This is a genomic window from Paenibacillus sp. BAC0078, assembly GCF_054483875.1.
Genome location: NZ_JBTLRW010000031.1, coordinates 1 through 47,983 on the forward strand (window position 1 = coordinate 1; position 47,983 = coordinate 47,983).

Sequence of the window (47,983 nt, forward strand, 5' to 3'; positions counted from 1 at the left end):
AAGATGAGATTTCCCAGTATGTAAGACCCCTTGAAGACGACGAGGTAGATAGGTTGGAGGTGGAAGCACGGTAACGTGTGGAGCTGACCAATACTAATCGGTCGAGGGCTTATCCAAAACACTATTACGCAGATTTCGTTTCGGATTCAGTTTTCAGGCGATCAAGGCCTGGGCAGGAAGGTAAACCGAAAGGTTTGATATTTTCTTGCAGCGATTTCGAGAAGCGGAAGCTTCGAAAAATCATGTTTGGTGGCGATAGCGGAGGGGTTCCACGCGTACCCATCCCGAACACGACCGTTAAGCCCTCCAGCGCCGATGGTACTTGGACCGAAGGGTCCTGGGAGAGTAGGACGCCGCCAAGCAACATGAAAGCCATTGTTGAGTCATCGACAGTGGCTTTTTTTGTTGGAGATATGTACTTTTATAATTCTACGGACAGTGTTAAATCATGGATGCACGCTTCAGAATTGTCCACTCTATACGGACTTTCGTCCAAGAATTCGCTTACCCGGTGTCCGTTTTCCGAATACTTTCTCAGATGATGTAATATTCTTGACAGGCCAAAAGCCCTTTGCTAAGATGGCAATAATATATTTTTGGACAAGCATCTCAAACCTTAATTGAAGATACGGATACGTCTAGCTTTCAGGTCTTTATCGGTGTCTGTCTGGTATGGACTTGAGCCTTAGTTTCTTCATCATAAAGTTTGCGGGCAGTTAGAATAACATATAATCGAGGAGGAATGACCCAGGTGTGGGAAGATAAGTTTGGCAAAGAAGGATTAACTTTTGATGATGTGCTGCTGGTGCCCCGTAAATCCGAGGTGCTGCCGAAGGAAGTAGATCTGGCCACGGTACTAAGCAAAAATGTGAAGCTGAACATCCCTCTGATGAGTGCGGGTATGGATACGGTCACGGAAGCAGCTATGGCGATTGCAATTGCCCGTGAGGGTGGGATCGGCATTATTCATAAGAATATGTCCGTGGAGCAGCAGGCGGAAGAGGTGGACCGTGTGAAGCGCTCCGAAAGTGGCGTTATTACGAATCCTTTTTCTCTTACACCAGAACACTTGGTATCCGATGCTGAAGTCCTGATGGGGAAATACCGTATTTCCGGTGTGCCTATCGTCGATGAAAGCAATAAGCTGGTTGGAATTCTAACGAATCGCGATCTTCGCTTTATTCATGATTTCAATATTCAGATCAAAGAAGTAATGACACATGATAACCTGGTCACCGCTGCCGTGGGCACTACGCTTCAGGAGGCAGAAGTTATTTTGCAGCGTCATAAGATTGAGAAGCTGCCTCTGGTGGATGAGAACAACATTCTCAAGGGTCTGATTACTATAAAAGATATCGAAAAAGCCATTCAATTCCCGAATGGTGCCAAGGATGCTCACGGCCGTCTGCTGGTTGGTGCAGCGATTGGGATTTCCAAGGACATGCTTGAACGGACAGAAGCTTTGGTAAAAGCCGGAGTCGATCTTATTACTGTCGATTCTGCACATGGTCACCATATCAATATTATTGATGCTGTCCGCAAATTGCGTGAGCTGTACCCGGATCTTACAATTATAGCCGGCAATGTGGCCACCGGAGAAGCAACCCGTGAGCTGATTGAAGCCGGAGCTTCGGTAGTTAAGGTGGGAATTGGACCGGGCTCGATCTGTACCACACGTGTAATTGCCGGTATCGGTGTACCTCAGATTACAGCCATCTATGATTGTGCTACAGTAGCCCGTGAGTATGGTATTCCAATTATTGCGGACGGCGGGATTAAATACTCCGGAGAGATTACCAAAGCTATCGCTGCTGGAGCATCTGCTGTTATGATGGGCAGCATGTTTGCCGGTACGGAAGAAAGCCCGGGGGAATCGGAAATTTACCAGGGCCGCAAATTCAAAGTGTACCGTGGTATGGGCAGTATGAGTGCTATGAAGCAGGGCAGTAAAGACCGCTACTTCCAGGATGATGACAAGAAGCTGGTTCCGGAAGGCATTGAAGGACGTGTTGCTTTTAAAGGAAGTCTTTCCGATACGGTTCATCAACTGATTGGCGGCCTGCGCTCAGGTATGGGATACTGCGGAACGAAAAATTTGACAGAGCTGCGTAACGACACTACGTTTATCCGGATTACCGGAGCTGGTTTGCGTGAGAGCCATCCGCATGATGTACAGATTACGAAGGAAGCTCCTAACTATTCCTTGTAATATGGCGTGGATTTTATGGACAGGCAGGACTAATTCGTCCTGCCTGTCTTTTTTTGCAGGTACCCCTGTGTTAGAATAGAACAAGCAATGATATGAGGGCAAAAAGGAGAGTAGTAATCATTGAAGCACAAGCGTAAATTCAGCGGTAAACAATTTGTGATTAAGACAGCGGCAGTAGGTCTGCTTTTAAATATGTTAGCATTTCCTGTAGGTTCGGTACTGGCCGAAGCGGTGAAGACACCGGCAACCACTAAGTCAGGCACAGCAGCAGCAACAACTCCTAAGACAACTGCAGTTAAGATTCCTTCGGTAGAGAGTCTTGGGCTCAACTTGAAATCGGCGGTATTGATTGAAGCCTCCACGGGTGAGGTGCTTATGTCTTTGAATGCGGACGTGGCTCTGCCTCCGGCAAGTATGACCAAGATGATGACAGAATATCTCGTTGCGGATGCCGTAAAGAAAGGCCAGCTCTCTTGGGATCAGAAGGTCATTGTGCAGGAGAATGCCTCCAAGCAAATTGGCTCGCGTATTTTTCTGGCACAAGGGGATGAACATACTGTAAAAGAGCTCTATATAGCGATGGCGGTAGGCTCTGCAAATGATGCCACTGTAGCTTTGGCGGAGCAGGTAGCAGGATCTGAGCAGCAATTTGTAGCATTAATGAACGAAACTGCTCAGAAGATGGGCATGAAGACAGCTTATTTTATTAACTCAACCGGTCTTGACCGGGCCGATATGCCTGCGAAGTTCCAACCCAAGACTGATCGTGAAACCGTAATGTCTGCTATGGATGCAGCTATTCTCGCCAAATATATTGTTACCGATCATCCTGATTTCTCGGATTTCACAACTATACAGTCTTACAAATTCCGTGAACGTGATAAGAACCCGATCATCAACTATAACTGGATGCTTGAAGCGAACAAGAACATTCCTAACTTCAAGGCGTATGCATATCCAGGCCTTGATGGACTGAAGACAGGGCATACTACCAAGGCGGGCAACAACTTCACAGGTACTGCCGTTAGGAATGGAATGCGGCTGATCAGTGTTGTAATGGGAGCCAACTCCGAGGCACACCGTTTCACTGAAACGAAGAAGGTGCTTGATTTCGGCTTCAATAATTTTGAGGTCAAGCAGGTTGTAGCACCTAAGGCTGTGATTGCCGGCAATGAGACAGTTCCTGTGCTGAAGGGCAAGAACAAAGACGTTTCCGTAGTTACGGACGCCGGAGTTACCTTTATCGTACCTAAGGGAACCACTTCTCCGCAAATCAAGACCACCGTTGTAACCAATGATCCAACAACTTTGGTTGCGCCAATTCCGGCAGGGACCAAGGTGGGCAAGGTTACCTACTCATACCAGGTAGCAGGGATTTCTCAGGTTCAGGAGAAGACCGTTAATCTGATTACCGCAGAAGAGGCTGAGAAGGCCGGCTGGTTCAAGCTACTGATGAGAGCAATCGGAGAATTTTTTGCCGATCTGTTTAAAGGAATCAAGAACTTGTTCTAACGGCGGTAAATGTTGAAAACAGGAGATAATCCGAGTAAATACGTTGTATATATTTCCGCCTTGCGGTAAAATTATTAGTTAGATTAAGGAAGATTAGTCGGGAGGCTTGGACATGGAAACAGGAACAGCGCGAGTTAAAAGAGGTATGGCAGAAATGCAAAAAGGCGGCGTCATTATGGACGTCATGAATGCAGAGCAGGCTAAAATTGCTGAGGCTGCGGGGGCAGTAGCCGTTATGGCCCTTGAACGCGTACCTTCTGATATCCGTGCAGCGGGCGGTGTAGCACGGATGGCCGATCCTACAATTGTAGAAGAGGTTCTCAAGGTGGTAAGCATTCCGGTTATGGCGAAAGCTCGTATCGGTCATTACGTAGAAGCTAAGGTTCTGGAATCACTGGGTGTCGACTATTTAGATGAGAGTGAAGTGCTTACTCCCGCTGACGAAGTGTTCCATATCAATAAACGTGAATTTACGGTTCCGTTTGTATGCGGGGCAAAAGATCTGGGTGAAGCGCTGCGCCGCATTAACGAAGGTGCTTCCATGATCCGGACCAAGGGTGAACCGGGAACGGGGAATATCGTTGAAGCTGTTCGCCATATGCGCTATATTAACAGCCAGATCCGTAAAGTAGCCAATCTTTCACTCGATGAGCTATTTAATGAAGCTAAGACATTGGGTGTTCCTTATGAGCTGCTGCTTGAAGTACATGAGCTTGGCAAATTGCCGGTTGTCAACTTTGCCGCTGGCGGTGTAGCAACTCCCGCTGATGCTGCTTTAATGATGCATCTTGGTGCAGACGGTGTATTTGTAGGCTCTGGTATTTTCAAATCGGACAGCCCAGAGAAGTTTGCCCGTGCAATCGTAGAAGCAACGACTCATTATACGGATTACAAATTGATTGCAGAAGTATCCAAGAATCTCGGCACCCCGATGAAGGGAATCGACATTGCCACACTGTCACCAGCAGAACGCATGTCGGAACGCGGTCGTTAATAGAGAGAAGGTTGTCCGGATGAAGATAGGAGTGTTGGCGCTTCAAGGCGCCGTAACAGAGCATATTGTCAGTATAGAGAAGACCGGGGCGCAAGGCCTGCCAATCAAGCGTGTAGAGCAGCTTGAGGAGGTACAGGGACTGATTATTCCCGGCGGAGAGAGCACAACCATTGGCAAGCTTATGCGGAAGTACGGCTTTATTGAAGCCATACGCGATTTTGCCGGACAAGGCAAGCCGATTTTCGGGACATGCGCCGGCATGATTGTACTGGCTAAGCGTATCGCCGGTGGCGAACCGGGCCATTTGGAGCTGATGGACATTACCGTTGCCCGCAATGCCTTTGGCCGTCAGCGGGAGAGCTTTGAATGCGATCTGGAGGTTAAAGGTATTGATGAGCCGGTGCGGGCTGTATTTATTCGCGCACCACTCATCAATGAGGTTGGTCCTGAGGTTGATGTGCTGACAGTCTATAACGACGAGATTGTGACCGCTCGCCAGGGCAATCTGCTTGTATCCTCTTTTCATCCGGAGCTGACAGATGATTACAGGCTGCACCAATACTTTGCCAATATGGTGAAGGATAGCGTAGCAGCCAACCAATAAAACTGCATATAAGAACATCCTGACTCTTTCAAAGCTGTGAACAGCAATTTGAAAGAGTTATGATTGTTTTCAGGAGGGAAACTTTGTGTTAGATGTAAAGGTATTGCGCAGTGACTACGCCAAGGTAGAAGAGGCGCTTGAGAAGCGCGGCAAGTCGCTTGATTTGATCGCTGAATTTCCGCAGCTCGATCTGCGCCGCCGTGAGCTGCTGCAAGAGACAGAAGGACTGAAGAACCGCCGGAATACCGTGTCGGGTGAAGTTGCAAAGAAGAAGAAGAACGGCGAACCTGCCGATGACTTGATCACAGAAATGCGTACTGTGTCTGACCGGATCAAAGAGCTGGATGACGAGGTGCGGGAGCTTGAGACCCGAATTGAAGAATTGACCATGAATATTCCGAATATCCCCCATGAGTCTGTGCCTGTAGGCAAATCAGAGGAAGAAAATGTTGAAGTGCGCCGCTGGTCACAGCCGCGTGAATTTGGGTTCACGCCGAAGTCACATTGGGAGCTGGCGCAGCAACTGGATATTATTGATTTTGAAGCCGCTGCCAAGGTTACGGGCTCACGGTTTGCTTTCTATAAAGGGCTGGGAGCGCGTCTGGAACGTGCACTGATTAACTTCATGATGGACCTTCACAGCGGGGAACATAGCTACGAGGAGATGCTGCCGCCATATATCGTCAACAAGGACAGCCTTTACGGCACTGGCCAGCTTCCCAAGTTCGAAGAGGATCTGTTCAAGCTGCGGGATACTGAATATTATCTCATTCCTACGGCTGAGGTCCCGGTTACGAATTACTATCGTGAAGAGATCCTGACCGCTGCAGATTTGCCAAAATACCATGTGGCCTACAGCTCCTGCTTCCGTTCTGAAGCCGGCTCGGCGGGCCGTGATACCCGCGGGCTGATTCGCCAGCATCAGTTCAACAAGGTAGAGCTGGTCAAGCTCACCACACCTGAGACCTCCTATGAGGAGCTGGAAAAGATGACAGCAGACGCAGAGCGCGTGCTGCAGCTGTTGGAGCTGCCGTACCGTGTACTCGCGCTCTGCACAGGTGATATGGGCTTTACCGCGGCCAAGACGTACGACCTGGAGGTATGGCTGCCGGAATGCGGGATGTACCGTGAAATCTCCTCTTGCTCCAATACTGAGGATTTCCAGGCGCGCCGGGCAAATATCCGTTACCGTAAGGAGCCTAAGGCCAAGCCTGAATTCGTTCATACGCTGAATGGCTCCGCTCTGGCCGTTGGCCGGACAGTAGCTGCCATTCTGGAGAATTATCAGCAAGAGGATGGCAGTGTGTTGATCCCTACAGCGCTGCAGCCATACATGCGGAATGTTAAAGTGATTAGTCCTAAAGCTAATCAATAATTATAGTTGCGTTTTTCTAAGAATGTGTGGTACAATCCTAATGCATGTGAAATTTTGATGCATTGGAGAGGTACCGAAGCGGTCATAACGGGGCGGTCTTGAAAACCGTTAGAGTGCAAGCTCACATGGGTTCGAATCCCATCCTCTCCGCCATTACTTTAAAAGCTAAATACGAACAGATAGAAGCTGCCTTCCTTGGAGGGTGGCTTTTTTATTATATTATTGGAATCTGTGCCAACTAGAATAAAAAGCCCCATTTCTCCGCAATGTATTAGAGAAGGAGGCTGATAAGAACAATGAACCGACAATTGCATATGGATCAGCAAAGTCTGGTTTCTGCGTGGCAGGAGCGTTTGCCTGCCCTGATGGAGGATGGAGACAGTTTTAGCGTACAGGGTGATGAGGCGGACCGTAACAGCCTGCTGATTCATTTTAATGCCGCCGGACATCAAGCTTATACCCTTGATTTCCGCTGTACTTATGTTGATAGCCGTGAGGTGGCTGTGAATCTGATCGACGTCGAGCAGGATGGACGCCATACGGATGAACGTGCCGGCGCTATTCAACAGTTGGCGCAGCAGTACACGAGACAGATTCACGAATGTGCCCAGGCGCTTCAAGGCTTGACCAATCCATAGGAGGCGAACCGTAATGAGCAAACCCAAAAGCGTGCCTGTTCCTGGAACCGAGGAAACCCGTCAAAGCCGGCGTAACGATCATAAATCTTCCGGACCTGAGCCGCTTTCCGGCTCCAAAAAGGTAAAACAGGCCAATCATGTGGACCATCATAACCCGCAAGGCTGAAAACATGGGATAATATGAAACAAATGGTTTCTGTTATTTGCCAAATGGTTTATCATTAAGGAGGGGAAGAATCTTTATACATGGGAGAGGAGATTTTTAATGAAAAAAAGATGGGGGTTATCCGCTGCTGCTTTGTTGCTTACAGCCGCAGTAATTTTGCCTGGCTGTGCTAACAAGCAGGAAGCACCTAAAGAAGCTTTGAAGTCCGCCGCTATCAAAGCGACTACACTGAAGTCATATGAAATGAAAAGCAAGGTGGTCATTAACAATTTGACTATTGATGCGCCAACCGGTGGTGAGACAGATGCGACAACTGCGCAGGTGCTCAGTATGCTCAAGAACGCTGACATTTCAGTTGAGGGTGTATACCAGGCAGAACCATTGCAGACTGAATTAACAATGGTGTTGAATCTGAAGGGCGATATGACGATGTCCTTCAACATTCCTATGGTTATGGCAGGGGAGAAGATGTACATCAAAATCCCGTCAATTCCATTTTTGCCGCTCCCGGAATCAGTTGTTGGCAAGTTTATAGAGCTTGATCCTAAGGAACTGGCAGAGCAGGGAGGAACCGACTGGAATCCTGCCACTATGGATACTCAGAAGATGCAGAAGCTCTCCAACGAGGTCCTGAACACATTGATGGGCGAGTATGATGAAGCAAAATATTTTAGCGATATCAAACTGAAGGATGCAGGCTTGCCGGAAGGCGTACAGGCCGAACAGGTTGTACAGTTCAAGGTGACCAATGATAATGTCAAAGAAGCGCTCACCGTTCTTGTGAATAATGCCCTGCCGAAGATCATTGATATCCTGGGCAAAGAAGAATACAAGGACATGCTGAAAATTGACGCCGCCGATTTGTCCAAAGCTAAGGAAGAGCTTAAGTCCAGTGAATCCCGCAAAGAGTTCGACAAGGACCTGGCTGACCTCGGCAAGTATCTGACGATCAACCAATTCCATCTCAATACGGCGATCAACAAAGATAATTACCCTGTGTACCAGGATCTGCTGATGGATTTCAAGGTCAATGATCCGGACAAAGGCGAGAATGTCAGCTTATCCGTAAGCGCGAGCAATCAATACAACAAGATTAATGAGAAGCAGACGTTTAAGATCGGTATTCCTAAAGGCAAGGATGTTATTACCCTGGAAGAACTGCAGCAACAGTTTGGTAGTCTGGGCACTTATTAAACTCACGTAGCAATAGAAATCCCGCATGTGTGAAAATTCATCACGCATGCGGGATTTTTTTAGAAAATATACACTTCTTCCTATTGCACGACATCTTCGGCGAGGATGGCGTAGGTGCGGTGATCCTGAAATTCTCCATTGATCTTAATGAAGCGGCGGGCGATCCCTTCAGCCTGGAAGCCGTTCTTCTCCAGAACCCTGCGGGAGCCAGTGTTATGCAGCAGGATGGCGGCTTGCACTCTGTTCAGGCCAAGGGAGCGGAAGGCGAACTTCAGAATGAGGCCAACGGCAGCGCTTGTATATCCTTTTCCTTGCAGGGCATAATCAATAAAATAGCCGATATCAGCATATTGTCCGACGCCGCGGACTACATTGGAAATGGTGATTTGCCCGACCAGCTGGCCGTCCAGCAGAAAGATGCCGAACATATATCCCTTGTCCTGCCGGGATTCCTCCAGGCGCTGGCTGATGAGCCTCTGCTGGCTCTCCAGCGTAAAGTAGTCTTCCTCACGCAGAGGCTCAAACGGCTGATGATGCTCTTTATTGCGCAGGCGCAGCTTAAGTAGTTCGTCGACATCCACAAGCTGCAGCAGTGTAATATAAATGCCTTGAGTAGTATCGTATAGCTTAATAGACATGGGTGTTCCTCCTTTTCGATGCAGCTGTGCTCTGGAATGTTTAAGGCTTGGAAGGCTTCTGCCGCAAGCGGCGGAAAAAGGTAGTCAGCAGCTCTGCACATTCCTTTTGTAATATGCCTTGTATAATCTCGGTGCGGTGATTAAACCGCGGCTCCTCCAGAAGATTCATCAGGGTTCCTGCGCAACCGGCTTTGGGATCAGGGGTGCCGTATATGGTAAGCGGTACTCTGGACTGGACCATCGCTCCGGCACACATGGGGCATGGCTCCAGTGTAACGTATAGCTGGCAATCCAGCAAACGCCATGAATTCAGTGCGGCACTGGCCTCACGAATGGCGACCATTTCAGCATGGGCGGTGGAATCCATCGTCGTCTCTCGCAGATTATAGCCGCGTCCGATAATTTCACCCTGGCGGACAACAACCGCACCAATAGGGACTTCTCCCAGCGCTTCTGCCTTCTTGGCCTCCGTAATCGCTTCTCTCATCCAATATTCATGAATCGCCAATTCCTCAGGCGACAGTTCATTATGTATCCTATCCAAACTCATCTTCCCTTCTGCAATCGGTCCTTGTACAACGAACAAATATTCGTTCTTAACAAACTGTGCACAACTCTGTGGATAATACCTGATTTATACACAATGTTGTGCACATGGCTATCTGATAAAATGTTTATATGTGCATAACCTGTGGATGGTTTCTCATCCATTGTAGAGAAAGTGTCAGTGAAATTCAATATTTCGCGAAACAGAGGGCCTCTGTGAAATGTCTTTTCAAATGGAGGGGCAAAAGGTATGATGTTTATTGAACACTCCGCTAGGATTTACCAGCGGTAAGAGGTGAAAAAACAGCTTGTCCATAAAAATAAAATTATCGGCAATTATTTTTGGTTCGGTGCTTCTAATTTTGACGCTTACCCTTACCCTTAATCTTCATGCTGCCCGGAGCAATCTTCGTAATGAAAGTATAAACAACATGAAGATGACCGCCAAGCAAATTGCCGTTTCCGTCGAGCAGAGCAGTTACAGCTCTAATTATGTGCAGCACCAAATCGCCCAGAACCTGCGAATGACCGCTATCCTGGCCTCCAGGGAGCTTGACCCTGATATCAAGAATGTGAAGAATGAGCAGCTACAGGTGCTTGCTCATAAGCTTGGTGTGTCTAATATTTCACTTCTGGTCAAGACTGATGATGATATAGTAGTTGCCAAATCCTCAGATCCAAGTGAGCTTGGTCTGTCTACCAACGGGATGGGTTATTGGTATGTAGCCCTCCTTGAGCTGTTTACGGGTCAGGAGGTATCGGTTGAGCAGGGAGAGAGCTTTGAGAATTTCTGGTCCGGACCGTTTGAATACTCGACCTCCAATCCGAAGTATATTGAGAAGTGGGGATACTATCATGATAAAGCAAGAAACTACATTATAGATCCTTACATTCGCAGCACAGCGGTGAGTGATTATATTAGAATTATGAATCCTGATGAGATCGTCCGGCAGTCCAAAGAGGTGAGCCCGGGAATTCTGGAAATAACAGGGATAAACCCCAAAACCTTTGGATCACCCAGCATGCAGCCGGATGGAAGCGATTCAGCGAATCAAAAGCTGCGAACTCGTCCCATTAAATATGGCACCTATACCTTTGGCAACGTGGAGGAGGATAAGGCGGCAGTTATGGAGGCGGTAAGCGGTGGAAAGCCGATCACACTGGATACACAAGCGCTTGGCAAAAGAGTGCTCAAAAGCTTCATCCCAATTATGCAAGCGGGTACAGAGAATTATGTCATCAGTGTGGTTATGGATTATTCGGTCATTTCTTCCGTCATCAAGAAGCAGTTGATTAATAATGTCAGCACTTCAGTTATACTGCTTGTAGTCTTTTTTGTCGTAAGCTATATTCTGGCGGGTATTGTTACCCGGCCGATTAAGGATATACTGGCAAAGGTAAACGATGTGGCCAGAGGCAAGTTCGAAACTCCGTTAAAAGTAGACAGCCGTGATGAGCTGGGACAACTGGCCCACCGGATTAATGCCATGACCTCACATCTGCTGCAGCATACCAACCGGCTGGGGCAGACGCTGGAAGAGAACCGGGCAGTCAAGGAACATCTGGAGTCGGTAATCAACGGTACCTCTGATGCCATTCATACAATGGATATGGATGGCCGGATTACCAGCACGAATCGGGCTTTTGAAGAGCTGTACGGCTGGAGTGCGACTGATACATTACCTAGGACGCCTTATCTGGTACCTGCCACAGCTCAGAAGCAGGAAGAAATCAGGCTGAAGGAGCTGAAGAACGGAGCGGTTCTGCCTCCCCTGGAGACCATAAGGCTCAAACGGGACGGCTCACTTGTTGAAGTCAGTGTCAGCACCTCGGTTATTCGCGATGAGGAAGGAGAGCCACAGTCCTTTGTCCATGTGTCGCGCGATATGACGGAGCGGAACCGGATTGAGGAGCTGCTGAGACGTTCCGAGAAGCTGACTACAGTTGGCCAGCTTGCCGCCGGGGTTGCGCATGAGATCCGAAATCCGCTGACCACACTGCGGGGATTTCTGCAGCTTCAGCAGGAGAAGAAGGTTTTGGTTCCGCTTCATGTTGAGCTTATGCTCTCGGAGCTGGAGCGGATTAATCTTATTGTCAGTGAATTTTTGATTCTGGCCAAGCCGCAGGCCGTCCATTTTCAGCAGAAGGATGTCCGGCACATCCTAAGTGATGTGGTCTCTCTCTTGAGCAGCCAGGCGCATCTTTTCGGAATAGAGTTCGAGACGAAGTTCTCGAAGCTGCCGGCAACGGTCCACTGTGAAGAGAATCAGCTTAAGCAGGTATTTATTAATGTCGTCAAAAATGCGATTGAAGCTATGCCTGAGGGCGGCACAATTACACTGGAGCAGGATACAGTTGACGGTTATGTAGTCATAGTGATTTCCGATGAGGGAGTAGGCGTTCCTGAGGAAATGCTGCCCAAGCTGGGTGAGCCGTTCTTCACCAACAAGGAGACGGGAACCGGACTCGGGCTGATGGTCAGCCAGCGGATTATCCAGTCCCATAAAGGCAGTATGGAAATCCGCAGTGAATACGGCTGCGGGGCTGAAGTAACAATTAAGCTGCCTGCGGCTGGCGAGGTTGCACCCGGGCAGAGCATGAACGAAGAACGGAGTGAAGACATACATGAGGATTAATAAGTTCATCAGTGAGACAGGATACTGTTCACGCCGTGAAGCAGACAAGCTGGTGGAAGGCGGCAGGGTTACCATTAACGGAGAGCGCGCTGTGCTCGGCAGTCAGGCTGAGACGGGGGATGAGGTGCGAATAGACGGCAAGCTTCTTAAAACGGGCAGCAAGGTCGTATACATCGCTCTGAATAAGCCTGTGGGTATCACCTCTACCACAGAAGCGCATATTCAAGGGAATATTGTCGATTTTGTTGGACATCATGAGCGGATCTTTCCGATCGGCCGGCTCGATAAAGACTCCGAAGGATTAATTCTGCTTACGAATGATGGAGATATCGTTAACAAAATCTTACGGGCGGAAGGCAAGCATGAGAAAGAATATATAGTTACTGTAGACCGCCCTATTACGCCAGCCTTTATTACAGGGATGTCGAGCGGCGTCAAAATACTGGGCGGGCGTACGCTGCCCTGTGAAGTGACGCGGGTCACCGAGCGGGTCTTCCGTATTATTCTCACAGAAGGCAAGAACCGGCAAATCCGCCGGATGTGTACGGCGTTTGGATATGAGGTCAGACGGCTGCAGCGCATACGGATAATGAATATTCGTCTTGGAGCCATGAAAACAGGGGAGTGGCGTGACCTGACTGCACAGGAGAAGCAGGAGCTGGGAGCTAATCTGAACTACCAACTGCAGTAAGCAAAGAATAAGAGCTGATCTGATGGTCTTGGTGAGACCCTTCAGATCAGCTCTTTGTTCGATTGTACAATAAATTAATTGCCGGAAGTGGGAACGTTCGTGGTTTGTGTCGCATCCTGATATTTACGAAGGATGGATACTTCCACACGGCGGTTCTTGGCACGGCCTTCAGGTGTAGTGTTGGGAGCAATCGGATGATATTCGCCATATCCGATTGGACTGAACTTCACCGGGTTCAAATTGGGATTCAGCAGCAAAATCTTCATGAATTGCAGCGACCGCGCCACACTGAGATCCCAGTTGGAGGGGTAAATGCTGTTGGAGATTGGAACGTTGTCCGTATGCCCCTGTACCAGCACTTCATAATCTGGAAATTCCTGCAGCATGTTCGAGATTGATTTCGCAAGCTGACGGGAGTCATCCTTAACGAATGCTTGCCCGGAAGCGAACAAAGCGTTGTCGCTGATGGTGATCATTAGCTGCGATTGATTCAGCTTGGTGCTGAGCAGATTGGTCAGCCCGTTATTCTTAATATACTGATCGAATTGCTTCTTCAGCTTCTCCAGATCCTCTTGCTCTTTCTGCTTCAGCTTGTTCAATTCGTCTTTGCCGGTATTCTCTGACATCACACTGTTCATTTTTTCTTCTTTACCCTGGTCAAGCTGGGTATTCGTAGGAGCATCTGATTTATATTCCAGCACTCCGCCTCCACCGGTAAATACGGATCTGAAGGCCTGGGCCATCTCTTCAAATTTCTTGGCATCTGTAGCGCTCATGGCGTACATAGCGAGGAACAAGGCGACCAGAAGGGTCATTAGATCCGAATAAGGCAATAGCCAGGATTCATCGGCATGCTCTTCGTGCTCCTCATGTCTAGTCTTTTTGCTCACTCGAAGCACCCTCCTTGTCTGTCAGCTTCGCGCGTTCAGAAGGCGTGAGGAAGACGGAAAGCTTCTGGTTGATGGCAATGGTTGATACCCCGGACTGGATGGATAAAAGTCCTTCCACCATCATTAGTCTGACCTCGATTTCGCCTTTGGAGAGCCGCTTCAGCTTGGTCGAAATCGGATGCCAAAGCACATAACCTGTAAAGATACCGACTATGGTGGCAATGAAGGCACCCCCGATGGCGTGAGCCAGTTTTTCTACTGCACTCATATCCGAAAGTGCGGCGATCAGCCCGATAACGGCCCCGAGTACCCCTAGCGTAGGAGCGTACATACCTGCCTGCGAGAAAATCAGCGCTCCGGCCTTATGCCGGTCCTCTGTAGCGTGAATATCTTCCATTAATACATCGCGGACAAACTCCTGGTCGTTACCGTCGATAATCATCCGCATGCCGTTTCGAAGGAAGTTGTCTTCAATTTCATCGACCTTGGATTCCAGGGCAAGCAAGCCTTCACGGCGGGTAATAGAGGCCCATTCCATGAACATGGTGATCAGTTCCGTTTTACTGACCATTTTCTTTTTTACAAATATTATCTTGAACAATTTAGGGACTTTCTTGACTTCAGAGAATGGGAAAGCCATAAGTATTGATGCGGCTGTACCCAACAGAATGATTACGTAAGCTGCGGGTGCTCCCAAGGCAGCTAACGGCGCGCCTTTAAGAAACATCCCCCATACTATTGTAACGAAACCAAAAATCAAACCAAGTATTGTTGAAATTTCCATTTACGCACCTCGTCCATGAGAATTAGGAAGTGATCCGACTATACCGCGTGTATCATCCATGAACAGCGGTGGGACACTCTGTCTGACCAATAACGTATATTCTTATTTATCGACAGCATTCCCTTTTTTGTGAAGTCATTTTTTCGGCTATAATGAGTAGGGTAATATTATTCATCTGTGGAGAAAACGGAGTGATTGACGTGGGTGTGAAGCATGGCAGAGATTACAGCGAAATTTTGAGTGAACTGACAGAAGCGGTAGGAAGGATTTCCGACGGGTATTTATTTTTTGAAATGGAGCCGGATGAGTGGCAGGAGCTGCCGCAGGAATCGAAGCTGGAGGTCTGGGAAGCGCTTGCCGAGGATTTGTTCTATGCTCTGGGCAATGAGCCGGTGATAGAGGTTGGCAGCGGCGTTGTGATCTACGATAAGGACACGCACCGGATTAACATTCTGCTCGGAGAAGAGGATTTGGCTTCGGTCCTTCTGGTCTAGGAGGCAGGCTGCAGCCTGAGGGCGGTTTGCCCGCAGCCTTCGCATCGTGGTAAAATTGATGGAGCCGAGTACTATTTGCCGGGATTTTTGAATACATTAAACCGAAAAAAAGCCTTCATCCTGGCGCATCCCTTGGACTTTATAAGCTGAGGGATGTTTTGTTTAAAATATAAGGATGTATATGTTTCACACCACAAATCATCCTTATATTTCTCGCTGAAACGATACCGTCCTTTTAAAGGACGGCGAAGCCGTTTCTGCTTGATGCTAATTAAGTAAGGGAGGAAGAACATTGCAATTTACGGAGGAAGAGCTGCGGGAGCAGGTAGGCAAGCTGGAGGGCTGGAAGCTGGAGAAGAATAAGATGGTGCGCAAATACGTGTTCAGTGAATATATGAAGGGCATTGCATTCGTAGATGAGGTAGCGGCCATATCGGAAGCCTTTGAACACCATCCGCATATTACAATTGATTACAAGACCGTCACGCTGCGGCTGGCTGCAGATGAGGAATGCGGAATTACAGCGCTTGATATTCGTGAAGCTCATGAATTTAATGAAGCCTTTGAGAAAACCCGTTAGCATACTTAATCCAAGGGATAGCGAAGATTATTATATAAAAAAATGCCCACGCAAAGGATCTGCTGCATCTTTGCTGGGCATTTTGTGTTTGTAGTGCAAAAGCTATTTCTTCTCGGCAAGCCACATGGCAACGTTCGCGATCTCCTCGGGTTTCAGCTTTTCTTTGAAGGAGGGCATTTGCCCGCGTCCCTTGGTTACGATACCGAAGATTCCCTCTGCATCATGCTTGCCGCCTTCTTGCTGGAGACTCGGTCCTACACCGCCCTGAAGCTGATCGCCGTGGCAGGTGATGCAATTGAGCTTAACCGTTGACTCCGCACTGGCCGCATCCAGCTCGACCACCGGCATCGTCGGCTTATTCTCCTCAGCTACCTCGTCTTTGCCGGGTAAGGTAAACAATAAAACCACCGCAAAGGCGCAGGCGGCAAAAAACAAACCGCTCATGATCCATTTCTGCATCTGCATCCGTCCCCTCCATGTAAGCTGCTTCCTACATTATACAAGAAGGTAAAGCGTTATCATAGCATTTGTGTCAAAAAAATGAACGTTCTATTTACCATAGACCATGCAGTAAAATGGCTTGTCGCCAGTTGGGGTCCGGCGTTCATAGGTGTCGGTTATAGTGAACCCGCTTTTCTGGTAAGCCCGGATGGCTCGCTGGTTCCAGGTTAGCACCTCAAGGTCAATCTCACGCTCTGGATAACGTGCCAGGGCTGCCTCAACGACAGTAGCTGTGAACAGATGTCCCATACCGTGACCGCACAGCTCGGGACGCATGCCAATCCCCAGCCGCACTACACCTTCCATCGGGAATAGCTGTGCGAATCCGCAAAGGGAGCCTTGCCCATTTACTACGGAGACGTATTGTTCGCTTCGCAGCCGCGGATCACCGAATTCAATTTCCAAAGCCTGCATTTGCTCCCAGGGCATCCATCCGTAGATGTTGTACGGGGGCTTGTAATTCCATTCGCAGATTTCTGCGGCATGCGTGGCTTCCATAGGCACAACGTGAAAAGTTACCGGGGAACTCATCATAAGGCCACCGACCTCCTTTCAAGACAACAAAACATTATTTATTTAATTATATACAATACAGTCTCTTTCCGATGCACAAACTTTAAGGGGAAGTTAATATATTGAAGGGGTAAGTATTTAATGTAGACAAAAAAACAAGCTCTTCTCCAAGATTTCGATAAAATCCTGGAGAAGAGCTTGCCTTATGACATTTTATTGCACATCGTCGTTGTCTTGGGAATCGGAGGCTACAGACTGATAAGCATCTGTGCTCATAATCCGTTTGGCGCCAACGTAGCGGTTAACGTAGTAGCTGTCATTCAGCGAACTAACAGTTACGCCGCGTTTGGACGATGCATGTGCGAATTTGCCGTCACCGACATAAATGCCGACGTGGGATACACCTCTTCCGCTTGTATTGAAGAATACAAGATCTCCCGGTCTGATACTGTCACGGGAAACGGCTGTGCCCATCTGATATTGGGAGCCGGATTGGTGAGGAAGGTTGATGCCGATCTTATCAAAAACGTACATTGTAAATCCGGAGCAATCAAAACCGTTTGTCGAGATACCGCCGGATACATACTTGGTTCCGATGGCTTTGTCGATAACCTGATCCATTTTGGAATCCGCGAAAGCGCTTCCTGCTCCGATAGTAAGAACAATGGAAAAGCTCAGTAGTGCTGCTGCTAGCTTCTTCTTCAAAAGTAAATACCCCTTCCAAATGCCTACGAGGTTAGCTTAAGGGTTCGGTTGAAGGTCCCCTATGACCCCTCTGTGAATAGGAGGTCAATTCACCCAAAATCGGTTCCCCCGTTCCCCTAATGATTAGGGAACTCGGCACGACTGTTGATTAGGATTAGCTTACGGATCTATACATGACAAAACTTTTGTAAAACTGCTTTGAATAATTACAAAAATGTTACTATCAACTCACTGCGATTATTGTAACAAAGAAGGAAGCACTTGGCAATCACTAAAAACATATTCTTGCATATTTTTTGCGATTTTTGTGAGTTTAATTTATTATAAAGGGCTTACAATAACATGTCAGGTCAGATTTACGATAGGTTTATTGACATATAGAGCAAAAAGGAAAAACCCGGAAGGCTGATTACGGCAATAATCAGCTTCCGGGTTTGTATAAGCTACATTTAGTTGTTAGAGGTTGTCATTGTCAGCGGGGATAATCAATCGTAAGCGACAGCCTGATAAGCTGTTGTGCTCATCACGCGTTTGGCGCCAACATAGCGGTTGGCCCAGTAGGCTTGACTCATCGAAGTTATGGTCACTCCGCGTGAACTGGAGGATTGTGCGAATTTTCCGTTGCCAACATAAATCCCGACATGGGAAATCCCACTGCCCAAAGTGTTAAAGAATACCAGATCGCCCGAACGCAAATTGTTGCGTGATACGGCAGTTCCGACCTTAAATTGCGCTTTCGATGTGCGAGGCAAGGTAAGACCTACGTTTTTGAACACATAAGAGGTGAATCCGGAACAATCGAAGCCGGCAGTGCTGGTGCCCCCGGTTTTATATGTAGTTCCCAGTGTTTTTGTGATCACATTGTCCATTTTGGAATCCGCGAAAGCGCTGCCAGCTCCCAGCGTGAATACCATTACCAGCCCTAATGCTGCTGCGGTGCATTTTTTCTTAAAATTGTGACTTTTCAAAAGATGTACTCCTTCCAAGGCCGGCGAGGTTAGCTTAAGGATTCGGTAGAAGGTTCCCCTATGACCCCTCTAAAGCGAGATCAATTCACCCAAAAAATGGTTCCCCCACTTCCCGGTGCAGGGAATTTGGCGTATTATGCACCGAACAGTGACAAATCGACAATCTCAAATGCTGCGAAGCATAAACCAGATGTGACAAACATTTCTGCAAAGATTACAAAATTGTTACTAGTGGTACAGGCATCATTGTACCAGAGGGTCTGCTATTTTGCAAATAGGTAAGATTTGCCGCATGCGCAGGTACACAAGAAAAGAGTCACGCTCCCCCTAGAGAAGCAGTGACTCTTGTTATTATGCCGATCAGGCAGTGTAATTATTGTGGAAATGTTTTACTGGACCAGAGGTGATATTGTGCGGCTGTCCCCCACATTTTGAACAGAGTGGTTGGAAGGGGGGAGAGCTGCTTAAGGAGAAATGCGGGCAGTCCAGGGCTGAATATCGCTGACAATCCGCAAATAAGCAACACCGCCAGCCCGCCGGCACCCATCAGGACGGATACGCCTATAGATGGCAGCAGCACTTTCAGGCAAACCAGCAGGGAGGAGAATATGCCAGTTCCGGCGGTATAGCCGAACTGCATGTACAGCAGCAGCTTGCGGATAAAGAAAAGATATAATAGCCAGACCAGAATATAGGGAACGAGCTTGAGCAGCATTTTATAATCAAGGATGCCATTTAGCAGGAGGCCGTACATTTTGGGCAGCAGCCAGTACAGAGGCAGGAACGCAAGCACCCATTCCGCTATGCTGAACAGCAGGACCGGAAGCCCATACCGTCTCATACCCGGGAAAAAGAACATTCCACGCTCTCCTTTGCGTTCCTGATGCAGTTCATGCAGCAGTCCCGCCCGGATAAAGGGGGAGACCAGCAGCCGCACTGCGCTAAGTAGGAGAAGCATCCACAGCCAGCGCTGCACATCAGGATCGTTGCCTAGAGCAAGCTGTCCCTCGATATAATACAGGAGTCTGCCTATTGCGCTGCCGCCAGCATATTGATCGGGATAACGCAGCAGCACCGAGATGACAGCGTCCTTGATGAACTTGTACATGAAATAGCTCCAGAACAGCCGGTAGATAAATAACAGAATCAGAATATAAAATTGCTCTTTCATGCTGTGCCAGCCGCGGGTTATCGCTCTCTTCACAATTCTTCACCTCACCAGACAAGAGTTCCGAGCAGGTTTTCAAGCAGGTTAGTTATGCTAAGCGTCCAACGTGAGAGTGTAGCTGGCCGCAGCTCCGACAGTCTAAAGTTATTAAGATGCTTGCTCTCAAGCAGAATGGAGTGCGCCGGATCAATCTCTGCCGAGATAAGCGGTGCTTTGTAGGATAGCTGAATTGTAGTGTTCTTCTCTTCCCCGCTCCAATATTTTTGAACGGTGTACCCGTCCGAGAACATGAACTTTATTGGAACCTCCCCATAACGGCTTCCTTTGTTGCTGACTTCCACCGATGATTCATAGCGGGGGGGTTCTGTCCCTGTTTTTTTCATGGCAATTGTGATGTTATCTACGGCAAAGTCAGGCGCACCGCCGCTGTAGATATATTGATCGAAGTAGGCTTGCCATGATTTTGTGGTCACCTTTTCCACAACTTTCTGAAAATCGGCGGTGGAAGGATGATGGAAACGGTATTTGCGCGCGTAGGCGGACAGAATGCTGTCCATTGTTTTGGTACCCACCTGCTTCTCCATATCCTTCAGCACCAGCTTGCCCCGGATGTACACGTTGCGGGTGTAGGAATCATCTCCGGCATATTTCCAGGTCTCCAGATTAAGCGGCTGGGGAGAGGTCACCAGGCTGGTCTGCAGCGGAAAGTTGGAGATCACTCCGTATTCCTGCTCCATCAGCCGGTCTTCTGCATAAGAGGTGAAGCTCTCATCCAGCCAGGCTTCCTCAAATTCATTGTTCGCTACCATACCGTAAAAAAACTGATGCCCGATTTCATGGATAACCGTACGTTCAAGCTGGGTGCCCGGAGCATCGTCACCTGCAGCGGCAGCGGTGATAAGTGTGGGGTATTCCATCCCGCCGGCCCCATTCCCCCCTTTGGGAGGAACAACGATGCTGAGCGTCGAGTAAGGATAAGGGCCGTACCATTTGCTGAAGGCGCTCAGAGCAGCTTTGGCGGCCTGGAAGTAACGCTCCTGCAGGTCCTTGTGCAACGGGTCCAGATAGAGCTTGATCCTTACACCAGGCACCTCAGCGGTGGAGAAGGCTTCTTCTGCGACCACAAAGTCGGGGGAGGCCGCCCAAGCGAAATCATGGACATCATCGGCGTAGAACTGGTAGATCTTCTGATCCTGCTTCAACCTGGGGTTTTTTACCGGAAAGCCAGTTGCGGCAACTATATAGTTGGAGGGAACAGACAGGGTTACGTTATAAATGCCAAAGTCGCTGTAGAACTCGGAGGTGCCGTGATATTGATGCAGATTCCAGCCCTCCTGCTTCACGCCACGGGTACCGGCAGGCTCATACACGCTGATTTTGGGGAACCATTGCCCTGCCATTACAAAATTGCCGGATACCCCCATACGGGCGAATATTTTGGGCAACTGGACGTCAAATCTTAGCTTGAGTGTGACACTTTCTCCGCCGTTCACCGGCTGCGGGAGGTGTACTTTTACCAGTGTTTTGTCATTCACATTGCCGTCGTCCGGCTGAACATATTGCAGCCGCTGCATGAGCGAGATGCCCTCTGAGGTCCGCAGATCGGTTAAGGTCATACTGCCGTAGCCATTTGCGGGCATGGCATCTCCGCGAAGCTTGCCCCCAGACTCCTTCATGAACGTGGTATCTTTAGATGCGAAGGCATTGGGGTACAGGTGAAAGTAGAGGTCTTGTACCGGTTTTTGACCGGGGTGGGTCCAGGTTACCGTCTCAGAAGCCTGCAGCAGCTCTGAACCCGGAATAAGCTGCGCCGCAATATGATACTCTGCTACCCGCTCGCTTAAGGCCTCCGAAACAGGCACCGGCTTACTCTCGGGGAGAATGGGCTGGAGGGTTTTGGTCTGTGCGGCTGCGGGGGACTTGGCCTCTTTTGGAACAGCGGCTGAAACGGCAGGGCTGTGCCCTGAGAGTGCCCAGATTGCGCTGCCCAGCAGAGTGAGGGCGGCCAGGGCTGCAAAGATGAGGGTGTACCTTAATGACAGTGGCTTCATACTGTGATTCCTCCCGTGACAAGCATCTACGGGATGTATATGTTTGCATTCGCTGCATTATTAGCTAAAATTAAATTATATAAGATGAACTTGAGAACGAGCCTGACATTCTCAAGTTCACGTTCTATTAGTGAAAGGGAAGGATGTGCACTTATGGATAACAACCAACCGGAGGGCAAGAAGCCGATAGCTCTAAATATCGTGAATGCCAAGAGCAAGCATAAAGGCTTCGGCGCAGGCTCCATTGACTTGAATAATGTATCGCCGGTTATTATTGACGGTGGTGAAGCTGTTATTGATATCGGTGCCATGCATGCCAAGAGCAAGGTGGAGAAAGGGATTAAATTCAGCGTGAACCGGGAGGATGTTCCGGATGGCAGACAGGTCTGGGTCGTGTGGGTAGCGGTGGACCGTACACCGGAAGGACAATCCTACGGAGGAATCACCGCCTGCGAAATGTGGATTGACACTGAGGCCCGGCGCGGCTGGAAAATTCTTGCCGATCATGTGAATAAGCTGGATGCAGCCCTGAAGCGGAAAATCATTCTGGAGGGATTGGGAGCCGAAGAGAGAGCTGCACTGAAGTCGCTGCTGGTTGCTCACAATGAAGATTGGTGGAACGGCTCCTCAGAAGAGCTGAAAGCGGCTTTGTCTTAAAGTGTGAATATACACCTGGAATTTAAAAACGGCCAAGCCCTCCTGCAAGCTGGAGGGACTGGCCGTTTTGTATGAAGGTAACAGTGTGCCTGATCTGTCTAGGATCTGCTGAGCATGCTGAGTTTGCGTTTTAGCTGGCTAACCCGGGCCTGGCTGATGCCAAGAACCTCGGCGAGCTCCTTCTGGTTGGCATAGGGATGCTCCTCTATGGCCTTCTCCAGACGTTGGCTCATTTCTTCTGTCTTTGTCCGCCGGCCTCCGCGGCCGGGTTCAGGACTGTCCTCTGAGGCAATCAGCGGTTGTATGATCTCTTCGTCCGTACGATCCGGATTGCCAAGCTCCTTCAGACAGTTGTTACAAATAAACTGGTCCTTATAGTAGGTCACGTGATCAAGGCTTCTGCAGAACGTGCATTCGGTTGAGGTGTACTTTCTAAGCACAATAACTTCGTCATCCAAAATAAAAAATTCGATAGGATCCCCAATGTCAATATTTCGTGTCATGCGGATTTCTACGGGAACCACAATTCTACCCAGACTGTCTAAACTCCGGATCATGCCTGTATCCTTCATCCCATGTCCCTCATTTACATCTTTATATTTTTGTGGATATCTATGATTATAGCAGTAATTGTAAGTTTAGAGAACGGGTAAGCGCATTCAAATTATGAGTTTTTTTGTCAAAAAAGGAAGAAGATAACGAAACTTAAAATCTCTCCGTTCAGGAAGTCCGAACGGAGAGATTAATTAGGGTTCTCTTGTCTTTACCCAATACAGGGCCTGCGAAACAGCGGGGGCCATTTTAGGTCAGCCTGAAAGCGTGGGCCGCCTTTTCGGCCACAGACGGCAGCCGTTCAGGCTCTTGTCTATGCGCAGTGCCCGGCACAGCCTGCCTGGTCCTCCGCACAGGCTGGTAGGCTTCCGTATCGCAAGGAGGCTAGCAGAGCAACCGGGATCAGTTCAGCCACCAGCGTTTGATCTCGCTCCACAGAGAATGGTTCTCCTTGGAGGCAGCGGGTTCGCCGCCCGGGCCTTCCTTGGCAGGACCGGCAGAGCTGCCTGCACCGTGCTGGTCGCAATATTCGGTAGGCTCCGTTCCGCTAATAAAGGTTTCCAGCTCTTTGTCGGGACAAGCCGCTGTCGCCAGCTTCCCGGACTCCGGGTTGATATAGACGCTGACAACATCGTCAGGAATCGGAAAAATTTTCGGCGGAACGTTCTCCAGCGCTTTCTCCGTGAACTGGGCGAAGATGGGCGCCGCGCGGCGCCCGTCCGCCGTGGCGATATCGCGGCCCTTGTCATAGCCGACCCAGACTGCCGTTGACAGCTCAGGTGTGAACCCGACCATCCAGCCGTCGGTATCGGTAGTGCCGGTCTTGCCGGCCACCGGCCGCTTGATAATCGAAGCTACACGGTTGCCCGTTCCGCCGCTCTCGAAGACCCCTTCCATCAGCCGGGTCAGCACATAAGCCGCCGCCGGTTCTACGACCTTCTCCCCTTGCGCCTCAGGGGCTTCATATAGAATCCGTCCCTTGGCATCGGTAATTTTCAGGATGGCTGTAACCGGCTGCTTCACGCCGCCGCCGCCAATGACGGCGAAGGCCGAGGCCATCTCCAGCGGGCTGACTGGGGAGGTGCCCAAGGCCAAAGAGGGCACACGCTGCAGCGGGCTGCCGATACCCATCTTGGCCGCCATCTCGGCGACCTTGTCCGCACCTATTTTCATAATCGTATTCACGGCATAAATATTGTCGGAGGCGGCAATCGCCTGCCGCATATTAATCTCCCCAAGATACTTGTCGCCGAAATTCCGGGGCTGATAGGTTTTGCGGTCGTTGTCATAATGGAACAGCGTCGGCTGGCTGTTGAAGACGGACAGTCCGGTCATGCTCCGGGAGGACAGCGCCGTCAAGTACATAATGGGCTTAAAGGACGACCCCGGCTGGCGAGTGGTGGCCAGTGCATGGTTGAACTGGTTGTTGCGGTAGTTTTTGCCGCCCACCATTGCTTTGATATAGCCTGTGCGGGGATCAATCGAGACGAGAGCGGTCTCCAGCTCGCTGCCGGGGTCCATTCCCTTGTTGACGGCATCCTCGGCTGCCTGCTGCATATCGGGGTCCAGGGTGGTATACACGTTCAGTCCGCCCTGGTCCAGCTCATCGCTGCTGATGTGCAGGGAATCAATAACCAGACTGCGCACATAATCGCGGAAATAGGGCGCGGTAACGTTGGTGTTCTTTTCCCCCTGGGGTTTGAAGCTCAGGTTCTCCAGCAGGGCAGTGTTCGACTGTGCCGCCGTAATATCGCCCATTTCCGTCATTGCCGCCAGAATGATCTTCTGCCGTTTCTTGGCATTGTCCATATGGGTGTAAGGGGAATAATAGGTTGGCCCCTTGGGAATTCCGGCAAGCATGGCGCTCTCGGCCAGATCCAGATCCGCAGCCTTTTTGCCGAAATACATTTGAGAAGCAGCTTCTATGCCATAGGCTCCATGGCCGTAATAAATTTCATTTAGATACATATTCAGAATCTCGTCCTTGCTGTATTTCATCTCAAGCTGCATTGTATAGAGAGCTTCCTTGGCCTTGCGCGTCCATGTCTTCTCATGGGTCAGATAGAGATTTCGCGCAAGCTGCTGGGTTAAGGTGCTGGCCCCCTGGGTACGGTCTCCCGCCTCCAGATTGGCTAGTACGGCCCGGCCCATGCCCTTCAGATCGAAGCCCGAATGTTCGTAGAATTTGCGGTCCTCCACTGCCAGTGTAGCTTGTATAAGCAGCGGCGAGATTTGATTAAGGGTTACGGGAGTGCGGCTGCGTCCGTCTGTAGTGAAGGTGGTCAGTACATTCCCTCTGGAATCGAGCAGCTTGGAGCGGATGGCATCGGCGATTGGGGGGAGATCTTTCTGGTATAAGTAGCCGAGCAGCGCCCCTGCCGCCAGCACAGCAAGCAGCCCCATAACAGCCAGCAGCCGGAATAGCCGGCGGAGGCGGCGTTTAGGTTTTGGAGGTTTAACAGAATCGCGCGGCATGGCATCAGGCTCCCTTTCGTTTCAATTGTCCATTCTCATTATGGGGAAGGAAAAGGAGAGATATTCATATCTAGGCGGATGCGCCGGGCAAGCGGTAACCAAATTGTCTTCTTTTTGTGACCTTATCCGGGTAGATAGAAGGGCAGACGGGGCAGTATAACAGAGTAGTGTCTATAGGAAAGGGTATATATAATCCAGGAGGTGTCATCATGAATTGGACAAAAAAATTGCATCATCGGACGTTAACGCTCCTGTCAGCCGGACTTTTGGCGGTTTCCGCCTGGGGAGCGGCAGCACTGCCTGCCCAAGCAGCGAAGGCAGCACCGGCCTGCGGCACCGGTGATCATGGATTGCTGCGGCAGCTTCAAGCGCAGCACTCAACAACTGAGTCAGCACCGCTTGGTTTTACTGACATTCAGTTTCTAAATGCCGATATAGGCCGTGCCGCCGGCAATGGATTTATGATCGGAACCTCGGATGGCGGCTGCCATTTTCAAGAGATCTATCAAGGGCCGTGGAACTTCAAGCAGATTGATTTTCCTGATAACGTAAAGGGCTGGGCACTGGCTTCTGCGCAGGACACAGGCGCAGCCTATCTTATTGCCACCACAGACGGCGGCTCGACCTGGAAACGGCTTCCGGGTACAACGCCGGCTTTTGAACGGATTGATTTTAAGGATAGTAAGCAAGGCTTCGGCTATAGCGGGCCCTCCACTTACTACACCAAGGATGGCGGGCTTAGCTGGAGCCAAATCTCCACTCCGAAGAATACACGCGGGGCCGAGTTCACCAGCCGCAGCAGCGGCTGGGCGGTTGTGGTTGCACCGGGAGCCGGATACCGGGTTATGAAAACCACAGACGGAGGGGCCACATGGCAGCTTTCCCTGAAATCTTCCTTTGCTGAACCTGAAAGTGGACGGATATATGCGAGCGGCGATCAAGTGTATGCCCTGCTGTACGGGGGAACGGGGATGTCGCAGACCTCCTATTCGCTCTATGCCAGCAGCAATAAAGGCAGAAGCTGGAGCCGCGTCATCGCCCAGGATACCGCAGGCGGCGGCCCTGCGCCGGGCAGTGGACCAGCGCAGCTTAAGAGCGGACCGGCTTCCGGCAAACCGGGCAATATGGTGCTGGTCGGAAGCAAAGCTGCCTTTCTGGCAGGATTCTCTCCGGCAGCAGAAAAGGTAGCGGTTGGCCGCTCCTATAACGCCGGTAAGCAGTGGACGAACCTTCCATCCATTCCGGGGTATGACAATATCATCTCCTTCACAAGCGTCAAAGAAGGCTGGATGGCGGTTAGAGGACAGAACACATCCTCCCTATATGCTACGGAGGATGGAGGCTCGACCTGGAAGCTGAAATTTGCTTTTAAGGGAACAGAGCAATAGGCAGCAAAATCTTTGATTGAATTTTCTTTAGGCAGAAGCGGCTCCATGCAGAGGAGCCGCTTTTTTGTGTTGATTCCTCCTCTTTGGAATAAAAAGGCGAACCTAGAACCTGTATAGAAAGTCATATATACATCCGCCATGTATGGAGGGGTGGCCACGTTTGCCAGGAGGTTTTTGTTAAGGCGCTGCTTGCCGACCGGTCTGAGGTGAAGAACATGAAGGCCTGGCTTATGCGGATTGCCGTTAATGAGAGCAACTCACTGCTTAGCAGGAGGGCAAGAGGCCGGGATAAGGAGCGGAGTCTTTTTCTGAGTGAGCGAACGGTGCTACAGAATCCTGTAGAGACTGCGGCAGAACAGCATGAGCTGTCCCGGCAATTCGATATCTTGTTCGGCCGTCTTCCCTTGAAAAATATGTGATTACACCGGGAGCCAGATACCGGGTATTGAAAAAAATCCTCCCGGACCGCAGCTTACAACGGCCTTGGAGGATTTTTTGGACTATAGAACCTTAGATGGATCTTACTTCACTTCCTTAGGTCCTGAGCTAACTATCGTCCGCGATGCTTGTCCTTCGCCTTCTGCCGGGCGATTTCCCGCTTCTTCAGGGCAAGCTCCTCCCGGGCGGCTTTGCTCCGCCGGGCCGATTCTGCCCCGCGTTTTTCCTGCTCCAGCTTGATAGCCTGCTGGCTGAACGTGCTGCCGCCTGTGCCGCGCGATTCCTTAGCCGCTGCCCGCGCTCTGCGCTTGGGATTACGAATTACCGCGGCCGCCTTGCCTGTGGCGACGCCACAGCTTAATCCTTCGACGACTTCCAGCAGCCGGAACCGTACAAAGTCCAAAATCTCCTCCTGTGAAGGTTCGCTTCCAAATACATAACGCCCGGCCTTGACTACACCATCTTCCGTTAGCTCAACAATTCCCACCCAAAAAGGCTCTTCGAAAAATACCGTTAACTTCACCGGTATTCCCCCTCTCAATATTAATAAGAAACGAGGGACATCCCGAGGGGGAAGGCTACTGACACGGAAAACTCAAGAGAACGCGTGGCCTCATTTGCACCGCCGCTGAACGTCTCCTCCGTGCGTCCGGACTACCGACCGGAGCTGTGTTTTTACGTTTCCTCATTATTTTACCTTAAATTTCCTCAAAGCGGGATAGGGCAGTTCCTCCATGTGTGAATTTGTGGTCCGTTATGGTAAAATTTTAGGTACTTTATTATAAAGCACGCCTATATCACGCTTAGGAGGACTGCTGAAATGGCCTTTCGTGTATCCGCAGTACAATATCATTTGCATACCATCTCCTCCTTCGGGGAGTTTGCCGCCCAGTGCGAGCATTATATAAAAACAGCCGAGGAGTTCGGTGCCGATTTTATCCTCTTTCCTGAATTTTTGACGACACAGCTCATGTCTATTGGAGATGAACAGGGCAAAGCGCTCAGCATCGAAGACCTGCCGCAGTTTACAGACCGTTATCGCGAGATGTTCTCCGGCTTTGCCAAGAAATATGCCGTGCATATTATCGGCGGGACCCATGTGCTGCGCAGAAACGATAAGCTGTATAATGTGGCGCATCTGTTCTATCCGGACGGCAGGATTGCCGAGCAGGCCAAGCTGCACATCACACCGGCTGAAGTGGAAGGCTGGAACATGGGCGCAGGAGAGGGGCTGGAGGTGTTCCAGACGGACAAAGGGACCATCGCCATGCTGACCTGCTATGATATCGAGTTTCCTGAGATTGTGCGCATGGCTCGGGCCAAGGGGGCGGATGTGATTTTCTGCCCTTCGTGTACGGATGACCGCCACGGCTTCCACCGCGTAAGATACACAAGCCATGCCCGTGCCATTGAAAATCAAATCTACGTTGTGCTGACAGGAACCGTAGGCTCGCTGCCAACCGTCGATCTGATGCGGGCCAACTTCGGGCAGGCGGCAATCATTACACCCAATGATATTCCGTTTCCGCCGCAGGGACTGCTGGCCGTGGGCGAGATCAACGATGATATGATTATTACCGCCGATCTCGATCTGGAGCTGCTGTACCGTGTCCGCGAACGTGGGTCCGTAACCACATGGCGGGACCGCAGAACGGATTTGTACACTGACTGGACGTAAGGAGGCCGAAGGTCATGTATTACAAGACATTCTATGCTTTTGACGGAAAAATTCCGGTCCCTGCGGTCATCCGCGGCTATACGGAGGCTGACTTTGCTGAACTGATTACGATTCAGTCTGAGGCATTTCCGCCCCCATACCCTGCTGAATTGTGGTGGAACCGGGAGCAACTAGAGAATCATGTGGCGCTTTTTCCGGAAGGCGCATTATGTGTGGAAGTGAACGGGGAGCTGGCCGGGTCGGTAACGGGGCTGAAGATCCATTTTGACCCTGAGGCTCCAGCTTCTCATCATACCTGGTCTGAGGTTACGGCAGACGGATATCTCACGACACACCAGCCGGACGGGAACACGCTGTATATTGCCGATTTGTGCGTCCGTCCCAAGCACCGCAAGCTGGGGCTGGGCAAGGAGCTGGTGCAGTCGCTCTACCACGCTGTGGTGGAACAGAAGCTGGAACGGCTTCTGGGGGCGGGCCGAATGCCCGGTTATCACCTTCAGGCCTCCCATATGACGGCGGAAGAATACCTGGCTGGCGTGACCGCCGGCAAATGGTCCGATCCTGTGATTACCTTCCTGCTGCGCTGCGGACGGACGCCGCTTGGGGTAGTGGCCGATTATCTGGAAGACGAGGAGTCAGGTAATTACGCCGCGCTAATGGAGTGGCGGAATCCTTTTCTACAAATAAAGAAGTCAATTTCGGAACCGGAGGAGATCCTTGATTATGGAATATAGAAGAATTACGAGCGTCGCTGATCCATTGTTCAGACAAGTACATAACCTACTGTCGGAGGTATTTCCCCCGGAGGAAGTGCTCGAATTCAGTCTGTGGAAGGAGCCGCTGGAAGATCCGGGCATCCGTGTATTTGCCGCTGTGCATGAAGGCGCTGTTGTGGGCACCACGGAATACCGTTATTATGCCGACTGGAATGTGGCGATGACCGACTTCACCATAATTGGCCGGGAGGGGCTTGGTGTAGGCCGCTTCCTGGCGCAGAGCCGCCTTAAAGACCTGCGGAAGCTCGCAGCCGAGAGCGGTAAGGAGCTGTATGGCATGTTCGCTGAAATTTATGATCCATACCGGGTAGAGTACGCTTTTGGAGGCATCAAGCCGATGGACCCGTTTGTCCGCCGCGAGGTGCTGTCGCATCTGGGCTACAAGCGTCTTGATTTTCCTTATGTTCATCCCTCATGGCAGGGAGATGGCGAGGCGGTATCCGGTCTTGATCTGTGCTTTATGCCCGGGGATGAGGAATTGGAGCAGGTGGATGCGGCTCTGGTTGCCGATTTTCTGACCCGCTATTACACCGTGCTGGCGGATAAGCCGGACGCTTGGACGTCTATGGTAGAGGAACTTCGGAGCAAGGATACGGTTGCGCTGCTGCCGCTATAACTTGATAACTATTGAATTGCTCTGCAGATCTGGATATAGTGTACAATGGGAAAGCGAATATGCCGCTTAGTTAAATAGAAGCAAGAATAAGCGAGGAACGGTTGATGACTGAAGATCAGCAAGGCAAATACGGTGTTTCCATAACCCTGGAGAGCGTGCAGGGCGGGGAACGGAATATAGTACAAGCTGCAGGAGAGGTCATAGACAAAGGCAATCTGCTGTATATCCGTTATGAAGAGATCGAGCGGGGGCCAAAGGGCGAGGATGTTTCTGTCCGCACCACCCTGAAGCTTTCGGACAGCGGGCTGAAGCTGATGCGCCACGGCGGCATTCAGTCGGAGCAGTCTTTTGAGCGGGGACAACGTCTGCCGGGATTCTACCGTTCTCCTTATACACAGTTTAATCTTTCTACAGATACCCGGAAGCTGGATATTAAGCGTGACGGAAGGTCGCTTACGGTTTCTTGGGAATATGATCTCTACGTATACGAAGAGCTAACGGGTCAGTTCGCTATAAGTTTGCATATACAGGAGGAAACACAATTATGACACAAAGTCAAAATCCGCTTCAGCTAGCCAACGAACGGGTGAAGGAAGCGATTGCGGGTGCCATAGTGGCCGCAGGCCTGGTCACCAGAGAGGAGCTTCCGGCCATCGCGCTGGAAGTGCCGAAGGACAAAGCCCATGGCGACCTGGCGACCAATGCTGCGATGCAGCTCACTAAGATTGCTAAGCGCAATCCACGGCAAATTGCCGAAGCGATTATTGAGCATTTGGATACCCAAAGCGCTTCTATCGAGAAAGCGGAGATCGCCGGACCGGGCTTCATCAACTTTACCCTGTCCAAGAGCTATCTTTATCCGGTGATTGCCCTTGTAGCCGAACAGGGAGAGAATTACGGCCGCATAAGTGCAGGTCAGGGCAAGAAAGTCGAAATGGAATTCGTGAGCGCCAATCCTACCGGCAGTCTGCATCTGGGTCATGCCCGCGGAGCTGCTGTTGGCGATGCGCTCTGCAACGTGCTGGATTTTGCCGGCTACGAGGTGACCCGCGAGTATTACATCAATGATGCCGGGAACCAGGTAGCGAATCTGTGCAAATCTATTGAAGCCCGCTACCTTCAGGAGCTGGGCCAGGATGCAGAAATGCCGGAGGACGGTTATCATGGCGAAGATATCAAGGGTTTTGCCAAAGAGCTTGTGGCTGAGAAAGGCGACTCTCTGCTGTCCATGACACCGGGCGACCGCGCCGCTTTCTTCCGTACCTACGGCCTCGCCAAAGAGCTGGACAAAATCAAACGCGACCTTACCCGGTTCCGCGTCAATTTCGATATCTGGTTCAGCGAGACCTCGCTGTATGAGAGCGGAGAAGTGCTGCGTTCACTGGATGGTCTGCGCGACCGCGGCGAGGTATACGAGCAGGATGGGGCAACCTGGCTGCAGACGACTAAATACGGCGATGACAAGGACCGCGTGCTGATTAAGAACGACGGCACTTACACTTACCTGACCCCGGACATCGCTTATCACAACGACAAGTACAGCCGGGGCTACGATACAATGATCAACATTTGGGGAGCCGATCACCACGGCTATATCCCCCGGATGAAAGCGGCGATGTCGGCGCTTGGCAATGATCCCGAGAAGCTTGTTGTGCTGATCGCCCAGATGGTCAGCCTCTTCCAGAATGGCGAGAAAGTCAAAATGTCCAAGCGCACGGGTAAAGCGGTAACGATGGAAGACCTGATGGACGAGGTTGGCATTGACGCCATCCGTTATTTCTTCACGATGCGCAGCATGGATTCGCATCTGGATTTCGACATGGATCTTGCCGTTTCGACTTCTAATGAGAACCCTGTGTTCTATGTTCAATATGCTCATGCGCGGATCTGCAGCATTTTCCGCCAGGCAGAGGAGCAGGGAATCTCCTTGCCGGATGCCGCCCAGATTGATTATTCCAAGCTGACGGCCGCCCATGAATACGAGCTTCTGCGTAAAATCGGCGAATTGCCGGCAGAAATCGCGGTTGCTGCCGAGAGCTATGCGCCGCACCGCCTGATCCGCTATGTGTACGATCTGGCTTCGCTGTTCCACAGCTATTACAAAGCGGAGCGCGTCATCACCGAGGATGCTGCCCAGACCGTAGCCCGCCTCGCCCTGCTGGGCGCGGCGCGGACCACAATCGCCAACGTGCTGCGCCTCGTTGGCGTTACCGCGCCGGACCGGATGTAACACGGTCCGGCTTCAGCGCAAAAGCACCGCCCCCATGTACCCGGGGGCGGTGCTTTTGCTTTTTTGCAAGCGGCGCAGCCCCGCTTGCAGCAGTTCCCGGCCCCCCGCAGCGCCGGGGGCCGGGGCAGTCCCGCCGCTATCCCTTCGCGGCGGTCCTGCGCCTTGCGCCTGTGCGCAGCAGGCGCAGGGCATCGGCTGCGCCGCCGCCCAAGGCCGCGCGGCGCTGGCCCTTGCGCAGCCGCACCGGCGAGGCTGTGCGGCGCAGGAGCAGCTTCAGCTCCCGGGGCGAGAGGCCCGGCCGCAGCGCGAGCAGCAGGGCAGCGGCTCCCGTGACATGGGAGGTCGCCATGGAGGTGCCGCTCATCTCCTTGTAGCCCTCCCTCAGCCAGCAGGAGGTCACTCCTTCACCGGGTCCGTATACATCAATGTACGGACCGCGGTTGCTGAAGGCCGCTACGCGGTGTCTTTTATCAAGAGCGCCGACGGCGATCGTTTCAGGGTAGCGGGCGGGGTAATCGCCGCCGCGTTTGCCGTCGTTTCCAGAGGAGGCGATGATGGCGATCCCGGACCGGTAGGCCTTGATCACCACATCATGAAGCGCTTTGCTTCTTGTTTTCATCCCGAAGCTCATATTGATGATATCGACCTTGTTCTGCACACACCAGTCGATGCCAAGCACAATATCCGACACATAGGCGGAGCCGCTGTGGTCAAAAGCCTTCACCGGATACAGCAGCGCCCGGGGGGCTACGCCCATCATTCCCCGTGTGCCGCCCGCCGCCGCCAGCGTGCCGGCAATATGGGTGCCGTGTCCGTTGTCATCTAGCGGCAGCATGCCGCGGTGCAGCAGGTTAACGCCTGTTGCCAGCGAATGCTTGAGATCAGGGTGGCGGTAATCAGCTCCCGTATCAATAACGCCGATCTTTACCTGCACCCCGGTGGATCTGGACCAGGCCTGTGGAGCATGAATCGCTTTCACGCCCCATGGGAGCATGGCTGAGCCGCTTTTTTCAGCGGCAAGAGAGTGGACCTGTATCCGGTGGTCTTCTTCTACACATAGCGCGTCGGCAAATTTATCGAGCAGTCTGACTGCTCCGGCAGCGGGCACAAAAAATGCACGGATCAGCGGAGAAATCCGTACCTGCGCAAGCCCGGGAGTTTTTGCCTTCAGCGACTTCCACTGCGACAGTGCTCCGGCATACTGGCGCGGATCATTGAAGGTAACGATGCGCCGTTCAGCATTTTTGGGGGCAGCCGATATCTCATCAAGCAGCATCTGCCAAAATCCGTAGTAATTCATAGGTTATGCCGTCCCCTCCTCGGTGCCGTGCTGCCATATTGTATGAACGGAGGCGGGCTTACGAATGGGAACTTGCCCTTTTTTAGCGAAATGGGCTGCCCATCGTGTCAAAAGGCGGGACTTTACATAAAATAAATCGAAGAGAGGTTAAGCTCTCTTTGCAACATCCCGTAAGGAGCCGATCCTTGGCGTGGGTACAGTCATGCGCGGAGGGATTTCCTCCGCCTTTGTATTGCAGAATTCAATTTTATGCTGGAACTGTCGATTACATAATTCAACTGGCAACCGTTTTCCTTTCCTGGAAGCTTTTCTTTTGGACGAAGGGTGGACAAGCAGATGCCTGTACGGGAACCTGGAGGCGGCTTCTTCCGGCAGCCCTGCCGCATTTGACTTGCAATTTGCTGCCAAATAGGTTTTACTTAGTTTTGTTAATATGCGTGAGAGGAAGTGTCCTTTAGTGAGTACGCCACTCAATTTAAAGCTGGACCCTGAGAAAGTTAAAGAAATGCCGATGGTGGACCTGGCTTTCCTGGTGCTCAAAGCGGCCAATACACCTTATTATTACCGTGACCTGATGGTCGAAGTGGCCAAGCTGCGCGGTATGACAGACGAACAAACCAACGATACTATTGCCCAGCTATATACCGAGATCAACATTGACGGGCGTTTTGCCTGTGTCGGAACCAATCTGTGGGGACTCAAACGCTGGTATCCTCTGGAACGCTCCGATGATCCTGTCGGCAACTCCAAACGTCCGCGTATCATCAATGACGAGGATGACGATTTGGAAGACGACGATTTCACCGAGGAAGAAGACAACTACGCTGCGGAAGAAGAGGATTTCGACGCCATCGACGAAGACCGCGACGATCTCTATTCCGACGACGACAGCGAAGACGAAGTTGACGAAGATGTTGTGATTGATGAAGATGACATCGACGAAGACGATGTGGAAGACGAGGATTCCGAAGACAGCGATTCTGAGGATATGGATGATGAGGACGAAGACGACAAATATTAGAAGAGCGTGCTCAGGCATAATTCCTCCCTTGACATGGGTGGGACCGTCAGAGTAAACTATTGCATGGGCTTCTGATGGAAGTTAATATTTTTTCTAAAATAAAAAGTGCCCCGGCTCTACGGGTGTCACTTTTTTGTTTTTTTAAATGGTTTTTTTTCCCGGATAGAGTGGAAAAGTAACTTTTGGGTTCCCTGTTTTGATAATGGAAAAAAGGGTTACGATAAACAGCAAGCGTCGCCTGAATTTCTGGACTTTATTTAGGAGGGTTTTACAGTGACAAAGTATATTTTTGTAACGGGTGGTGTTGTGTCTTCCCTGGGCAAAGGCATTACCGCCGCTTCTCTGGGCAGGCTGCTCAAGAACAGAGGTTTGAAGGTAACGATCCAGAAATTCGATCCCTATATTAACGTAGACCCTGGAACCATGAGTCCTTACCAGCATGGCGAAGTGTTTGTAACCGACGATGGCGCGGAAACGGACCTGGACCTTGGGCACTATGAACGGTTTATTGATATCAATCTTTCGAAGAACAGCAACGTGACAACAGGTAAGATTTATTCCTCCGTCATCAGCAAGGAGCGGCGCGGGGAGTACTTGGGCGGTACGGTTCAGGTTATCCCGCATATCACGAACGAGATCAAGGAGCGCGTATTCCGTGCAGGCCGTGAGACAGGCTCTGATGTGGTAATTACCGAAATCGGCGGTACCGTGGGCGATATCGAGAGCTTGCCTTTCCTGGAAGCGATCCGTCAGATTAAAAGTGACATCGGCCGTGAAAATGTGATGTACATCCACGTAACCCTGATTCCTTACATCAAGGCTGCGGGAGAAGTGAAGACAAAACCGACACAGCATAGCGTAAAAGAGCTGCGCAGCATCGGAATTCAGCCGAATGTCATTGTCTGCCGCACAGAATATCCGCTTTCTGAAGATATGAAGGGCAAAATTGCCTTGTTCTGCGACATTGACGCGAGCGCTGTAGTAGAATGCCGGGATGCTTCAACACTGTATGAAGTTCCGCTTAACCTGCGCGATGAAGGCTTGGATGAGATCGTAGTTAACCATTTGAAGCTGACTACCCCTGCACCGGATATGCATGAATGGGAGAGCATGCTGGCGCGGATTCAGAAGCTGGAACGCACCGTTGAGATTGCCATTGTCGGCAAATATGTAGCGCTGCATGATGCTTATTTGAGCGTAGTAGAATCACTTTCGCATGCCGGCTTCGCAGCTAACGCGGAAGTTAAAATCCGCTGGGTGGATGCTGAGCTGGTAACTGACGAGAATGTGGACGAGCTGCTGGGCGGAATTGGCGGCATTCTGGTTCCAGGCGGCTTCGGCGACCGGGGAATCGAAGGTAAAATCTCTGCCATCCGCTATGCCCGTGAACAATCCATTCCTTTCTTTGGCATTTGCCTGGGGATGCAGGTTTCCGTAATCGAATATGGCCGCTCCATTCTGGGACTGGCCGGCGCGAACAGTTCCGAGATTGATCCATCCACACCGTATCCGCTGATCGACCTGCTGCCGGAGCAGAAGGATATCGAGGATATGGGCGGAACGATGCGTCTGGGCCTGTACCCATGCAAGCTTCTTCCTGATTCACTGGCGATGTCCTGCTATGACGATGAATTGGTATACGAACGCCACCGTCACCGGTATGAGTTCAACAATGCCTACCGTGATGAGATTGAAAAAGCGGGTCTCGTGATCTCCGGAACCTCCCCGGATGGCCGTTTGGTGGAAATTGTCGAACTTCCGGGCCACCCTTGGTTCCTTTCGGTACAGTTCCATCCGGAATTTACCTCCCGTCCGAACCGTCCGCAGCCGCTTTTCCGTGAATTTGTCAAAGCTTCGTTGACTCATTCCGAACAACTGTAAAATACAGATAATTCAGGCCCTACGGGTCTTTGAGAGCCTCCGCCAGGAGGCTTTCTTTATAGAAATATAACTCTACCTGCCAGCACGAAGCTTCAGCCCTCATATCCCCTGTTCTCATCAGCTTGATTGCGGCCCATTATATGACATAGTTTTACGCATTTTAACCAATTAGCAGGATTTTGACTGTAAAGCACGAATAATAGGTTTCGTATAGACTATGCTGTCAAGGGGTCGTTAGCTGTGCGAGTGTGAGGAATGGACAATCTGCTTTAAATTCTGGGAGGGTATGGTATGGAAAAGAAAAAAGTGTTAATAGTCGATGATCAGAACGGAATCCGGATTCTCCTCATGGAAGTATTCAATAGTGAAGGGTATGCCACATTTCAAGCAGCTAACGGAAAATTGGCCTTAGACATTGTCCGCAGCGAGTCGCCCGACTTGGTCTTGCTCGATATGAAGATTCCGGGAATGGACGGACTTGAAATCTTGAAGCATTTGAAGGATATCAACCCGGCAATCAAGGTTATTATGATGACAGCTTACGGAGAGCTGGATATGATTAAAGAAGCGACAAAGCTGGGGGCGTTAATGCATTTCACCAAGCCTTTTGATATTGATGAGATGCGGGTAGCGGTTAATATGCACCTTAATGGTAAGTCGATTGAAGAGTGCAGCTGACCCGGGAACCGGTAGTTTGAGTATGTCCTGTTATGGATACTCTAAAGAGGAAGAATTTGCTTTAGGCATGGGCTGGGTGAATATCGTCCCACCGGGACATTTTTTTGTTTGTCCTATTTAGTATTTGACACAGGATGTGCTATAATAGGCCTGTATGTGATGTCGGCTTTTATAGGCAACCCAACATTCTTAGGAGGATTGAAACCATGCCATTAGTATCTATGACAGACATGTTAAACAAAGCACTTGAAGGAAAATACGCTGTTGGTCAGTACAACATCAACAACCTGGAGTGGACTCAAGCGATTCTTGGTGCGGCAGAAGAAGAGAAATCACCGGTAATCCTTGGCGTTTCCGAAGGCGCAGCTCGTCACATGGGCGGCTTCTACACAGTTGTTAAGATGGTTGAAGGCCTTGTTCATGACATGAAGATCACTGTTCCTGTTGCCATCCACCTGGACCACGGTTCCAGCTTTGAGAAATGTAAAGAAGCTATTGACGCCGGATTCACATCCGTAATGATCGACGGCTCCCACCACCCTATCGACGAGAACATCGAAATGACTAAAAAAGTCGTTGAGTATGCTCATGCTAAAGGTGTTTCTGTAGAAGCTGAAGTAGGTACTGTCGGCGGACAAGAAGACGACGTTATCGGCGGCATCCAATATGCTGACCTGCACGAATGCGTACGTATCGTTAAGGAAGCAGGCATCGACACTTTGGCTCCTGCTCTTGGTTCCGTACATGGCCCTTACCATGGCGAGCCTAACCTCGGATTCAAAGAAATGGAAGAAATCCGCGATGCAGTTAAGCTTCCGCTGGTTCTTCATGGCGGTACAGGTATTCCTGAGCATGACATCAAGAAATCTATCTCCCTGGGTACTTCCAAAATCAACGTGAACACCGAGAACCAAATTGCATTTGCTAAGGTTGTTCGCGAAGTTCTTGCTGCTAAACCGGATGCTTACGATCCTCGTACATTCATCGCACCAGGCCGTGAAGCTATCAAACAAACCGTTATCGGTAAAATCCGCGAGTTCGGTTCCAGCAACAAAGCCTAATTTATTCACGCTGTGAGCGGACAGGCATCTTTATGCTGCCTGTGAATATAAGTATTTGAACTGAATATCTAAGATAGGGAGAGCACACCGCCTAGCCGGTGTCTTTCCATAATATAAGGAGTCCAGTGCTGCATTAGCCATCCGGCCCTTATATTTGTTGCAGAAACGGGTGCCGTCCTTGATGCAAGGACGGCGCAACCGTTTCTACTTGTCATACTTAAGCCACAGCAGGTATTGCCTGGGCAAGCTGCAATACACGTAGGGGGAACCAGATAAATTTATGGAAAAATTAATGATTGGCGGTGGACGTCCATTAGAGGGCGTTGTAACCATCAGCGGTGCGAAGAATAGCGCAATTGCGCTTATTCCTGCGGCGATTTTGGCCGAATCTGAAGTTGTTCTGGATAACTTGCCAGCCCTTAGTGATGTAGCTGTTTACTCCGAAATTCTTGAAGAGCTTGGTGCGACTGTCTCCTGGACAGGCAACCAAATGAGAATTAATCCCTCCCGTATCGTATCCATCCCAATGCCTAACGGACCGGTCAAGAAGCTCCGGGCCTCCTATTATTTGATGGGGGCGCTTCTTGGAAGATTTAAGGAAGCGACAATCGGTCTTCCCGGCGGCTGCAACTTTGAGCCGCGTCCGATTGACCAGCATATTAAAGGCTTTGAGGCACTGGGTGCGACTGTGACCAATGATCATGGCTCTATTCACTTATACGCCAAAGAACTGCGCGGTGCGAAAATTTACCTGGACGTTTCGAGCGTAGGGGCCACCATTAACATTATGCTGGCGGCTTCACGGGCTAAAGGCTCAACAATTATTGAAAACGCGGCTAAAGAGCCTGAGATTATAGATGTAGCTACCCTATTGAACTCTATGGGCGCTGTTATTAAAGGCGCTGGTACCGAAACTATCCGGATCGAAGGTGTTGCGGAAATGCACGGCTGCCGCCATTCCATTATTCCTGACCGGATTCAAGCTGGAACTTACATGATTGCAGCAGCGGCTACGCGCGGCAATGTGTTGATAGATAATGTTATTCCGAAGCATTTGGAGGCGCTGACCGCCAAGCTGCTGGAGATGGGCGTGGACATTGAGGAGCTGGATGAGAGCATCCGGGTCATCGGCAGAGCCAAATACCAGCATGCGGATGTTAAAGCCTTGATTTACCCCGGTTTTGCCACCGATTTGCAATCTCCGATGACAAGTCTGCTCACTCAGGCAGAAGGTGTTAGCGTACTCAGTGATTTTGTATACAGTAACCGGTTTAAGCATGTACCGGAGCTTGTTCGCATGGGAGCCAAAATCCGCGTCGAAGGACGTTCAGCTATTATCGAAGGCAACAAGCTTAACGCTGCAAAGGTAAAGGCTTCCGATCTGCGTGCCGGTGCGGCGCTTGTTATTGCCGGACTGACGGTAGAGGAAGGGATCACAGAAGTTACAGGAGTGGAGTATATAGACCGTGGTTATGACAATCTGGTCACCAACCTGCGTAACCTGGGAGCCGAAGTATGGCGTGAGAACGAATAGAATAGAATTATCCGCTGGTCTGGAGGGGGATTTCTGCCTTGAAATTGCATATCCCCTTCCAGTTTGGGCAATGATATCCTAATAAGCGGATTTAATAGATTCCTATTTTCCCGGCTGACATGCTAGATGAACTCATTATAAAAATTGAATAGGTGGTTATTACATGGATCTTCAAATTTCCGATTTGGAAGAAATGAAGCTGACCGATTTGTATAAACTGGCTAAGAAATACCAGATTCCATACTACGGGACGCTCAAGAAACGGGAGCTGATCTTTGCAATTCTTCGGGCACAGGCAGAGCAGAGCGGTCTTATGTTTATGGAAGGCGTACTCGAAATTCTGCCGGAAGGCTATGGTTTCCTAAGGCCGATCAACTACTTGCCCAGTGCAGAGGATATTTATATCTCGGCTTCACAGATTCGTAAGTTTGATCTCAGAAGCGGAGATCTTGTATCCGGCAAATGCCGGACACCCAAAGAAAACGAACGTTACTTCGGATTGCTTCAAGTCAACGCCGTCAACGGCGAGAATCCTGCCAGTGCAGCGGAGCGTTTGCATTTTCCGGCGCTAACACCTCTTTATCCGCAAGATAAGCTGCCGCTTGAAACATCCCCTACCCATTTATCTACCCGAATAATGGATTTGCTTGCTCCTGTTGGTCTGGGGCAGCGCGGTTTGATTGTAGCACCTCCTAAAGCAGGGAAAACGCTCCTCTTAAAAGAAATTGCCAACAGTATTTCCACTAACAATCCTGATATTTCCCTATTCGTACTGCTGATCGACGAGCGTCCCGAGGAAGTAACCGATATGCAGCGTTCTGTGAAAGGTGAGGTAGTGGCATCCACATTTGATGAGCTTCCCGAGAATCACATCAAAGTTGCCGAGCTGGTGCTGCAACGCGCCTTGCGTTTAGTCGAGCATAAAAAGGATGTCGTGATACTGCTGGACAGCATTACCCGTCTGGCCCGTGCCTATAACCTCGTCGTTCCACCGTCCGGTCGAACACTCAGCGGGGGGATTGATCCGGCGGCGTTCCACCGTCCTAAGCGGTTTTTCGGTTCTGCGCGGAATGTGGAAGAGGGCGGAAGCTTGACCATACTTGCGACAGCGCTTATTGATACCGGTTCACGTATGGATGACATTATTTATGAAGAATTTAAAGGTACAGGCAACATGGAGCTTCACCTCGACCGCAAGCTGGCGGAACGGCGCATATTCCCGGCCATTGATATCCGCCGCTCAGGCACACGCCGCGAAGAAGTGCTGCTGAGCAAGGAAGAGCTGGATACCATTTGGGCGATCCGCAAAAATATGAACGAGTCCTACGACTTTGTGGAGGGCTTCCTCAAAAAGCTGCGTGATTCCAAGACAAATGCCGAATTCCTGGCATCCTTTGATGTTGCAGGGAACAAAGAAGCCTCATCTCCGAGCAGTACGGCCAGTAACGGGGGAACCTCTAACAGCGGTTCATCCGCGCGCCGGACAACGCGACCGAAGACGCCCTCTGTTCCTACAACCTGAGAAAAGATAACAAGAGGAGACTAACATGTATTTGGTATATGCCGATGAGCAAGGAAATGTATATGATCATCCCGAGCTGCACGGGCTGGCCCGCAGCGGAGATATGATTGTTGAGATACTGGAGGAAGAATTAATTCCGCTGCCCGAGGGCGCTACCTTAGTTGGTCTGCCGAACACGCGGGCAGTGGGCATGAACCCTGAGACGGGTGAAATGCTGTCATTGCCGGAAGGGTCCCAGGCAGTGGGGGCTTTGCTGCCGCAGGGCTTTACCCGTCTATGTCTTCCCGGGTATGTCAAGACAGACAAGTCGTATAAGCTCCCACTCTTTGGCTATTCCGCAGTAGTGTGGAAGGATGGCGGCTTTTACGTGGCTGCTGATCTTACCGATGATCCGGAGCAGTGGAATCCTTTGAATTGTGACCGGGAGAAGGTAAAAGCGGGTGTCGGCAGCCTGACCGCCAAGTACCCGGAGAACCGTCTGTATGACCATCTCTCCAACTGTGCGCTTGGCTATGAATGTCTGACCTCTTCAAATACCTTTTTAGGCCGCTGGGAGGGAGCTGTTCCCGTATCCTATTCCTGTAATGCCGGCTGCTTTGGCTGCATTTCCGAACAGCCTGATGACAGCGGCTTTGTATCTCCGCAGACGCGGATGAACTTCCGCCCTACAGTGAATGAGATTTCTCAAGTGATGCTGGAGCACCTCAAGACACCGCAGTCCATTGTAAGCTTCGGCCAGGGCTGCGAGGGCGAGCCATCCACCCAGGCTAAGCTGATCATTGAGTCCATTCGTGAAGTCCGTTCCGTCACAGATATGGGGTATATCAATATCAATACGAATGCCGGCCTGAGTGATCATATTCGGGGAATCGTTGACGCGGGCCTGGATTTAATGCGGGTGAGCACGATCAGTGCACTGGATGAGCACTACAACGCTTACTACAAGCCGCGCGGCTATACGCTGGCTAATGTGGAAAAGTCTCTGAAGTATGCCGCTTCACAGGGAGTGTACACCTCAATCAACTATCTGATCTTCCCGGGAGTAACAGATCGTGAGGAAGAGATTGAGGCGATGGTGGAATTCGTTAGACGTACAGATTTGAAGCTGATTCAGATGCGCAACCTCAATATTGATCCGGAGAGCTATCTGGAATTGATTCCGCCGGCTCAAGGGGAGATTCTGGGGATGAAGACGATGCTTGAAATCTTCCGTGAAGAACTTCCGAATGTTGTTATAGGATCCTACACGCATGTTCCGCCTGCGGACCTGGCCCGTGCCAAACAGCGGCGTGTACACATGTAGCAGAATATATGGAATCCAAACATATTGCGGAATCCGTCTTTTCGTGCTAGAATACCGTTGTGTATTTTAATAACTCTAGGTCCGCATGAGGCTTAGGGCATGAGAGGTGAAATTCAAATGCAAGAAGCAATTCAACCAAAGTACCATCTGACTAAGGTGACCTGCGCATGTGGCAATTCCTTCGAAACTGGCTCCGTTAAACCAGAGCTGAAAGTCGAAATTTGCTCCAGCTGCCATCCGTTCTACACTGGCAAGCAGAAATTCCTGGATGCCGGCGGACGTGTTGATAAATTCAAGAAGAAATATGGTATCTAATCATTTTGCCGCTTAGCGGTTTAAGGATTACATTGGCTCCCGGATGCAATATCCGGGAGCCTCTCCTTTATCTGGTGCCTTGATTTTTGTCCAGCCGTAAGCTATACTTATCTTCGCCGCGCTAGACGGGGAGGTAGCGGTGCCCTGTAACTCGCAATCCGCTGTAGCGAGGTTGAATTCCTGTTAGAGGTGCTGTCGATGTGAGGCCTTGGTCCCTACGGGCTGTGTTGACGGTTGGGTCCTCCGCAATGAGTGCTTATGAACCTGGTCAGGTCCGGAAGGAAGCAGCCATAAGTAAGTCTACTCTTGTGCCGGAGGGTGGCCTAGCCCGAGCAGTGTTGTAGGGTTGCCGCTTGGATCGCAGCCATCAATAACAGGTGCGCGGTTTACATATTGCCATGAATAGCATCTTTGCCACAAGCGAAGATGCTTTTTGTTTTTGGTCAAAGTCTGGTGAATATAGTATAATAAGTTAGCGACAAATGCCGAAAGCGGCAGCTTAAGAGAGGGTAATGCATAGTGGAACATATCGCGCTGTACCGTGCCTGGCGGCCGCAGTCGTTTCATGACATGGTAGGGCAACAGCACATTATTCAAACGCTGCAGAATGCGATTCGTGAACAGCGGGTTTCGCATGCCTACCTGTTCAGCGGCCCTCGGGGAACCGGCAAGACATCCGCTGCCAAAGTGCTCGCCAAAGCGGTCAATTGCGAGCGGGGTGCGGGGCCGGAGCCATGTAATGAATGTCCCTCCTGCTTGCGGATCACTGCAGGCAACATAATGGATGTACAGGAGATTGATGCGGCGTCTAACCGGGGCGTTGAAGAGATTCGGGACCTGCGGGATAAGGTGAAATATGCACCTACCGAAGTGCGCCGTAAAGTGTATATTATTGATGAAGTGCATATGCTGACAACAGAAGCGTTTAATGCGCTGCTGAAGACGCTTGAAGAGCCGCCTCCCCATGTGATGTTCATCCTGGCGACGACTGAACCCCATAAGTTACCGGCGACGATTATATCCCGCTGCCAACGTTTTGATTTCCGCAGGGTTTCGCTGGAAGAACAGACGGCCCGCCTAACCGAGATTTGTGAGAAGGAAGGAATTGCAGCAGACGCGGATGCGCTGCAGTACATTGCCCGTCTGTCCGATGGCGGAATGCGCGATGCGCTCAGCATACTGGACCAGATATCGTCCTTTACAGATGGTAATGTAACTTATCAGCAGGTGCTGGGGATGACCGGGGGGATTCCCTCCGAGCAGTTCGCGCGCCTGGCTACTGCTATTCTGGAAGGGGATATGGGGCTGCTTCTGGAGCTTGTCGAGCAGCTTATGCACGAAGGCAAGAGTGCGGATAAATGTCTGGAGAACCTGCTGTACTATTTCCGGGATCTACTGATGATCAAAATGGTGCCGGGAGCGGATCATTTAACGGATCGTGTTTTAAATCCGGCAGATTTCCGCGATATGGCGGCTGCATTTTCCAGGGATCGGTTGTTTACGATTGTTGAGACGCTGACGCGCTATCTGGGTGAGATGAAATATGCCACTCATCCGCAGACCTTGTTTGAAGTGGCATTGATGAAGCTGTGCAGCCTGCAGCAGGATGGGGCCTCTCTTCAGGAGGCTGCGCCTAATTTTGCAGCAACTGCTTCCAGTCACTCCGGCAGCCAGCCTCAGACTGCAGATTCCGGTGAGCTGGAGCTTCTCAAACGGCAGATTGCCGCTTTGGAGAAGAAGCTGGAGCAGGCCTTACAGTCGGGGGCGGTTTCTGGTGGAGGACGTGATCAGGGGGCTGCGAAGAAGCAAGGGGCCGCACAGAGCCAGGCTCCGCGGGTATCCTCTCACTCCAAGCTGCCTCCGCAGCTGGATAAGTTTATCGCTGGCAAAGACAGCGCCGATTTCGCCGAAGTCTATAAGCAATGGAGCCTTGTCCTGCAGGGAGTGAAGGAGGAGAAGGTAACGGTTCATGCGTGGTTTGTGGATGGTGAGCCGGTCTCCGTTATGGAGGATGCAATACTGGTTGCTTTTAAGAACACGATCCATCGCGACACAACCGAGAAGCCGGCTAATAGACAGGTTATTGAGAATGTGTTTGCTGCCCGCCTGGGCAAGCCTTATCGTCTGGTAACGATGATGCAGCGTGACTGGAATGAGGCTGCTGTGAAGTCTGTTGCACAGACCGGTACAGAGGAGCTGCGGCTGGAGCATGAGCATGAAACTGCAGATTCACAGACTGAACCATGGATTGACGAGGCGATCCAGCTCTTTGGGGAAGACCTTGTTGTCATAAAAGAGTAGTATTTTAGCCTATCAGCGCCTAGTAGCGCATCCAAAGGAGAGACGATGTATGAATAATATGAACCAAATGATGAAGCAGGTTAAAAAAATGCAGGAACAAATGCTTAAGGCTCAAGAAGAGCTGGGCAGCAAAACTATTGAAGGCTCATCCGGCGGCGGTGTGGTTACCGTTCAAGTCAACGGCCACAAGAAAGTACTCGCCATCCAGATTAAGCCTGAGGCTGTTGATCCTGAGGATATCGAAATGCTGCAGGATCTTGTGCTGACTGCTGTAAATGATGCCCTTACCCAAGCTGAAGAGCTGGCTAACAATGACATGGGTAAATTCACCGGCGGCATGAAGATTCCTGGTTTGTTCTAAGCCGTACTTTATCCAGTCCAAAGGAGAACCATCACCTTGTATTATCCAGAACCGCTAGCCAAGCTGATCGAAGCTTTTACACGTTTGCCCGGAATCGGACCGAAGTCGGCCGCCCGGCTGGCTTTTCATGCATTGAACATGAAAGAGGACGAGGTAATTGATTTTGCCAAAGCGTTGGTCAGTGTTAAGCGCAATCTTCATTATTGCTCGGTATGCTGTAATATCACCGACACAGATCCATGCCGCATCTGCCAGGATAAGACCCGCGATGCTTCCGTAATCTGTGTAGTCCAAGATTCCAAAGATCTTGTGGCTATTGAGCGGACCAAGGAGTTCGACGGCTACTATCATGTTCTGCAGGGGGCAATCTCACCGATGGAAGGAATCGGCCCGGATGACATCCGTCTGAAGGAGCTGCTGACCCGTCTGAGCGATGAGCGGGTGAAGGAGCTTATTATGGCGACCAACCCCAATATTGAAGGTGAGGCCACGGCTATGTACATCTCCCGTCTTGTCCGCCCCTTTGAGATCAAAATCACCAGGATAGCCCACGGTCTGCCTGTAGGCGGTGATCTTGAGTATGCGGATGAGGTCACCTTGTCCAAGGCACTTGAGGGCCGTCGTGAGCTGTTCTAGGCAGTGCTGAAGTTATATTTGATGCAGGAAGCCCGCAAGGGCTTCTTTTTTTATCTCTTGCATGAATCCAACGTTCAACTTTGTCCGCCGTTTTTAGTTCTAAGTTTGTCCCCATTTCGATATGAATGAGAATACATAAGGGTGAGTTGCTGGATGACGCCCTGAAGTTATTCTTAGGAGGAATGGGCATGGCTTGGTGGAGAGCGTTGAAGAAAAAGGCTGGCGGAGAAGAGGATTACAGCGGGGGGCAGGAAGAGAAGTGGAACGTATTTCTTGAGGTGCGTAAGGCGCAATCAGAGTGGGAAAGAGCGCACCTGATGTTCAATGAGGCCCTGGGTCAGGACCAGATTGATTATGCGATATATATTTTGGAGGCTGCAGAGCGTAAATATCAGATCCATCTGAAGCACGCCAAAAGTCTGGGGCTCAACCGCAGTCAACTGTAAGCTTAGAAGGCCAAAAACAAAGGAGGAGCATCATGCTAAGAACGGCGGCTCTTGCTGTATTGGTGATATCGGGCATTTTACTGATTATGATCGTTATTAGAAAAAAATTGGGCTGGGCTTGGATCAGTCTGTTTGGCACTCATCTTCTTCTGGCGGCACTTGGCATTTATGTAGTGAATTTTTCCGGACTAATCACGGAGATTTACATCCCTCTGAACCCTGCGACTATAGGCGCTGTAACGGTTCTTGGGCTTCCAGGAGTACTTATGCTTATAGGTTTGAAAATAACTTTGTTTTAGAGGTTGACGCGGGTTCTTGATTTATGATACATTAAGTCTCGGCCCTTTGGACAAGATATTCTTTGATAGCTTGCCAATAAGCAAAGCGAAAAAATAAAATAAAAAAACGCTTGACTGAAATAAGGGCGCTGTGATATATTATAAAGGTCGCTGCTGACAAGCGACGACGAAGAAAAATAAGAACTTGATCTTTGAAAACTGAACAACGAGTGAGTGGGAATTCACGAAAGTGAAGTCCAAAATAGAGAATTTTTAATTCTCGTCAGATGTTTCAAAATGAGCGAATCGCTCTTTTCGATAATTTTCGGATGGTTATTTCCTCGGAGTAATTCGGTGGAGTGGCCGCTCGGAAAAACCTTATTGGAGAGTTTGATCCTGGCTCAGGACGAACGCTGGCGGCGTGCCTAATACATGCAAGTCGAGCGGAGCTTATCCTTCGGGGTAAGCTTAGCGGCGGACGGGTGAGTAACACGTAGGCAACCTACCCTGTAGACTGGGATAACTACCGGAAACGGTAGCTAATACCGGATAATTCCTTTCTTCTCCTGAAGGAAGGATGAAAGGCGGAGCAATCTGCTACTAGAGGATGGGCCTGCGGCGCATTAGCTAGTTGGTGGGGTAACGGCCCACCAAGGCGACGATGCGTAGCCGACCTGAG

The 47,983-nt window shown here is 50.5% G+C and carries 47 protein-coding genes, 1 tRNA gene, 3 rRNA genes, 1 other RNA gene and 2 riboswitches; of the genes, 38 read left to right on the plus strand and 14 right to left on the minus strand.

Translation table 11 applies throughout. From position 1 onward, the window contains the following. The 11 genes from ACX1DY_RS29850 to ACX1DY_RS29900 form a co-directional block, all read left to right on the plus strand. A 23S ribosomal RNA gene (locus ACX1DY_RS29850) occupies nucleotides 1-117 on the plus strand; the annotation flags it as partial. Nucleotides 118-245: 128 nt separating this feature from the next. Beyond that, nucleotides 246-362: ribosomal RNA gene (rrf, locus tag ACX1DY_RS29855) — 5S ribosomal RNA — on the plus strand. A 389-nt stretch (nucleotides 363-751) separates the two neighbouring features. Then, nucleotides 752-2,209 carry an IMP dehydrogenase gene (guaB, locus tag ACX1DY_RS29860; protein WP_458967751.1) on the plus strand — a complete coding sequence of 486 codons (1,458 nt, stop codon included), beginning with the start codon at nucleotides 752-754 and terminating at the stop codon, nucleotides 2,207-2,209. Nucleotides 2,210-2,329: 120 nt separating this feature from the next. Next, complete coding sequence (locus ACX1DY_RS29865) at nucleotides 2,330-3,721, plus strand: D-alanyl-D-alanine carboxypeptidase family protein (protein WP_458967752.1); 1,392 nt, start codon at nucleotides 2,330-2,332, stop codon at nucleotides 3,719-3,721. A 112-nt stretch (nucleotides 3,722-3,833) separates the two neighbouring features. Beyond that, complete coding sequence (pdxS, locus tag ACX1DY_RS29870) at nucleotides 3,834-4,715, plus strand: pyridoxal 5'-phosphate synthase lyase subunit PdxS (protein WP_458967753.1); 882 nt, start codon at nucleotides 3,834-3,836, stop codon at nucleotides 4,713-4,715. A gap of 19 nt (nucleotides 4,716-4,734) precedes the next feature. After that, on the plus strand, nucleotides 4,735-5,319 hold the full coding sequence (pdxT, locus tag ACX1DY_RS29875) for a pyridoxal 5'-phosphate synthase glutaminase subunit PdxT (protein WP_458967754.1): 585 nt from the start codon (nucleotides 4,735-4,737) through the stop codon (nucleotides 5,317-5,319). An 85-nt stretch (nucleotides 5,320-5,404) separates the two neighbouring features. Further along, nucleotides 5,405-6,694, plus strand: coding sequence for a serine--tRNA ligase (gene serS / locus ACX1DY_RS29880; RefSeq protein ID WP_458967755.1), 1,290 nt, complete (start codon nucleotides 5,405-5,407; stop codon nucleotides 6,692-6,694). 64 nt (nucleotides 6,695-6,758) lie between these two features. Further along, nucleotides 6,759-6,847 (plus strand) — tRNA-Ser (locus ACX1DY_RS29885). Nucleotides 6,848-6,990: 143 nt separating this feature from the next. Next, on the plus strand, nucleotides 6,991-7,332 hold the full coding sequence (locus ACX1DY_RS29890) for a hypothetical protein (RefSeq protein WP_458967756.1): 342 nt from the start codon (nucleotides 6,991-6,993) through the stop codon (nucleotides 7,330-7,332). Nucleotides 7,333-7,345: 13 nt separating this feature from the next. Then, a complete protein-coding gene (locus tag ACX1DY_RS29895; protein WP_458967757.1) occupies nucleotides 7,346-7,498 on the plus strand; it encodes a small acid-soluble spore protein P in 153 nt (50 codons plus the stop codon). Between the two features lie 99 nt (nucleotides 7,499-7,597). Next, entirely contained in the window at nucleotides 7,598-8,692 is a 1,095-nt protein-coding gene (locus ACX1DY_RS29900; protein ID WP_458967758.1) for a hypothetical protein, read from the plus strand. An 80-nt stretch (nucleotides 8,693-8,772) separates the two neighbouring features. Here the strand turns inward: ACX1DY_RS29900 and ACX1DY_RS29905 are convergent, their stop codons facing one another. Next, nucleotides 8,773-9,330 carry a GNAT family N-acetyltransferase gene (locus tag ACX1DY_RS29905; RefSeq protein WP_458967759.1) on the minus strand — a complete coding sequence of 186 codons (558 nt, stop codon included), beginning with the start codon at nucleotides 9,328-9,330 and terminating at the stop codon, nucleotides 8,773-8,775. A gap of 40 nt (nucleotides 9,331-9,370) precedes the next feature. Continuing rightward, on the minus strand, nucleotides 9,371-9,880 hold the full coding sequence (gene tadA / locus ACX1DY_RS29910; RefSeq protein ID WP_458967760.1) for a tRNA adenosine(34) deaminase TadA: 510 nt from the start codon (nucleotides 9,878-9,880) through the stop codon (nucleotides 9,371-9,373). Nucleotides 9,881-10,184: 304 nt separating this feature from the next. Between tadA and ACX1DY_RS29915 the strand changes: the two genes are divergently transcribed. Both ACX1DY_RS29915 and rluF read left to right on the plus strand, forming a co-directional pair. Next, on the plus strand, nucleotides 10,185-12,512 hold the full coding sequence (locus ACX1DY_RS29915) for an ATP-binding protein (RefSeq protein ID WP_458967761.1): 2,328 nt from the start codon (nucleotides 10,185-10,187) through the stop codon (nucleotides 12,510-12,512). Then, nucleotides 12,502-13,203, plus strand: coding sequence for a 23S rRNA pseudouridine(2604) synthase RluF (rluF, locus tag ACX1DY_RS29920; RefSeq protein ID WP_458967762.1), 702 nt, complete (start codon nucleotides 12,502-12,504; stop codon nucleotides 13,201-13,203). Before ACX1DY_RS29915 ends, rluF begins: the two co-directional genes overlap by 11 nt. Before the next feature lie 74 nt (nucleotides 13,204-13,277). Here the strand turns inward: rluF and motB are convergent, their stop codons facing one another. Both motB and motA read right to left on the minus strand, forming a co-directional pair. Continuing rightward, complete coding sequence (gene motB, locus ACX1DY_RS29925) at nucleotides 13,278-14,093, minus strand: flagellar motor protein MotB (protein ID WP_458967763.1); 816 nt, start codon at nucleotides 14,091-14,093, stop codon at nucleotides 13,278-13,280. Next, nucleotides 14,077-14,877, minus strand: a complete 801-nt coding sequence (motA, locus tag ACX1DY_RS29930; RefSeq protein WP_458967764.1) for a flagellar motor stator protein MotA — start codon at nucleotides 14,875-14,877, stop codon at nucleotides 14,077-14,079. Before motA ends, motB begins: the two co-directional genes overlap by 17 nt. Nucleotides 14,878-15,077: 200 nt before the next feature. Here motA and ACX1DY_RS29935 point away from each other — a divergent pair, with 200 nt between their 5' ends. Together ACX1DY_RS29935 and ACX1DY_RS29940 are read left to right on the plus strand one after the other, a co-directional pair. Further along, nucleotides 15,078-15,371, plus strand: coding sequence for a hypothetical protein (locus tag ACX1DY_RS29935; protein WP_458967794.1), 294 nt, complete (start codon nucleotides 15,078-15,080; stop codon nucleotides 15,369-15,371). Nucleotides 15,372-15,663: 292 nt separating this feature from the next. Beyond that, nucleotides 15,664-15,951 carry a 4a-hydroxytetrahydrobiopterin dehydratase gene (locus tag ACX1DY_RS29940; protein ID WP_458967765.1) on the plus strand — a complete coding sequence of 96 codons (288 nt, stop codon included), beginning with the start codon at nucleotides 15,664-15,666 and terminating at the stop codon, nucleotides 15,949-15,951. Nucleotides 15,952-16,053: 102 nt separating this feature from the next. Here the strand turns inward: ACX1DY_RS29940 and ACX1DY_RS29945 are convergent, their stop codons facing one another. The 6 genes from ACX1DY_RS29945 to ACX1DY_RS29970 all read right to left on the minus strand — a co-directional run bounded on the left by ACX1DY_RS29945 (nucleotide 16,054) and on the right by ACX1DY_RS29970 (nucleotide 21,857). Then, on the minus strand, nucleotides 16,054-16,410 hold the full coding sequence (locus ACX1DY_RS29945) for a c-type cytochrome (protein ID WP_458967766.1): 357 nt from the start codon (nucleotides 16,408-16,410) through the stop codon (nucleotides 16,054-16,056). A gap of 90 nt (nucleotides 16,411-16,500) precedes the next feature. Further along, entirely contained in the window at nucleotides 16,501-16,986 is a 486-nt protein-coding gene (locus ACX1DY_RS29950; RefSeq protein ID WP_458967767.1) for a GNAT family N-acetyltransferase, read from the minus strand. A 192-nt stretch (nucleotides 16,987-17,178) separates the two neighbouring features. After that, nucleotides 17,179-17,670, minus strand: coding sequence for a C40 family peptidase (locus tag ACX1DY_RS29955; protein WP_458967768.1), 492 nt, complete (start codon nucleotides 17,668-17,670; stop codon nucleotides 17,179-17,181). Between the two features lie 5 nt (nucleotides 17,671-17,675). After that, nucleotides 17,676-17,818: riboswitch (cyclic di-AMP (ydaO/yuaA leader) on the minus strand. A gap of 337 nt (nucleotides 17,819-18,155) precedes the next feature. After that, nucleotides 18,156-18,584 (minus strand): C40 family peptidase, encoded by a 429-nt coding sequence (locus tag ACX1DY_RS29960; protein WP_458967795.1) that lies wholly within the window; start codon nucleotides 18,582-18,584, stop codon nucleotides 18,156-18,158. Nucleotides 18,585-18,641: 57 nt separating this feature from the next. Continuing rightward, nucleotides 18,642-18,780, minus strand: a riboswitch (cyclic di-AMP (ydaO/yuaA leader). A 231-nt stretch (nucleotides 18,781-19,011) separates the two neighbouring features. Further along, entirely contained in the window at nucleotides 19,012-19,842 is an 831-nt protein-coding gene (locus tag ACX1DY_RS29965) for a hypothetical protein (RefSeq protein WP_458967769.1), read from the minus strand. Nucleotides 19,843-19,853: 11 nt separating this feature from the next. Then, a complete protein-coding gene (locus tag ACX1DY_RS29970) occupies nucleotides 19,854-21,857 on the minus strand; it encodes a M1 family metallopeptidase (protein ID WP_458967770.1) in 2,004 nt (667 codons plus the stop codon). Between the two features lie 153 nt (nucleotides 21,858-22,010). Here ACX1DY_RS29970 and ACX1DY_RS29975 point away from each other — a divergent pair, with 153 nt between their 5' ends. Further along, nucleotides 22,011-22,514 carry a YwhD family protein gene (locus ACX1DY_RS29975; RefSeq protein ID WP_458967771.1) on the plus strand — a complete coding sequence of 168 codons (504 nt, stop codon included), beginning with the start codon at nucleotides 22,011-22,013 and terminating at the stop codon, nucleotides 22,512-22,514. A 98-nt stretch (nucleotides 22,515-22,612) separates the two neighbouring features. Here ACX1DY_RS29975 and ACX1DY_RS29980 read toward each other — a convergent pair whose 3' ends face one another. Then, entirely contained in the window at nucleotides 22,613-23,086 is a 474-nt protein-coding gene (locus ACX1DY_RS29980) for an AbrB/MazE/SpoVT family DNA-binding domain-containing protein (RefSeq protein ID WP_458967772.1), read from the minus strand. 382 nt (nucleotides 23,087-23,468) lie between these two features. Beyond that, on the minus strand, nucleotides 23,469-25,541 hold the full coding sequence (locus ACX1DY_RS29985) for a transglycosylase domain-containing protein (RefSeq protein WP_458967773.1): 2,073 nt from the start codon (nucleotides 25,539-25,541) through the stop codon (nucleotides 23,469-23,471). Between the two features lie 209 nt (nucleotides 25,542-25,750). On the opposite strand from ACX1DY_RS29985, the gene ACX1DY_RS29990 reads away from it, so the two are divergent. Together ACX1DY_RS29990 and ACX1DY_RS29995 are read left to right on the plus strand one after the other, a co-directional pair. After that, nucleotides 25,751-26,929, plus strand: a complete 1,179-nt coding sequence (locus ACX1DY_RS29990; protein ID WP_458967774.1) for a WD40/YVTN/BNR-like repeat-containing protein — start codon at nucleotides 25,751-25,753, stop codon at nucleotides 26,927-26,929. Between the two features lie 215 nt (nucleotides 26,930-27,144). Beyond that, nucleotides 27,145-27,348, plus strand: a complete 204-nt coding sequence (locus tag ACX1DY_RS29995) for a hypothetical protein (protein WP_458967775.1) — start codon at nucleotides 27,145-27,147, stop codon at nucleotides 27,346-27,348. A gap of 131 nt (nucleotides 27,349-27,479) precedes the next feature. On the opposite strand, the gene ACX1DY_RS30000 is transcribed toward ACX1DY_RS29995, so the two are convergent. Then, on the minus strand, nucleotides 27,480-27,890 hold the full coding sequence (locus ACX1DY_RS30000; protein ID WP_458967776.1) for a YjdF family protein: 411 nt from the start codon (nucleotides 27,888-27,890) through the stop codon (nucleotides 27,480-27,482). A gap of 297 nt (nucleotides 27,891-28,187) precedes the next feature. Between ACX1DY_RS30000 and ACX1DY_RS30005 the strand changes: the two genes are divergently transcribed. From ACX1DY_RS30005 to argS, 5 genes are all read left to right on the plus strand, one after another. Then, nucleotides 28,188-29,045 (plus strand): carbon-nitrogen hydrolase family protein, encoded by an 858-nt coding sequence (locus ACX1DY_RS30005; protein ID WP_458967777.1) that lies wholly within the window; start codon nucleotides 28,188-28,190, stop codon nucleotides 29,043-29,045. Nucleotides 29,046-29,059: 14 nt separating this feature from the next. Next, nucleotides 29,060-29,779, plus strand: coding sequence for a GNAT family N-acetyltransferase (locus tag ACX1DY_RS30010; RefSeq protein WP_458967778.1), 720 nt, complete (start codon nucleotides 29,060-29,062; stop codon nucleotides 29,777-29,779). Next, the gene (locus ACX1DY_RS30015) at nucleotides 29,769-30,437 is read left to right on the plus strand and encodes a GNAT family N-acetyltransferase (protein WP_458967779.1); all 669 of its coding nucleotides are present in this window, start codon (nucleotides 29,769-29,771) and stop codon (nucleotides 30,435-30,437) included. The genes ACX1DY_RS30010 and ACX1DY_RS30015 overlap by 11 nt, the downstream gene beginning before the upstream one ends. Before the next feature lie 104 nt (nucleotides 30,438-30,541). Continuing rightward, nucleotides 30,542-30,985 (plus strand): YwiB family protein, encoded by a 444-nt coding sequence (locus tag ACX1DY_RS30020; RefSeq protein ID WP_458967780.1) that lies wholly within the window; start codon nucleotides 30,542-30,544, stop codon nucleotides 30,983-30,985. Then, nucleotides 30,982-32,667: an arginine--tRNA ligase gene (gene argS, locus ACX1DY_RS30025; protein WP_458967781.1), complete on the plus strand. Its 1,686-nt coding sequence runs from the start codon at nucleotides 30,982-30,984 to the stop codon at nucleotides 32,665-32,667. Before ACX1DY_RS30020 ends, argS begins: the two co-directional genes overlap by 4 nt. A 136-nt stretch (nucleotides 32,668-32,803) precedes the next feature. On the opposite strand, the gene ACX1DY_RS30030 is transcribed toward argS, so the two are convergent. Further along, nucleotides 32,804-33,967: a S8 family peptidase gene (locus ACX1DY_RS30030; protein ID WP_458967782.1), complete on the minus strand. Its 1,164-nt coding sequence runs from the start codon at nucleotides 33,965-33,967 to the stop codon at nucleotides 32,804-32,806. Nucleotides 33,968-34,424: 457 nt separating this feature from the next. Between ACX1DY_RS30030 and rpoE the strand changes: the two genes are divergently transcribed. The 15 genes from rpoE to ACX1DY_RS30105 all read left to right on the plus strand — a co-directional run. Continuing rightward, a complete protein-coding gene (rpoE, locus tag ACX1DY_RS30035; RefSeq protein WP_458967783.1) occupies nucleotides 34,425-34,988 on the plus strand; it encodes a DNA-directed RNA polymerase subunit delta in 564 nt (187 codons plus the stop codon). Between the two features lie 273 nt (nucleotides 34,989-35,261). Next, entirely contained in the window at nucleotides 35,262-36,869 is a 1,608-nt protein-coding gene (locus ACX1DY_RS30040; RefSeq protein WP_458967784.1) for a CTP synthase, read from the plus strand. A 291-nt stretch (nucleotides 36,870-37,160) separates the two neighbouring features. Then, the gene (locus ACX1DY_RS30045; protein ID WP_458967785.1) at nucleotides 37,161-37,547 is read left to right on the plus strand and encodes a response regulator; all 387 of its coding nucleotides are present in this window, start codon (nucleotides 37,161-37,163) and stop codon (nucleotides 37,545-37,547) included. A gap of 206 nt (nucleotides 37,548-37,753) precedes the next feature. Next, a complete protein-coding gene (gene fba, locus ACX1DY_RS30050) occupies nucleotides 37,754-38,608 on the plus strand; it encodes a class II fructose-1,6-bisphosphate aldolase (RefSeq protein WP_458967786.1) in 855 nt (284 codons plus the stop codon). A 280-nt stretch (nucleotides 38,609-38,888) separates the two neighbouring features. Beyond that, nucleotides 38,889-40,142, plus strand: coding sequence for a UDP-N-acetylglucosamine 1-carboxyvinyltransferase (locus tag ACX1DY_RS30055; RefSeq protein WP_458967787.1), 1,254 nt, complete (start codon nucleotides 38,889-38,891; stop codon nucleotides 40,140-40,142). 163 nt (nucleotides 40,143-40,305) lie between these two features. Then, on the plus strand, nucleotides 40,306-41,664 hold the full coding sequence (gene rho, locus ACX1DY_RS30060; RefSeq protein ID WP_458967788.1) for a transcription termination factor Rho: 1,359 nt from the start codon (nucleotides 40,306-40,308) through the stop codon (nucleotides 41,662-41,664). A 25-nt stretch (nucleotides 41,665-41,689) separates the two neighbouring features. Beyond that, nucleotides 41,690-42,967 (plus strand): radical SAM protein, encoded by a 1,278-nt coding sequence (locus tag ACX1DY_RS30065; protein ID WP_458967789.1) that lies wholly within the window; start codon nucleotides 41,690-41,692, stop codon nucleotides 42,965-42,967. Nucleotides 42,968-43,084: 117 nt separating this feature from the next. Further along, on the plus strand, nucleotides 43,085-43,282 hold the full coding sequence (gene rpmE / locus ACX1DY_RS30070; protein WP_028531059.1) for a 50S ribosomal protein L31: 198 nt from the start codon (nucleotides 43,085-43,087) through the stop codon (nucleotides 43,280-43,282). Between the two features lie 116 nt (nucleotides 43,283-43,398). Then, nucleotides 43,399-43,667: signal recognition particle sRNA large type (gene ffs, locus ACX1DY_RS30075), an RNA gene on the plus strand. Between the two features lie 134 nt (nucleotides 43,668-43,801). Further along, entirely contained in the window at nucleotides 43,802-45,583 is a 1,782-nt protein-coding gene (dnaX, locus tag ACX1DY_RS30080) for a DNA polymerase III subunit gamma/tau (protein WP_458967790.1), read from the plus strand. Nucleotides 45,584-45,632: 49 nt separating this feature from the next. Then, nucleotides 45,633-45,944 (plus strand): YbaB/EbfC family nucleoid-associated protein, encoded by a 312-nt coding sequence (locus ACX1DY_RS30085; RefSeq protein WP_458967791.1) that lies wholly within the window; start codon nucleotides 45,633-45,635, stop codon nucleotides 45,942-45,944. Between the two features lie 36 nt (nucleotides 45,945-45,980). After that, on the plus strand, nucleotides 45,981-46,580 hold the full coding sequence (gene recR, locus ACX1DY_RS30090; protein ID WP_019914395.1) for a recombination mediator RecR: 600 nt from the start codon (nucleotides 45,981-45,983) through the stop codon (nucleotides 46,578-46,580). A gap of 188 nt (nucleotides 46,581-46,768) precedes the next feature. Continuing rightward, on the plus strand, nucleotides 46,769-47,026 hold the full coding sequence (locus ACX1DY_RS30095) for a hypothetical protein (RefSeq protein WP_458967792.1): 258 nt from the start codon (nucleotides 46,769-46,771) through the stop codon (nucleotides 47,024-47,026). A gap of 32 nt (nucleotides 47,027-47,058) precedes the next feature. Further along, nucleotides 47,059-47,325 carry a pro-sigmaK processing inhibitor BofA family protein gene (locus ACX1DY_RS30100; protein ID WP_458967793.1) on the plus strand — a complete coding sequence of 89 codons (267 nt, stop codon included), beginning with the start codon at nucleotides 47,059-47,061 and terminating at the stop codon, nucleotides 47,323-47,325. A 357-nt stretch (nucleotides 47,326-47,682) separates the two neighbouring features. After that, nucleotides 47,683-47,983: ribosomal RNA gene (locus ACX1DY_RS30105) — 16S ribosomal RNA — on the plus strand; the annotation flags it as partial.

Bases quoted from the DNA above. Each gene is read 5' to 3' on its own strand.
- ACX1DY_RS29900 (WP_458967758.1), top strand. From the start codon at position 7,598: ATGAAAAAAAGATGGGGGTTATCCGCTGCTGCTTTGTTGCTTACAGCC.
- ACX1DY_RS29890 (WP_458967756.1), top strand. From the start codon at position 6,991: ATGAACCGACAATTGCATATGGATCAGCAAAGTCTGGTTTCTGCGTGG.
- pdxS (WP_458967753.1), top strand. From the start codon at position 3,834: ATGGAAACAGGAACAGCGCGAGTTAAAAGAGGTATGGCAGAAATGCAA.
- ACX1DY_RS29905 (WP_458967759.1), bottom strand. From the start codon at position 9,330: ATGTCTATTAAGCTATACGATACTACTCAAGGCATTTATATTACACTG.
- pdxT (WP_458967754.1), top strand. From the start codon at position 4,735: ATGAAGATAGGAGTGTTGGCGCTTCAAGGCGCCGTAACAGAGCATATT.
- rho (WP_458967788.1), top strand. From the start codon at position 40,306: ATGGATCTTCAAATTTCCGATTTGGAAGAAATGAAGCTGACCGATTTG.
- ACX1DY_RS30020 (WP_458967780.1), top strand. From the start codon at position 30,542: ATGACTGAAGATCAGCAAGGCAAATACGGTGTTTCCATAACCCTGGAG.
- ACX1DY_RS29945 (WP_458967766.1), bottom strand. From the start codon at position 16,410: ATGCAGAAATGGATCATGAGCGGTTTGTTTTTTGCCGCCTGCGCCTTT.
- ACX1DY_RS29970 (WP_458967770.1), bottom strand. From the start codon at position 21,857: ATGAAGCCACTGTCATTAAGGTACACCCTCATCTTTGCAGCCCTGGCC.
- tadA (WP_458967760.1), bottom strand. From the start codon at position 9,880: ATGAGTTTGGATAGGATACATAATGAACTGTCGCCTGAGGAATTGGCG.
- fba (WP_458967786.1), top strand. From the start codon at position 37,754: ATGCCATTAGTATCTATGACAGACATGTTAAACAAAGCACTTGAAGGA.
- rpmE (WP_028531059.1), top strand. From the start codon at position 43,085: ATGCAAGAAGCAATTCAACCAAAGTACCATCTGACTAAGGTGACCTGC.
- ACX1DY_RS29960 (WP_458967795.1), bottom strand. From the start codon at position 18,584: ATGGTATTCACGCTGGGAGCTGGCAGCGCTTTCGCGGATTCCAAAATG.
- ACX1DY_RS30055 (WP_458967787.1), top strand. From the start codon at position 38,889: ATGGAAAAATTAATGATTGGCGGTGGACGTCCATTAGAGGGCGTTGTA.
- ACX1DY_RS30015 (WP_458967779.1), top strand. From the start codon at position 29,769: ATGGAATATAGAAGAATTACGAGCGTCGCTGATCCATTGTTCAGACAA.
- ACX1DY_RS30030 (WP_458967782.1), bottom strand. From the start codon at position 33,967: ATGAATTACTACGGATTTTGGCAGATGCTGCTTGATGAGATATCGGCT.
- ACX1DY_RS29950 (WP_458967767.1), bottom strand. From the start codon at position 16,986: ATGATGAGTTCCCCGGTAACTTTTCACGTTGTGCCTATGGAAGCCACG.
- ACX1DY_RS29985 (WP_458967773.1), bottom strand. From the start codon at position 25,541: ATGCCGCGCGATTCTGTTAAACCTCCAAAACCTAAACGCCGCCTCCGC.
- ACX1DY_RS30085 (WP_458967791.1), top strand. From the start codon at position 45,633: ATGAATAATATGAACCAAATGATGAAGCAGGTTAAAAAAATGCAGGAA.
- argS (WP_458967781.1), top strand. From the start codon at position 30,982: ATGACACAAAGTCAAAATCCGCTTCAGCTAGCCAACGAACGGGTGAAG.
- ACX1DY_RS30095 (WP_458967792.1), top strand. From the start codon at position 46,769: ATGGCTTGGTGGAGAGCGTTGAAGAAAAAGGCTGGCGGAGAAGAGGAT.
- ACX1DY_RS29895 (WP_458967757.1), top strand. From the start codon at position 7,346: ATGAGCAAACCCAAAAGCGTGCCTGTTCCTGGAACCGAGGAAACCCGT.
- ACX1DY_RS29990 (WP_458967774.1), top strand. From the start codon at position 25,751: ATGAATTGGACAAAAAAATTGCATCATCGGACGTTAACGCTCCTGTCA.
- rluF (WP_458967762.1), top strand. From the start codon at position 12,502: ATGAGGATTAATAAGTTCATCAGTGAGACAGGATACTGTTCACGCCGT.
- ACX1DY_RS30005 (WP_458967777.1), top strand. From the start codon at position 28,188: ATGGCCTTTCGTGTATCCGCAGTACAATATCATTTGCATACCATCTCC.
- ACX1DY_RS30045 (WP_458967785.1), top strand. From the start codon at position 37,161: ATGGAAAAGAAAAAAGTGTTAATAGTCGATGATCAGAACGGAATCCGG.
- ACX1DY_RS29975 (WP_458967771.1), top strand. From the start codon at position 22,011: ATGGATAACAACCAACCGGAGGGCAAGAAGCCGATAGCTCTAAATATC.
- ACX1DY_RS30010 (WP_458967778.1), top strand. From the start codon at position 29,060: ATGTATTACAAGACATTCTATGCTTTTGACGGAAAAATTCCGGTCCCT.
- ACX1DY_RS30065 (WP_458967789.1), top strand. From the start codon at position 41,690: ATGTATTTGGTATATGCCGATGAGCAAGGAAATGTATATGATCATCCC.
- ACX1DY_RS29995 (WP_458967775.1), top strand. From the start codon at position 27,145: ATGAAGGCCTGGCTTATGCGGATTGCCGTTAATGAGAGCAACTCACTG.
- ACX1DY_RS29980 (WP_458967772.1), bottom strand. From the start codon at position 23,086: ATGAAGGATACAGGCATGATCCGGAGTTTAGACAGTCTGGGTAGAATT.
- ACX1DY_RS30100 (WP_458967793.1), top strand. From the start codon at position 47,059: ATGCTAAGAACGGCGGCTCTTGCTGTATTGGTGATATCGGGCATTTTA.
- motA (WP_458967764.1), bottom strand. From the start codon at position 14,877: ATGGAAATTTCAACAATACTTGGTTTGATTTTTGGTTTCGTTACAATA.